This is a genomic window from Prevotella illustrans, assembly GCF_017426725.1.
Classification (GTDB): domain Bacteria; phylum Bacteroidota; class Bacteroidia; order Bacteroidales; family Bacteroidaceae; genus Prevotella; species Prevotella illustrans.
In genome coordinates this window covers 1-41514 of record NZ_JAERMS010000026.1, presented here as the reverse complement: position 1 = coordinate 41514, position 41514 = coordinate 1, and the positions used below count along the sequence as shown (strand labels likewise).

The following is a 41514-nucleotide window of genomic DNA, read 5'->3' as shown; positions in this document are numbered from 1 at the left end:
TAATCATCGCTTGTAATGTTTGTAATTATTTGATTTTCAACTATAAAGTTACGAAGAATAAGCGAGATTACCAACTTTTACACCTCTTTTCTTAACCCGAACTGGCGTATTACAATCTACTTCGGACAACAACCTGCCCCGACCCTCCCAAAGGGGGAGTACTAACTGTCGGTACAAGTCGTAATACTAATTAATTCAAGATAGCGCTCTCTCCCTTTGGGAGGGTTGGGACAGGTTGTTGGAAGGGTCGGAGGTTGGTTTAAAAACTCCTTTTATTTAAAATATGTCATTTACTTTGAAAAGACAGTTATATTATCTATCTTTGTAAAGTGATTGGATAGTGCCGACACGCTTCGACTCACCAATGACAAACAATGATGAGAAAACAGCCTATGAAAGCCATGCAGAACTTTGAAGACATGACGGCCGACCTGTCAGAAAGCGGCGTCAGGAAGCGGGTGGCTATGGTCTGCGCCACCGACGAACACACCCGATGGGCCGTGGAACGCGCCCGGGAAGCAGGATTTGCCGAACCCATTTACATAGACAACGTAGATAAAAACGCGGCGGCGCAAGAGGCCGTGAGACTGGTAAGGGAGGGCGAGGCCGACCTGCTGATGAAAGGACTCATCAACAGCGACACGCTGCTGCACGCCGTTCTCGACCGCGAGAAAGGGATGCTGCCCAAAGGCAACGTGCTAACACACATCGGCGTTGCCGAGATACCTGCCTACCATAAGCTCATCGCCTACTCCGACGCCGCCGTCATCCCTTATCCCACGCAAGAACAGCGCGTGGCGCAGGTGCGCTACATGGTCGATCTATGTCATCGGCTCGGCATTGCCGAACCCAAAATATCACTCATCCACTGCTCGGAGAAAACCAACGAGAAGTATTTTCCGTTCACCATGGGCTATCAGGACATCATCCGTATGGGACGGGAAGGGGCTTTCGGGCCATGCGTCATCGACGGTCCACTCGACCTAAAGACGTCGTGCGACAAGGAGAGCATGGACCTTAAAGGCATCGTGTCGTCTATCGCGGGCGACGCCGACGGCCTTATCTTCCCCGATATTGAGGCCGGTAATATCTTCCACAAGGTCATCACGCTGTTCTGCGGTGCCGAAGTGGGCTGCATGCTGCAAGGAACGACAGCGCCCATCGTCATGACCTCGCGAGGCGACAGCAAGGAATCGAAGTTCGTCAGCCTGGCGTTGGGAGTGAGGAATTGCCTCTCACGGCCCCTCTAAAGAAAAAGAGAGCCTAACGAGAGACAAGACCGAATAATCAAGGGAATAGAGAATAGAGTTTAAACTATAAAACCATAGATATTAACCACAAAGCCATTCATCCCCTGACCGGCAGGCACTCCCTCCTTATGGGAGGACGGGGGTAGATAACCTATGCGAATCCTTGTCATCAATCCGGGCTCTACATCGACCAAGATGGCGGTGTATGAAGACGCCAGTCCGCTGGTGCTGCGATCCATTACGCACTCCACCGAAGAGCTGGCACAGTTTGAAACCATCATCAGCCAGTACGGTTTTCGTAAGCAATTAGTGCTCGACGAACTCGAACGCATGCACGTCGACTTCAACTTCGACGCCGTGATAGGCCGTGGCGGACTGGCCAAGCCCGTGGCCGGCGGCGTGTATGAAATCAACCGGCGCATGCTCGACGACGTTCGCAACGCCATTCACCAGCACGCCTGCGACCTGGGCTGCATCATCGCCTACGAGATAGCGCGAGAGATACCGGGCTGCCGCAGCTTCATCGCCGACCCGGGCGTGGTGGACGAGCTGTCACCGCTGGCCCGCATCAGCGGTTCGCCCATCATGCCCCGCATCTGCATCTGGCACGCCCTGAACCAACGAGCCATCGCCCGACGCTTCGCCCAACAGATAGGCAAGCGCAATGAAGACCTCAACCTCATCATCTGCCACTTAGGCGGCGGCATTTCTATCGCGGCCCACGAGCACGGTCGAGCCATCGACGCCAACAACGCGCTCGACGGCGAAGGCCCCTTCTCGCCCGAACGGGCCGGCTCGCTGCCCGCGGCCGACCTCATCCGCCTCTGTTTCAGCGGCCAATATACCGAGGCGCAACTGCTGAAGAAAGTGGCCGGTGAGGCCGGACTCATCGCCCACTTAGGCACCAACAACGTCAAAGAAATAGAAAAGCGCATCCAGCAAGGCGACCAACAAGCCGAGCTGATTCTCAACGCCATGATCTACCACACGGCTAAAAGCATTGCCGCCGAAGCCGCCGTGCTCTGCGGAAAGATCGACGCCATCCTGCTGACAGGCGGCATGGCCCGCAGCGAATATGTCATCAGCCGGCTGCGCCGACGCATCGACTTCCTGGCTCCCACCTACTGCTATCCCGGCGAAGACGAGATGCAGGCCCTGGCCATGAACGCTCTGGGCGTGCTGCAGGGACAGCAGAAAGCGCAAATGTATCAGTAGCCACACCCAAATTCAGGTCAAATCTCACACAAGAAGCGAAAAAGAAGTCCCCAAACAACAGAAATAACCAAATGCAAACTCCAAATGGCAAAAAGAGGAAACCACCAAAGATTTTAACTTCTTTAACCTAAATAGTTTGTAGAATACGATTATTTTTCAGAATGAAAGTTGCTTGTTGTTTGGTTTTTACGTAACTTTGCGGGCAGTAAAACCAAATTGAGACGATGCCCTCGTTGCATTGCCTTCAGGATAAATTCTACAGAATTCGATTTCCACAACTTAAATACATTTATAAAATGGCAAAGTTTGACAAGTCCGTACTCGAAAAGTACGGCATCACAGGTACAACAGAAGTACTCTACAATCCTTCTTACGAAGTATTGTTCAACGAAGAGACCAAAGAAGGTCTCGAAGGTTTTGAAGTAGGCCAGGAAACAGAACTTGGCGCTATCAACGTAATGACCGGTATCTACACCGGCCGCTCTCCTAAAGACAAGTTCATCGTTGACGATGAAAACTCTCACGATACTGTATGGTGGACTTCCGAAGAATACAAGAACGACAACCACCCTGCAACCAAGGAAGCATGGACAGCCGTAAAGGAAATTGCCAAGAAGGAACTCTCCGGCAAGCGTTTGTTCGTTGTTGACGGTTTCTGCGGCACACACAAGGACACCCGCATGAAGGTTCGCTTCATCATGGAAGTAGCCTGGCAGGCTCACTTTGTGACCAACATGTTCATCCGTCCTCAGAGCGAGGCCGACTTCGAGCAAGAACCCGACTTCATCGTTTACAACGCCTCTAAGGCTAAGGTTGAAAACTGGAAAGAACTGGGTCTGCACTCAGAAACAGCCGTTGTCTTCAACGTAACTTCTAAGGAGCAGGTAATCATCAACACATGGTATGGTGGTGAAATGAAGAAAGGTATGTTCTCTATGATGAACTACTTCCTGCCATTGAAGGGCATTGCCTCTATGCACTGCTCTGCCAACACCGACATGAACGGCGAGAACACCGCTATCTTCTTCGGTTTGTCCGGTACCGGTAAGACCACGCTGTCTACCGATCCCAAGCGCAAGCTCATCGGTGACGACGAGCACGGATGGGACGACGAGGGCGTATTCAACTACGAAGGTGGCTGCTATGCCAAGGTTATCAACCTCGACGCGGAGGCTGAACCCGACATCTACGGCGCCATCACACGTGACGCTCTGCTCGAGAACGTAACGGTAGACAAGAATGGCAAGATCGATTTCGCCGACAAGAGCGTAACCGAGAACACCCGTGTATCTTACCCCATCTACCATATCAAGAACATCCAGCGCCCCGCTTCTGAAGGTCCGGCCGCAAAGCAGGTTATCTTCCTATCGGCCGACGCGTTCGGTGTACTGCCTCCGGTATCTATCCTGAACGCAGAGCAGACCAAATACTACTTCCTCTCCGGCTTCACAGCTAAGTTGGCCGGTACAGAGCGTGGTATCACAGAGCCTACTCCAACCTTCTCGGCTTGCTTCGGTCAGGCTTTCTTAGAGCTTCATCCAACTAAATACGCCGAAGAGCTCGTGAAGAAGATGGAAAAGAGCGGTGCCAAGGCATACTTGGTTAACACCGGTTGGAACGGTACAGGCAAGCGTATTTCTATCCGCGACACCCGTGGTATCATCGACGCTATCCTCAACCATTCTATTGACGCAGCTCCGACAAAACAGATTCCTTTCTTCAACTTCACTGTTCCTACACAGCTCGAAGGTGTCGCTACTGACATCCTCGACCCACGCGACACATACGCTGACGCAGCTCAGTGGGAAGAAAAAGCCAAGGATCTTGCCGGCCGCTTCATCAAGAACTTCAAGAAGTATGAAGGCAACGAAGCCGGTAAGGCTCTCGTAGCTGCCGGTCCTCAGCTCTAATCACTTATCGAACGGATTGCCCGTCGCCCTGTGCGGCAGGCATAACGATACATCAATCCCGCTTTCCATCATGGAGAGCGGGATTTTTATTTTACCTCTTTCCGGCCACGTATTGTCCGATCGTTCCTTAAAGAAGAATATACGCCAAGCGTAAGGGCGTGATTCATCACGTTCCGCATTGTCAAACAAGCATGAATGATGATTACCTATCAAAAACAACCTGATACTCTGACGAAGATCCCACTAAATACAGGAACGGAACGTGATAAATCATGTCCCTACAGCTCACGCCCTACCATTCACAAACACGGAAGTCATACTTTGGAGATGTCAATCAGTCGCCATGTGCCGACATAGAATATACAGAAGCTATTCTTTGTTTTACCATATGAAATAACACAACTTCTTAATCGAAACTAAAAAACAAACGAACCATTTTACAATGAAAAGATTTAAAAGGATTTAAAAACTTATTTAAAAACAAAAAATTAGAAAGAAAAGTTTGGCGTGTTCGCACACAAGTTGTATATTTGCAATGTGTTCGTGAGAATACTTTATTGTTTTTTCATTAGGTTAGTAGTTTTGATAAACATTTAAGGTAAAGATTATGTTATTAGATTTTGACACATTAGACATGCTGGTAACGTTATAGAGCTAACGCGGAAGAGTCGTAAAACATTCTCCACTCCAGCATACATGTAGATTAAGAAGAAGACCGGCACGAGTGATCGCACCGGTCTTATTTTTTTAACTCTCCAAAACGCCTTAAACAAACCTATTTCAGGCCATTTTGCTTAAAACTAAAACAAACTTAAAAATACAGTTATATTCCTTATTTTACATAATAATAAGTAGAAAAATTCAGCTATTTGGGTTTTTCTAATTAAATTTGCAACCAAAAACTGATAAAATAAGAGGAATGAAGAGGAATATTTTATCCTTCACATTATTGCTGACAACCGTCTTTTTGCTCGCCTCATGCTTAGGCAATACAGAGGAAGACAGGGCAACATATTACGATTCGGCCATCACGGCATTCAAGATTGGAACGCTGAACAAATATGTTACGACGACCGACTCCACCGGTAAAGCCAAGGTTACCAAGACAACGGTAGACGGTTCTAAATACGCATTCAACATCGATCAGATCAATCATGTGATCTATAATCCCGATTCACTGCCCGCAGGTCTTGACATCAAGCGGGTTATCGCCACTTGTACCGCAAAGAATGGTGGCGTTATCGGGATAAAAAGCATGAAGAGTGACAGTATTTCTCCCTTTTCTTCCAGAGATTCTCTGGATTTCTCGGAACCAAGAACGTTCACCGTATATAATTATAACGGCTCTGTCAGCACGTCCTACACGGTAAAAGTGAATATGCACAAACAGACGGCCGACCAATTTGACTGGACTACAACGGCCGAGCGGAATGAGCAAATAGCCGCACTGACCGACATGAAGCTGGTCGCTTTCCAAGGCAAGATGATTCTGGCAGGGAAACAAGGCGGAGAAGGAAAGCTCTATATCACAACCGAGCAAAGCATGACCGACTGGAAAGAACTGACGACCAATATTACACTGGCTCCAACGGCATCAGCCAATCTCGTGGCTACAGCCGACAAACTCTATCTGCTCAATAACGACAAACTCTACGCTTCGGCCGATGGAGCGGATTGGCAAGAAGTGGCAACACCGACCATCGCCAAACTGATAGGGGCTTCGACCACGAAATTATACGGACTTACCGCAGCCAACGCTATCCGCTGCTCAGCCGACGGCAACAACTGGAAGGATGAAACCATGGATGGCAATGTCGCTTTCATGCCCACACAGAATATTACAATGGTAAGTCAGCCGACGAAAGTGAACGAAGACATGAATTACCTTGTACTCGTAGGCAACCGCGCCGAAAGCTTCGCGACAGACAGCACGGCCTGCGTTTGGGGCAAAGTGGAAGACAATAGCGCCACCGCCTCGGCAGAACCCTGGAGCTATTATCCCATCTGGAAAGATAATTATTACAAGGCTCCCCGACTCGCCAACCTGCAAATAGCCGGTTATGGCAATAGTATCATCGCTTTCGGCGGTGACGGACTGGGCACCAACAAAGCCAAGGCTTTCAGCGCTTTCTATGTAAGCAATGATAAAGGAATCACCTGGAAGAAAGATAAAGGCATGAATCTGCCCGAAACTTTCGCCTGCGACAAGACACAATTTGCCATGACAGTCGACAGCCGGAACTTCATCTGGATCGTTTGCGGCGGAAATGGAAAAGTGTGGAAAGGACGCCATGCCTACAAAGGATGGGCTTCCGAACCAAAGAAATTTGAAAAATAAGAAATACGAATGACGTCAAGGACCATGCTGACAATACTGTTCATGGTCGCTGCCCTGCAGAGTCACGCGCAGCTTGATGATGAATATCGCTGGGAGGCAGGAGCCGGATTAGGGTTTACTGGATATCTCGGCGATTTCAACGGTAATATCAGTAAAAACCAACAGCCGTCTGCCACGCTCCTCCTGCGCAGGGTTTTCAACCCTTCGATGACTCTGAAACTTGCCGGAACGCTCGGCAAGCTAAAAGGAAACGCTAAAGACGTCAAAACCGTTTACCCCGAACTAAGCGAAAAGCGTTACGCGTTCAGCAAGAGCCTGATTGATTTGGGCGTCGCCTATGAATACAATCTGTGGCCCTATGGCACCGGACACGATTACAGAGGAGCCAAACCATTCACTCCCTATGTGATGGCCGGACTGGGAACTACCTATGTCAGTGGCAACGGACAACATACTTTCACTGCGAATATTCCATTGGGAGCAGGACTTAAATACAAACTGAACGAGCGATTGAACATAGGTTTGGAATGGGCTATGCACTTCAGTTTGAGCGATCAGCTCGACGGCGTGAAAGACCCATACGGCATTGAGAGCAAGGGAGCGTTTAAGAATACCGACAGCTATACAACCCTGCAGCTGACCCTCACCTACAGCTTTGCGCCCAAATGTACCAACTGCAATAAAGATTTCTAAATACAAAGATTCAGCGTTTCATAAGATATGACAGAACCCGACTACAAATTGGATATCGACCACGTGCCACAGCACATCGCCATCATTATGGATGGCAACGGGCGTTGGGCTACAGAGCGTCATCAGCCACGCTCGTATGGACACCAAGCCGGTGTAGATACCGTGCGTCGCATCACTTCGGAATGTGTACGTCTGGGCGTAAAATATCTCACGTTATATACTTTTTCCACAGAAAACTGGAATCGCCCGGCCGACGAAATCAGCGCGTTGATGGGCTTGGTGCTGACCGCGCTCGAAGACGAAATATTTATGAAGAACAATGTTCGCTTCCGTGTGATTGGCGACATTGACCGCCTGCCTGACGACGTGAGACGGAAACTGCGCGAAACGGAAGAGCATACGGCAGCCAATTCGGCCATGACCATGGTGGTGGCGCTCAGCTACAGTGCCCGATGGGAGATAACCCGGGCTGTTAAAGACATCATCGCTGAGCACGAGACGCGATTCGACCGTTCGTCCCACCATCCGCTTACGTCTGCCGATATCACCGAAGAGCTCATCGACCGCCATATGCAGACACACTTCATGCCCGATCCCGACCTGCTGATTCGTACGGGTGGCGAGCTGCGTGTGAGCAACTATCTGCTGTGGCAGATAGCCTATTCAGAGCTCTACTTCTGCGAAACCTATTGGCCCGACTTCAGCGAGGACGATCTGCATAAGGCCATCCTGAGTTACCAACGTCGCCAACGCCGCTTTGGAAAAACCGAGGCACAGGTAGAAGAAGAAAGAAAATAAGCGGTTGAAGCAACTGACCGACCGCCATCAAGCATAGAAAATACTTATAAAGAATATGTATATATATAATAAGGTGTTATTTACCCTTGCCGTCATGCTGACGTTTGCCATGGGAACAAAAGCACAGGATAAGATTGTTCATCCCGACATTTCATACGCCGGGACTCCACGCTCGTGCGTCATTGCAGGCCTGAATGTAGATGGTATTGAAGGTTATGAAGACACACAGCTGGCCGGTATCTCCGGACTGACGATAGGCAGAGAAATCACAGTGCCCGGCACGGAAATCACCGACGCGGTAAGACGTTACTGGAAATACGGTCTTTTCTCTGAAGTTTCAATCGGCGCCGACTCTATCATCGGCCGAAAAATCTATCTACATATTCATCTGAAAGGGCGACCGCGCGTTTCCACCATCAATTACAATGGTCTGAAGAAGACCGAACGCGAAGACATGGAGAAGAAACTGGGGCTTCTCATGGGATCACAGATTACACCTAACATGATAGACCGCGCCAAGATTCTGGCCAAGAAATACTTCGACGACAAGGGATTCAAGAATGCCGAGATTGAGATTGTCCAGCGTGATGACATCGCGAATAAGAATCGTGTCATCTTAGATGTCAATGTCGACAAGAAGGAAAAGATGAAAGTGCGCAACATTTTCATCGAAGGCAATAACTCATTGAAGACCGGCAAGATCAAGGGAGGCCTATTATCGAAAGGCGCTTTCTCAAAGATTCATGAGGCCGGAAAGCTCAGTTCTTTCCTCAAAGCCAAGAAATATACGCCCGAACGCTGGGAAACAGACAAGAAAAACCTGATTGATAAGTACAACGAATTAGGTTATCGCGACGCCACCATTCTGAAAGACAGCGTATGGAATAACGATCCGAAACACGTCAACGTGTACATCAAGGTGGACGAAGGTCGCAAATATTTCATCCGAAACATGATCTGGGTGGGCAACACCGTATATACCACCGACTATCTGGCGGCCATTCTGGGCATGAAGAAAGGCGACGTCTACAACCAGAAACTCATGAAAAAGCGGCTGCAGGAAGATGAAGACGCGGCCGGAAACCTCTACTACAACAACGGTTACGTATTCTCCAACATTACACCAACAGAGGTAAATATCGACGGCGACTCCATCGACTTGGAGATGCGCGTGGTCGAAGGACCGCAGGCCCACTTGTCGCATGTACGCATCAACGGTAACGACCGCCTCTACGAAAACGTGGTTCGCCGCGAGCTACGCACCAAACCGGGCGACCTGTTCTCGAAAGAAGCCCTCACCCGTTCTTTGCGCGAGCTCGCTACGATGGGCCATTTCGATCCCGAGAAGATCAGCCCCGACGTAAAGCCCGACTACGAAAACGGAACCGTCGACGTCAATTACAACCTCACGCAGAAAAGCAACGACCAGATCGAGTTCTCATTAGGATGGGGACAGACGGGTGTGATCGGCCGTATCGGACTGAAGCTCAACAACTTCTCCATGGCCAACCTCTTCAATAAAAACAAGGAACACCGCGGCATTATGCCCATCGGCGACGGCGAAGTACTGAGTATTGGCGCACAAACCAACGGCAGTTACTACCAAAGCTACAACGTAAGCTACTCCACCAATTGGTTCGGTGGCAAGCGTCCTATCCAGTTCAGCGTAGGCGCTTACTTCAGTAAGCAGACCGACATCTCGAGCACTTATTATAACAGCTCGGCCATGCAGAACTATTACAACAACTATTATTATGGCTCAGGCTCGTACGGTTACAACAACTACGAGAACTATTACGACCCCGACACCTACATCAGGCTCTACGGTCTAAATCTCGGATGGGGCAAGCGCCTACGCTGGCCGGACGACTACTTCACGCTTTCGCTGCAGCTGGCTTACCAGCGCTACATGCTGAAAAACTGGAGATACTTCCTCATGAACAACGGAACGGCCAACAACATCAACCTCAGTATCTCGCTGAGCCGTACCTCTACCGACAACCAACTCTTCCCGCGTCGTGGTTCTGAATTCACGGCCAGCCTCACCCTCACGCCACCATGGAGCGCGTGGGACCACAAGGACTATAAGAACCTGGCCAACAATTCCAGCTCACCTACCTACTCCCGTGAGCAACAGGAGAAGTATCGCTGGATTGAATACAACAAATGGAAGTTTAAGTCAAAGACCTATACAGCGCTTACCAATGGGCAGAAATGCTTTGTGCTCATGACGCGCATAGAACTGGGATTACTCGGCAGTTACAACAAATATAAGAAGAGCCCCTTCGAAACCTACTACATGGGTGGCGACGGTATGACAGGCTACTCCTCGGGCTATGCTGAAGAGACCGTTGCGTTGCGTGGTTATGAAAACGGCTCGCTGGCCTATAACGCCTACGCTTACGACCGCTTCTCGCTCGAACTGCGCTATCCGTTCATGCTGGGCAACACCACCATCTACGGACTCACGTTCCTCGAAGCCGGTAACGCCTGGTACAACACCAAGGACTTCAACCCCTTCGACATGAAACGTTCGGCCGGTGTCGGTGTCAGAATCTTCCTGCCGATGGTAGGACTCATGGGTATCGACTGGGCCTACGGCTTCGACAAGGACAATGTCAATGGACGAAAGGGCGGAAGCCAGTTCCACTTTATTCTAGGTCAGGAGTTCTAACTGCTAAAAAAGATAAACACAGTTAACTTCCTGCCTATCAATCCAGTCTTATTAATTGTATCAAAAAAAGAAAGGAATTTAAAGATGAAAAAGATACTCCTCATGAGCTTCATGCTCATTGCCACGCTTACGGCGTCGGCACAGAAGTTCGCGCTGATGGATATGGAATATATCATGAAGAATATTCCGGCATGGCAACGCGCCAACGAACAGATAGAACAGGCCAGCAAGAAATGGCAGGCCGAGGTGGAAGTGCTCAACAACGAGGCCTCCACAATGTATAAGAACTATCAGAACGAAGCCGTCTTCCTCTCCAACGACCAGAAGAAAGCCAAGCAAGAGGCCATCATGAACAAGGAAAAGGAAGCGGCCGAACTACGCAAGAAATACTTCGGCCCGGAGGGAGAATTGTTCAAGAAGCGCGAAAGCCTCATCAGCCCCATTCAGGAAGACATCTATCAGGCGGTAAAAGAGATTTCCGAACTGCGTGGCTACAGTCTCGTGCTCGATCGCTCCAGCGCTACCGCCATCATCTTCGGCAGTCCCAAGATCGACATCAGCAACGAAGTACTCGAGAAGTTGGGGTATTCACGGTAACAATACCTAACAATGGACAACAATTCAAATCATAATAAAAAACTTAGAACAATGAAAAAACTATTTTTAATGTTGATGCTTTGTGCGCCAATGGTTATGTCCGCGCAGAAGTTTGGTAAGGTAAATACACAGGCAGTGATGCAGGCCATGCCCGAAGTAGCGAAAGCCAATGGCGACTTGCAGGCACTCCAGAAGCAATACGAGAATGACCTGAAGTCGATGCAGGACGAGCTCACCCGCAAATCGCAGGAATATGACAAGACAAAGGCTACCATGAATGCTACCAAGCAGCAGGAAACTGAAACGGAACTTCAGACCATGTATCAGAAGATTCAGCAGACCTATCAGGACAACCAGCAGACTTTGTCGAAGAAATCAAACGAATTGATGGAGCCCATCATCACCAAAATCCGCAACGCCATCCAGGCTGTCGGTAAGGCCGGTGCCTACACCTCCATCTTCGAAGACGGCAGCATCCTCTATCTCGGCGACACCGTAAAAGACCTGACAGCCGACGTGAAGACGCAGCTCACCAAGATGAAGTAAATCAACCCTTGATCGTTTCCTGCATGATGGAAGCGAACCACTATATGCAGGAATCGGCACTTGTCCGATTCCTGCGCTTTTGAAATAACCCAACGCCTATCAAAATGAAAAAGCTTTTCTTAATCCTGTCCGTTGCCCTCTTCGCTTTGAACGGAACTGCACAAAATTCAGAGACTGCCACACCTTATCCGCCGGCAGCCAGCGTGAATGCTCCCACCCTGAAGTTTGGATATTTCAGCTACGACGAAGCCATGAAATCTTCTTCCGATTATGCCTTGGCGCAACGCAGTCTCAAGGACCTGCGGGCCAAATACGACGCCGAAATGAAACGGGTAGAGGATGAATTCAACAAGAAATACGAAGACTTTCTCGACGGACAGCGTTCTTTCGCGCCCTCCATTCTGAAGAAACGCCAGTCCGAACTGCAAGAGCTTATCGAAAAGAACATGGCCTTTAAGAAAGAAGCGCAGGACCTCTTGAAGCAAGCTGAGAAAGAAGCGCTCGCTCCCATCAAAAGGAAAGTGAAACTTGCCGCAGCCAAAATTGGCCAGCGCCGGGGCTATGCCTTCATTCTCAATCTCGACGGCGACGCCCTGCCCTACGTCGACAGCACCATGGGCGAAGACATCACCGAAGCTGTCAAGGCCGAACTGCAGTAACTGCCGTTCGCCCATCACGTTCTTTTAATCCCATTCCTATCATGGCGCTTTCCAGCAATCCCGGCCCCATCGGCGTCTTCGACTCGGGCTATGGCGGCCTGACCATCCTCCACGGCATTCGCCAACGACTCCCCCAATACGACTACATGTATCTGGGCGACAACGCCCGTGCCCCCTACGGCGCCCGATCATTCGACGTCGTATATCAATTCACGCGCCAAGCCGTGCTGAAACTCTTCGGCATGGGCTGCCAGCTGGTCATCCTGGGCTGCAACACCGCCTCGGCCAAAGCCCTGCGAACCATCCAGCAGCACGACCTGCCCACGTGGGATTCCACCCGCCGCGTGCTGGGCGTCATCCGACCGACGGCCGAAGTTATCGGGTCGCTCACCCACAGTCGCCACGTAGGCCTGCTGGCTACCGAGGGCACCGTGCGCAGCCACAGCTACGATATCGAAATCAATAAACTCTTTCCCGATATCCGTGTCAGCGGCGTAGCCTGCCCCTTCTGGGTTCCCCTCGTAGAGAACAACGAAGCCGACAGTCCCGGCGCCGACTATTTCGTCAAGAAGCGCGTCGACCAGCTCATGAGCAAGGACCCCGCCATCGACACCATCATCCTGGGCTGCACCCACTATCCCATCCTCCTTCCGAAGATTCTGAAGTATGTCAAACCCGGCGTGCGCGTCATTCCGCAAGCCGAATACGTGGCCAACAGCCTGGCCCAATACCTCGACCACCACACGGACCTGCGCCAAAAGCTCACTCGCGGCGGCACCTGCCAATACTTCACCACCGAGAATCCCGACAAATTCAAGGAGAGCGCCCAGACATTCCTCAAGGAGCAGGTCAGCGTGCGCCATCTGGATTTAGAATAAGCACCTACTCCGACCGACGATCTACCCCGGCCCCATTCCTTTATTTCCCATCCTGGCTCTGTGATTTTGTTAGAAAAAATCGCATTATTTTAATACTTCCGCAACACGTCATCCGGCTGCCGGCATGCCGAAAAATCCCTTCGATTTGCTGATTTTTATACCCTTTTATGCTCAAAGCTATCCTTTTATCGGCTCAAAGCATAGCGATTATCCCGCTAAACCATAGCTTTTAGCCGATGAAAGGGCCGCTATTATGGCCTAAAAGCATAGCGATTAAGGGCGAAAAAGTGAAGAGGGAATCCCTTAAAAAGCACAATCTGTTGATAACCAGCGCTTTATAAACTCGCTCTACAATCGCTTATTTGCGCCCAAGTCTTTTCTTTTTCAAAATAACGCCACTTTTTGGAGGGTGGATGTAAAGATTATTCAGGGTAAAGACAGAAGAAAACCTACCCCGGCCCTCCCAATGACCTACCCCGACCCTCCCAAAGGGAGGGAGAACTAACTGAAGAGTGTGAAATGCGAAAAGGTAAGCCATCTACATTTCACACTTCGCACTCTATTTTTACATTTCACGCTTCACACTTCCTATTTCACGCTTCCCATTTCCCACTTAGTTTTATGTCTTTCTTGGCCGCTTGCGGCCCTTATGTCTTTGTCCCCCACAGCAGAAAAATATGTTCTTATGTCTTTATGTCCTAAAACAGCATAAAAAAAATATGTCTTTATGTCTTTATGTCCTTAAAAACAACATAAGAAAAATATGTCCTTATGTCTTTATGTCAAAAAAACTGCATGAAACCTCTTTTATTAGCTTTGTCACTTGTAAACCTGCTCTACTAATTTTCTACGCCGGTTCGGAATAAGTTTTTCTAAAACAAGCATTAAACACTGCTAATTTTAGAAAAACTTATTCCGAACCGATGTAATTTATGTATCTTTGCGTCTTATAATAGATTATCTATAAATTTAATAACAACATTTAAAATGAAACTCAGAAACTTATTCGTGGTAGCGCTGTTCTTCTGCGCCGGCATGGCACAGGCACAGCAGGAAGCAACGATTCCGGTGGATCCGGACGTGAGAATCGGTAAGCTCAGCAACGGACTGACCTATTACATCCGCCACAACAACTGGCCCGAACACCGCGCCAACTTCTACATCGCGCAGAAGGTTGGTTCCATCCAAGAGGAAGAGAATCAGCGCGGACTGGCCCACTTCTTAGAGCACATGGCCTTCAACGGCTCCGACAACTTCAAGGGCAACAGCCTTATCGAGTGGTGCCGCTCGAAGGGTATCGAGTTCGGCGCCGACCTCAACGCCTATACCAGCATTGACCAGACGGTTTACAATATCGACAACGTGCCCACGCAGACACAATCCACACTCGACTCTTGCCTGCTCATCCTGCGCGACTGGTCGACCGGACTGACCCTCGACCCCGCGGAAATCGACAAGGAGCGCGGCGTGATCCACTCGGAGTGGCGCGACCGCACCAGCGCTTCCAACCGCATGTTCGAGCGCAATCTGCCCGCCCTCTACCCCGGCAGCAAGTACGGACTGCGCTTCCCCATCGGACTGATGAGCGTCGTAGATAACTTCAAGCCGAAGGAACTGCGCGACTATTATGAGAAATGGTATCACCCCGACCATCAGGGTATCATCGTCGTAGGCGACGTGGATGTGGACCACATGGAGGCCCAGATCAAGAAACTCTTCGGCGACATCAAGAATCCGGCCAACGAAGCGCCGCTCGTCGACGAGCAAGTGCCCGATAACGCCGAGCCCATCGTCATCATCGATAAGGACAAGGAGTTTCAGCAGTCAGACATCGACCTGATGATCAAGCACGACGCGTTTCCCGATTCGCTCAAGAACAACATCAACTACTTGGTGTACAACTTCGTGCGCGGGGCTGCCATCAGCATGCTCAACAACCGCTACATAGAAGTCGCGCAGAAGCCGGGCTGTCCCTTCATCAGCGCTTCGGTCGGCGACGGCGACTACATCTTCGCCAAGACCAAGGGAGCCTTCACGGTCAGCACCTCGCCCAAGGACATCAGCCTATGCGCCGACGCCCTCAAGGCAGCCTACATTGAAGTGCTGCGCGCCGTCAAATTCGGCTTCACACCCACCGAATACGACCGCTATAAGGCCAACTTCGAAAGCTCGTTCGAGAAGCTCTACAGCAACAAGGATAAGCGCACCAACACCTCGTTCTTCAATGCCTACAAGAGTCATTTCCTCAACAACGATCCCATTCCGTCGATCGATTATCAGTATCAGATGATGAAGCAGCTGCTGAAGAAGATTCCGCTGGAGGCTGTCAACCAGGTTCTGCCCGAGTTCGTGCACGACAACGACAGCAACATGGTTATCATCAACTTCAACACCGAGAAGGAGGGCAACGTCTATCCCACCAAGGAACAGCTGACGGGAGCCATCACCGCGGCCCGCAAGACCGACATCACCGCCTACACGGACAACGTGAAGAGTGAGCCGCTCATCAAGAAACTGCCCAAGGCCGGCACCATCAAGAAGGAGACGAAGAACACCAAGCTCGGCTACACCAAGCTGACCCTGAGCAACGGTGTGAGCGTTATCTTGAAAAAGACCGACTTCAAGAAAGACCAAGTGACGCTCTCGGGTCAGGGCGGTAAAGGCAGCAGTGCCTACGGACTGGCCGATTACGTGAATACCAAAGTGTTTGGCGACGTGGTTGAATGCAGCGGCTTGGGCGCTTTCTCATCTACCGAACTGCCCAAGGCACTGGCCGGCAAGATCGCTTCGGCTACGCTCTCCATGGGTGAACGCATGATGCAGGTGAACGGCAGCTCCACGCCGAAGGACGTAGAGACCATGCTCCAGCTCATCTATCTCTACTTCACCGATATCCGCAAGGACGAAAGCTCCTACAACACGCTCATGCAACAGATGGAAGTGGCGCTGAAAAACCGTGACCTCTCTTGGGAAACAGCCTTCAGCGACTCCGTCAGCAACGCTCTCTACGACCACAGCCCCTACGCCCGTCCCATCTTGCTGGCCGACCTGAAGCAGGTCAACTACGACCGCGTCCTGCAAATGGCCAAGGAACGCACGGCCAATGCCGCCGGCTGGGAGTTTGAGATACTGGGCAATTTCGACGAAGCCACCATCCGTCCGCTCATCTGCCGTTACTTGGGCGCGCTGCCCGCAAAGGGTAAGGCCGAGAAGGGCGTGCGCCGACTGAACCTGACCGACAAGAACATAGATAACACTTTCTACCGCAAGATGGAGACTCCGAAGGCCAACGCCTACATTTTCTGGCTGAGCCACAAGATTCCTTACACGCTGGAGAAAGGCATTCAGATGGACATGGCCGGACAAGTATTGTCGATGGTCTACCTCAACAAGATTCGCGAAGAGGCCGGCGCGGCTTATTCCTGTGGCGCGCAGGGCGCACTGGCTGTCAGCACCGACGGCGTGAACGTGGCCCAGATGGTAGGCTACTGTCCGATGAAACCCGAGAAGAAAGACCTCGCGCTGAGTATCATGAACTCGGCTGTGAAGGAACTGGCCGAAAGCTGCGACGCCGAAATGCTTAACAAGGTGAAAACGCTCATGCTCAAGCAAGCCGACGACCGTGCGAAGACCAATGGCTACTGGGGCAACATCATCTACAACTACGAGCATACCGGACACGATAACCACACCGACTACAAGCGATTGGTAGAGGCACAGACTCCCGCCAAGGTGTCGGCCATGGTCAAGGAACTCCTCTCCGTGGCCAATAAGGTTTCGGTTGTCATCCTGCCCGAAGGTCTCGGCAAGTAACCGCCTGCCGACAATACCATCATAAACTTCAAAAGCATTGCTTCCTCCATTTGAGCGAAGCAATGCTTTTGAAGTTTATACGACAACGGTAAAAAACAATCAATAGAAGAAAGAGAGCCGACTACTTACCCAGCCTGACTCTCTTCAGGTTTAACATCTTGTAAACGGCCGACGACAAGACCGGCTCCTGATAGAAAGGCAGGCTTGCCAACGACTCATAAGCGGCCTTATAGTCGCCGCAACGGGCTTGTGCCGCAGCCAGATACATCAATGAGCACTGACACGGATATAGCCTGAAGGCTTTCTCGCCCAACGCCGCCATGTCGGCCAGTTCCGTTTTCGACGGCTTATAGGCTGCCGTGAAGAAGTCACCGATGATATAAGTGTAAAACATCTCCATATAAATATAAGGTAAACGACCCTCGTTTGCCCGGCCGATGGCAAGAGATTGCTTCAAGGCAGAGCCGTAGCGGTGGCCAAAGATGTCCTTTTCCATGGCTCTGAGGTCGGCAAAGAGTTGCTTGTCGGGGAAGTTAAACCGGTCGATACATGCCAGAATCTCGGCCTGTCGTCGTTCGTCCCGACGGTCAGCCATAGGCACCCGTACCAGATTCATATAGAGTTTTTTCCAATATTCGTAACCGAAGAGGCGTGTATACTCGTCATGATTACCTACGAAAGCACGCCATACGGCATCGTCGGTCACACTTCGGGGAAACAGAATCACCATTTCACCCACCTCTTTCGATTTCTGTTCGTCGGGCCGCAGCCCTTCCAAAAAGCGATTCATGTAGATTCGGACGGAATCGACGTGCGTCTTCGGCATGACATCCAGCACGAATTCCCTGACGAAACGAGGCGAACGCTCACCGGCAGTCCAACGTTGTCGCAGCACTCGATAGCGTGCGCCGATCGTATTCCGAAGCGCTTTCTCCGATCGTTTCAGGAACTCTTCGGCCGGCAAGAAGCCACTTTCCACATCCAGAAGATTCCCCTCGGCGTCCAACCAATAGAACGTGGGATAAGCGCTCGGCGTGTACTCCGCGAACAGGCCGAAGTCTTTCTGCCGTTCGGCATCGACATGCGCCGAAACGAACTTGCCGTTCATATAGCTCCCTACGTCTGCCTTACTGAATACGTCACGGTCCATCTTTTTACAAGGACCGCACCAAGAGGTATATACATCTACGAAGATGGCTTTCTTCTCTGCCCGTGCCTGTCGTTTCAGTTCGGGCCAACTTACGTCACGAAAAGCCACTCCCTGGGCCTGTAAGCTTAATACTTGCCCAAGGAGAAGCAGCCCAAGAGCGCTGATACGCAGTGTCATCATCATGCTTAATATTTGCGTTCGAAATCCACTATCCGGTCAGCCAAGCCGTCGTGACGCCCGACAAGGCGCAGTCGCAATCCGCCATCGGTACCCACTTCCAACGCGGCAAAGCCGGCCGGAAGCGTCGCCCGGGCTTTATCGCGATAAGCCACGAGGAGCGTGTTGCTCTTGTAGTCGAATTCCATGTGGTTGATGTCTACGCTCTCACCCAGATCATAGACCCGCATGCCGGTCTTGTTTTCCGCATTATAGAGATAGATGGCGCCCCCACCGGCATAGAACATATAGCCCGGGAAGCGGGCGGAGCACGCAAAAGCGGCTGCGTCAGCGATCTTCTCGACCGTCAGAACATCATCGCCAAGATCGGAGAAGTAGGTCTCTGGATTGGCGCCTTCCACCCAAAAGCCGATTCCGCACTTCAGCAGATGACGCCTGCCTCCCGCTTCCTCAAAGACGCCCATGAACTGGTTGGCTCCTGTTTCACTGCGTACGGAGATGTTGGCGTAAAGGCATTTCATGCCAACCTTGTCGGGATTGAAAAATCCTCCGGGCATGTAGGTCAGCCCTGACGTCTTGGTAGCTGTAGTAAGGAAGGCCGTGGTAATAGAGCCGATGGTATAGAAACACATGTTTTCATTATCATAAACCACGGCACGAGACGGCAATTCTTCGTCATCATTGAAGTTCGCGTTATCAGCAACGCGATACGTCTTGCCCGCCACGAGCATATTCGGCTTCACCGTCGGCGAACCCATATTGACAGCCCGATCGTAGAGTTTACCATCATTTACTAAGTAATGGCGCATGCCGGATTTGTAATAAGCTTCGGGCATGACCTTTTCGGGAGGACTCATGAAGAAGTCGCCATAGGTACGGCTCTGCCTCATCGTGGTGGCGTCGAGGAAACAACCTCCACGATCGTCCTGGCAAAGCACCATCACCTCGTTGAGAACTTCCCTTTCGAACTTGTTGAAATACACACGCTTGGGCTTCGTACCGATGGTCTCACCACCGTTCACCTTGCCATAAACATCCGTAATAATCTCATCCTGACCGTCGGGCATGAAGTCGAGAATGGCCTTGCCGTCCTTGTCACAAAGTATCATCAGGCCCTTCGTAAACGCGTTGACTACGTTCACCTTGAACTCCTTCTCGTAATAAACACCCGTCAGGTTGTCCACCACCTTGAACTTCAGCGTGTGCAGTCCCGGCGCGAGAGCCACTTGAATGTCCAGGTTTTTCTCATGTGAGAGCGTGTCGGCCCGAAACAACGTGTTGTTGTCGTAGGCTATCCAGAAATAACTGAATTGCGCGTCGCTGTTTTGCGAGGTTGCCAGCGTAGGGTGAATGCTCAGCGGCTTATCGATATGCACATCGTCGTATTCGTCTTGAATGCCACTGATCGTAACCTCATTCAGCGGCGTAGGATTGTCGTTGGTATCATCATGCACACACGACGTCAACCCCAGGACCGTTATAACCAATAAAAATAACTTTTTCATTCTGTCTGTTCCTTTCTTTTTTCGTTAAAGCGGAGACCAGTCGGCCGTAATCCATTGTTTGGTTTCCTCGTCCCAGACCGGCGTCTTGAGCAAGTAGTTATATACCAACCGCCCATACGACATATACGTCTGAATCATCGAACCCTTCAGCTTCGGCTCGAAATCGAAGCCCTGAATCTGAATGCAGAGGCGATGTTTGGCTTTTGAGTAAGCGCCGTAATAGATGGAAAGAATCCTCCAATAGCTCGGTTTGACGAGTTGGTTGGTAATCACGACACGGGCCGTCAGCCTATCGCTATAGCCGAGGTCAAAGTCGGCGTTGGGTGTCAGTTGCAATACGAGCGACACGTCGCCGTTATCCAACTCCTTGTTATAGACCTTGACCGGTATCTCTGCCGTCACTTTACCCGCCGGCACCTTAACCTCGGTTTCGGGCAAACGATAATGTACGCCGTCCTTGGCAGTCGAAGCGGGGGCGGTCCGAAAAGCCACAACCCGATCCTTGTCGACCGCCTCGCCGATAATCTTCAGAGGAACGTTTATGGTAGCAGTGTCCTTGATGACGGCGGCAAAGGAATAAGGAATACTGTCGCTCTCGGTGACGCTGCTGAAATAAACACAGGGCTTATTCTCATAGCGCATTCGCTCGTTTTCCGTGCAACCCGTCATCAGCGCCGCACAGAGTCCAAGGACCATCATATAGATATGTTTATTTTTCATAGGAATCATTTTTAAAGTAGGTATTCGTAACAGGCAATGGCAATACATAAACCTTTTCGGGCGCGGTCACAGCCATTTGGTTAATCGGCGTTACGCTATTTCTCAGTCGCTTGTAAGCGTAGAACAACTGTCCCTCGCCGATAAACTCCTTGGCATACTCCGCAAGAATCTTATCATGCAGGTTTTCCTCGGTGATTTCTTCATCGGGCAAACCTCGACGATACTGCAACATGTTGAAGAATTTGGCACCCTCGGTAATATTGGCAGCTGTTTCGGCGGCAATGAGATACATTTCCGACACTTTCAACAGAGGAACGCGTTTCGACGAGTTATACTTCGACAGGATATGATAGGAGCCTGTCGCCTCTATCCACCACAAGCGGCGATAGTCCATATCGAGCGTTGCGGGAAACACTTTCTCCATTTGCTTCCGCGTAGTGGCCAGATAGCTGCTGCTGGTATTGGCCGCATAAAAATAACGCTTCACCACGTTGTCATACAGTTCCTTGCTTTCGAGCGCAAAGATATTTTCCTGTACGAAGCCATTCTTGTCTGTGCCGCCCACGTCGGCACTCGTAATCAGCGGAAACAGATGGCTGTCGATCACTTCCTTGGCCAGCCGAAAAGCCTGCTCGCGGTCGTCTCCCAGGTTGCGATAGAGGCAAACGCGTGCCAGAAGCGCCGTCACGGCATAATAGTTCATGCGATATTCGCGACCTTTCCACACTCCTGTGAGACCCTTCAGATTGTACCGGGCATGATCAGGGCCGTAAGGATCCACGTCTTTCAGCAACTCCCGAGCCGCTTTCAAGTCTTCGACAATGCGACTAAGTACAGCTTCTACTGTCAGTTGCGCAAAAGTTGTATTCGTAAACTTATCGACATACGGAATAGCGGCTTTCTGCAAACCGCCATTCATAGATGGTGCAAAGGCAAAAAGACGCAACAAATCGAAATGAAGAAACGCACGCAGGCCCTGTGCCTCGCCTTTAATGAGTTCATACTCATGGACGGGGAAGACACTCTTCTTTCCATCAATCTGTTCCAACAAACTATTCGTATTAGCCACCACATTATAAAGTTTTTTCCAGATGGCATCCTTACGGTCTTCCTCCTTTTGGTTAGTATAATTGTAGTTGTTAGCATATTCAAATACATTGAGCGAAGCACTTGCCGTCGAATAGTATTGTCCCAACACATCCATATAGGTCATGGTAAGCTGTGCGCCATACAGACTTTCGCTTTTCATTGCGCCATAGCATCCCATCAGCGCATCTCGGAATCCTTGCTCGTTGCTCAATAGGTCTTCGGATTTGAGTTCCGACTTGGCCGAAATATCAAACCAGTTTTCACAAGCGGTGAGACTGCATATCAAAATCAGTCCCATACCTATTATAAAAATCTTCTTTTTCATATTCGCAAATAGGTTTAGAAGGTTAATTGAACGCCCAGTGAATAATGATGGGCGTAAGGATAAGCCGTACCTATCTCGCGCCGGATGGTTGACGTGCGGAGTACGTCGTTAGCCGTAAGAATAATTTTCAGATACTCGGCACCAAACGAACGGATAGCCTCGCGACCAAAAGAATATGCTAAACTCAATGAGTTGGCAGAGAGTAAATTATCCTTCTCTACAAATCTCGAAGTAGGTTTAGTCGTAGAGAGGTCGTCAATCCGTTTGTAGAGAGCTGCCTTACCCGGCGTGCTCCAACGGTCGTAGAGAGCCCGACAGTCTACATTCAGATAAGGATTTACATTCTCCACCTTGTCCACTAAAGTCTGGTTGTAGGCATAACCGCCAAAGCGATAGAAAAAGTTAGCATTCAGTTCCCATCCTTTATAGTAAGCATTCAGGCCAAAAGTGCCACTCATAGTCGGATCAGTCGATTTATAAGGAACATAGTCTTTCTCGCTCCAAGTGCTGGTATAGCTGCCATCTCGCTTGATAAAGACTTCGTTACCTGTAGCCGGGTCGATACCTGCTGATCGTACAACCCATATCGAATTAATAGAAGCTCTTTCTTGATAGCGCACGTATGGTCGTGAACCGGCTTCCTTGTCAGCCAAATCGTTATAAGAACTAAGGCCCGAGGATATTTTCTTCAATTTATTGGTATAGTGCTGTCCGTTGACAAACAGATTGACCGAAGTGTACTTATCTCGATACACGACGGCCTTAACATTGAAGTCAAAACCTTTGTTCTGTGTCTCGCCAAGGTTGTCTTTGTAAACATCAAAGCCTATGTATGATGGCATATTGACATCGACCAGCAGATCTTTGGAGTTTTCTATAAAGTAGTTGAAGTAACCGCTCAGTCGGTTGTTAAGGAGTGAAAAGTCAACGCCCAGATTGTTTTTCTGCGTACGCTGCCACTTCAAATTGCGGTTGCCGAAAGCCTTAATGACTGCGCCCACGTAATCTTGATAAGCCAACGAACTGTCATAATTGTACATCATCATAGCCTGATAGGGGTAGAAGTTCTGGCTTCCTGTAAATCCGGTGCTCAAGCGAAAACGTAACTGATTAATCATGCGACTGCCCTTCAGCCATTTTTCATGATGCACGTTCCATCCCATTCCCGAACTCCAGAAGGTTCCCCAGCGGTTGTTGCTGCCGAAAACAGACGAACCGTCACTACGAAGTGAAGCGTCGATGAAATAACGGTCGGCATAACTAAGGTTAGCATTGCCGAAGAATCCCATCAATCGACTCGTAGTCGCATAGCCTCTCACATGGTCACCTTCCTTGAATCTGACACCGAGCGAAGGGTGATTGAGCGACTGATTGGCAAATCCATAGACAGTATAAGCATTGTAGTCGGATTTCGATTCCTGTATGTTCCAACCGGCATTAAGGTTGAGCGTATAGCTTCCGGCCTGCTTAAAATAAGACAAAACTACGTTAGCGTCATAGGAAGTCTGCAACGTATGGCCCTTGGTGTAGCTTCCCTTGTCTTCCGTTTTACCAATAAAGTCGGTATGGTCTGCCGGTTTGAAATTGTCATATCCGCGATTGATGCGTTCCAAAGAGAAGTTTCCTTTCAGACGCAGTCCTTGGATAATATTCCATTCCACACTGAAATTATCTACAAAGTCATCATAAGTAGTCTGATCTATCGTATTGAGCATGGTGTTGTACATAGGATTGGCCACCTGCGAACTGCCCCTTGCGGGAGTGTAATTATCGAAAAGCACCTGCTTTAAGTTGCCACTCGCGTCGTAAGGATAATAATACGGATTCAGATAGGTATAGGTACTGAAGGGACCGTAAGGCGAATTGTTAGACGTAATCTTGCCATACGACAACTCATTGCGGAACCGCAGGTTGCGATAATTGTACAGCAGGTTCAGACTTGTGCCCAGTCGACTACGATCAGATCCCTTCATCACGCCGGCGTTCATCAAATAGTTTAAGTTCAATCCATAACGGAAGCTGTCATTACCGCCCTCCAACTGCATGGTATGTTTCTGACTGATTCCCACCGATTTGAGCGGTTTAGCCAACCAATCGGTATCATAACCTTGAGCCACCAGCTTTAGTCTTTCATTGTAACTCTTCAGATATTCTTCCTGCACATACACGGCATCACTGCCCTTGTAGAGTCCCGCCATATCTTCGTACTGCAATTTTTCACGGGCGTTGAGCAAGTGATAATCCGATAAGTCGGCAACTTCCATATCCACGCTGCCGTAATAATTCAATCTGAGTTTACCGGCCTGAGGCGACTTTGTCTCAATAACGACCACGCCATTGGCTGCTCTCGAGCCGTAGATTGCTGTAGCCGAAGCATCTTTCAATATTGAAATACGTGCTATTTTGTTAGGATCCAGGTCATACACCTTTTCCACACTGACCTCGAAACCATCGAGGATGAAGGTCGGCAAGTTAGCATTCCCCTTATACTCCGCGTTCAGGTTGGTCACCGAACTGTTGGGCAACGAGTTCATGCCACGCACCTGTACGTTGGGCATCGTGTTGGGATCTGAGCCCATGGCGATATTTTCGGTCAGTCGGAACGACGGGTCCAGCGACGCGATGGTCGATAGAACATTCCGGTCGGACACGGCGGCCAGTTCCGCTCCGCTATAGTTTGTGGCCACGCCCGTATAAGTTTGCTTGTTTTGAGTATAGTAACCCGTCACGACCACGTCGCTCAACTGCTTCACGTCAGCCACCATATTGATTTTCATATTCGGCTCTATGGTCAAATTCTGAGTTTGCATGCCAACATACGAAACTTCCAATCGGCGAGGCGTATCACCCGTATAGTCAAAGGCAAACTCGCCATCGGTGTTGGTTGTGGTCAGTATTTTGGTTCCCACAACCCGTATCTGTGCGCCGATAACAGGCTCTCCGGTGTCGTCATATACAACTCCTTTGACCCGTCGGTTGCGTCCCATCTGTGTCTGTTGGCTAAAAGTAATGATATTGCCGCTCACTCTGTAGGAACACTTAATGAGCCGCGCAAGCTGTTCTATCACTTCGCTGACCGCTTTCTGACGAGCGGCAATGGTCACGCTGGGCCATGTCCGGGCCAGTTCATCACTATAAAAGAAGTTCACTCCCGACTGCTGCTTGATTTCCTGCAAGACAGTGGGCACCGCGGCAGACTTGAAATCAATGGTAATCTTTGTGTCAACCGGCTCTCGGGCAGATATGCCGGCACTGACCATCAGGCACAGTAGCAACAGCAAGAGTCTGCTCATTGTTTTCACTTGGCTTTCTCTCATATAAAAATATTATTAGGTTAATAAACGACCAATTGGTCTTTCTCTATCGCTATTTCCAAATCGATGGCCGTGCGAATAGCGTCCATCGTTGCCTCAATACCATCGTAACGATCGAAGGTTCCGCTGAAGGTTTTCTGTTCAGACTGCTCCGAATGGAAGACAATTTGTTTGTTGTACCATTTGCCAACTACCATCATGATGCGCCGCAAGGGCCAACCGCGAAACGCCAACCTGCCGGTATTCCAGGCAACGTATGGTGCCGTGTCTACCTGTCGCAACGCAACGCCCCCCTCAACGATGTCTGCTTTCTGTCCGGGCTGCATAAGTTGCTCTTTGCCACCCGACGGAATGACGCCTACACGCCCACTGACCAGCACCACGCTGGTGCCAGATACGTCACGAGTGTTCACGTCAAACTCGGTGCCATAGTCGCAAACGCGGCCGTGGGGAGTATGAACGATGAAGCGACGGCTCCTGTCATGTGCCACAAGAAAGTAGCCTTCGCCCTCCAGACATACATTTCTGTCGCCACGCCCAAATGCTTCCGGATAAATCAAACTTGAGTTATCGGCCAAATGAACCATGGTTCCATCGGGCAGTGTTACCCAATACTCCTTGTCTATATAAGTCCTCACGCGTTTGGATTCCAGCATTTCTCGTACTATCGCCTCGTTCTCGCTGACTCCGAAAGTCTTCATCTCTTGCGCGTTGAGCGGTGCCGAAGGCAAGAGAGCCTCATTCTCTGTTAACAATCTCTCGTGACGGGTGGCCGAACGAATGCCCTGTACTACCTCGGCCGACAACTGAGGTGGTGTGACACGGGTGTAATCCTTATACCACCACAGCCCCAATCCCACCACAACGGCTGCCGCAACAACGGCTCGACGGAACGACAAACGAAATACATGACGGCGAGACGGGCGCAGCATGGTGTCGTCGGCAAGGGCCTTCACCCGCCGCAAAGCCTGCTCCACATCCATCTGCGCTATATCTTCAACAGAATGACCACGAGCCGTTAAATTAGCAACAATATGATCATAGACGGCCTGATGTCCGGGACTACGAAGCCAGATGTCAAGTTGCCGTTGCTCATCGGGAAGCAACGTTGCGTAAATTGATTTTATAATAAGATATTGAATGTCCATGTGTTACTCTTTTTTATGAATACGTAGAAAAAGTAACAAATGGTTAGAAAAAAGCTTTTTTTTACAATAAAAGCAAATCTTTGCTTATTTTTCCACGCAGACTTACAATGCCATGGCGCAGATGGCTATGCACGGTCTCCTTCGAAATACGCTGCCGTTGAGCAATATCTTCATAAGTCATGCCCATAAGTTTCAGCCGCAATACTTCAGCAGTTTTCTTCGGAAGCTGGTTGATAGCTGCGTAAAGGCACTCATAAAGCTCCATTTCGAAGATGTTTTCCTCTTCTGATTCCGAAGCCATTCTCGCAGCTTCACTCTGATATTTCTGTTCCACACGCCGCCGGCGCAACTCATCCAGCATGCGATTGCGAACCATTACAAAGAGATAATTCTTCAAATCTCTTTCACCACCCATCGTGCCATACTGCTTCCACAGCCTGACAAAAACGTCCTGAACCACATTCTCGCTCACATGGCGGTCGCGCAACGTGCGGTCGGCATACAGCACCATAGGCACATAGTATTTATGGAACAAATCGTCGAAAGTCATCTCTTTATGCAAAACATGGTAAACAAATTTACGATAATTTTATAAATACAGACCAAAATCTGTAAAAAAAACGATGATGCACCCTTCCTCGTATCCAAATCCATCAACTCTTACTCTATTTTTTTGTAAAGAAAACAGTAAGAAAAACGACCATTCTCGACAGCACCATCTAGCGTTGAAAAAGTCCTTATTGAACATTGGAAAAGCCATTTTGAAGCTCTTTTGTTGTAAAAGTAGTCCTTTTACGTGCTAAAAGCATAACTTTTACAACGCCAAAGGGCTGCTATTGCCAAGTAAAAGGGCCACTATTACAAGCCAAAAACACGACAACAACGGCCTTTTCGCCACCTTATTTGACCTTACAAAAACATAACTCATTGATAATCAGTCAAAAACAAAATCGCACAAGAATGCGTTATTTCAGACGAAAGTTTTTTAATTTCAGAATAACGCAACCATTTTGAGCCTTTTGTCCTAAAAATTCAGAAGAGATATAAGCCGTTTTGCAAATTGCGGGCCATGAGTTGAAAGGGACGAACTCATTACGTTCGGAATGTGAAAAAGCGATAAATCGTTGGCAATTCAGGCAAATAGTCGTAACTTTGCGGCGATTTAATGGATTATTAATAACGCTTGTGGAAGAATTTGGCTGCTTGCAACCACATAAAAAAATGCTAAAACTGCAAAATCCCTCTCAGATTTTACGGTTACTTGGTGTTATTCCACGCTTTTAAAAGTAATGGAAAAATGAGCTATTTATTTTCTTCAGAGTCAGTGTCCGAGGGACATCCTGACAAAGTTTCCGACCAGATTTCGGATGCGCTTCTCGACCAGTTTTTAGCTTACGATGAGCAGGCACACTGCGCCATCGAAACGTTTTGTACCACGGGACAGGTGGTTATCATGGGCGAAGTGCGCTCGTCGGAGTACATCGACCTACAAAACATCGCCCGAAAGACCATCCAACGCATCGGCTACACGAAGGCCGAATACCAGTTTGACGGCGATTCGTGCGGCATTCTGACGGCTATTCACGAGCAGAGCGACGACATCAACCGCGGCGTCAACCGCCAGAACGAAGACGAACAGGGTGCCGGCGACCAAGGCATGATGTTCGGTTACGCCTGCAACGAAACAGAAAACTACATGCCCGTGTCGCTCGATTTGTCGCATCTCATCATGAAAGTGCTGGCCGATATCCGCCGTGAAGGCAAGGTAATGACCTATCTGCGCCCCGACTCCAAGAGTCAGGTGACGATTGAATATAATGAAAACAATACGCCGCAGCGCATCGACACCATCGTCGTGAGCACGCAGCACGACCAGTTTATGGACGACGACGAGGCCATGTTGGCCAAAATTCACGAAGACGTTGTCCATATTCTGATTCCGCGCGTCAAGGCCGAGTGTGGCGAAAAGATATTGGCGCTGTTCAACGACGACATCCACTACTTCGTCAATCCTACGGGTAAGTTCGTCATCGGCGGCCCCCACGGCGACACCGGACTGACCGGTCGCAAGATTATCGTCGACACCTACGGCGGCAAGGGTGCCCACGGCGGCGGCGCATTCTCGGGCAAAGACCCATCGAAGGTAGACCGTTCGGCGGCCTACGCGGCTCGCTACATTGCCAAAAACATGGTGGCGGCGGGCGTTGCCGATGAAATGCTCGTGCAGTTGGCCTACGCCATCGGCGTGGCACAGCCCGTAAGCGTTTACGTAAACACCTACGGACGCGGTAAAACCAACCTGACCGACAGCCAGATCGCCGAAAAAATCAAGCAACTCTTCGACCTCCGGCCCAAAGCCATCGAGCGAACGCTGAAGTTGCGTCAGCCGATGTATTTGGAAACGGCAGCCTATGGCCACATGGGACGCAAGAACGAGGTAGTGAAAAAGACCTTCACCAGTCGCTATCATGAGACGAAGGTTATCGACGTGGAGCTCTTCACCTGGGAGAAACTCGACCAAGTGGAGCCTATCCGCAAGGCTTTCGGACTTTAAAAACCACACGTGAACGCTATGTTGCAGACCGACTCCATCGCCATGGAACAAGCCGAGGGCGAGGTACAGAACCTCCAACCCATGGCCCATCGCCAGCCGACACCGGCCCAAGTGCTGAGTTGGCTGCCCAAGAACGCCACGCCCGAGCAGCAGGACTCGGCCATTCAGGCCAACTTCGAGCCGGGAGAAATCCACTGGAGTCAGCGTCCCGACACGCTCCACCTGCCCGGTTGGCCCGTGGGCAAGAGCTACCGCGACGTCAGTCTGCCCCGATATTACAAGGAGTCGTTCTTCTCGAACGACTCCCTGTTTCATCCTGAACTCACGGGAGGTCGTCTTGGCGTGGCCGGCGACCCCGTTCCCTACACGCCGGCCAACGACAACTTCGTTACCGGCGTACTCTTTGGCGTCTTCATTCTGGCCCTCATCGCCCTGAGTCGGCTGGGCGGTTTCATCAAGCGCCAGGCCAAAGACTTCTTCTACATTCCCCGTAATGAGACATCGTCGCAGACCGAGACGTCGGGCGAAATCCGTTTCCAGCTTTTCCTGTTGCTACAAACCAGTCTGCTGCTGGCCCTCATCTATTTCTTCAGCACATTCGACATGGCCGCCGACACCTTTGCCGTGGAACCCTATCAAGCTATCGGCATTTACGGGGGGATGTTCACGGTCTACTTCTTCATGAAGTTCATGGTCTACGCCTTTACTAATTGGGTGTTCTTTGAGAGGCGCGCCAACAGGCAATGGCTGCAGGCGCTGCTCTTCATTATCTCGGTACAAGGGATGCTGCTTTTCCCCATCGTTATGCTACAGGTGTATTTCAGCCTAAGTATCAAAACGGTAGGTATTTATACGCTGACCGTAATAATATTGTTTAAATTACTGTCGTTCTACAAGACACATATCATCTTTTTCAGGCGAAAAGGCGCTTTTCTGCAAAATATTTTGTACTTTTGTGCCCTTGAAATAGTACCACTGCTCTCGCTTTATGGAGCATTGATACTCACGAATAGCTATTTGAAGATAAATTATTAGGACACAGATGATAAAGAAAATCTTGGTTTCGCAGCCCAAACCTTCGAGTGAAAAGTCTCCTTATTTCGATATAGCGAAGAAGAATAATGTTGAAATGGTATTCAGGCCTTTCTTCAAGGTAGAAGGAATCACCGCCAAGGAGTTTCGTCAACAGAAAATCAGTCTCCTCAACTATACAGCTGTCGTCTTCACGTCACGTCACGCGATAGACAACTATTTCAAGTTAGCGAAAGAATTGCGTGTCACCATTCCCGAAGAAATGAAATATTTCTGTGTGACAGAGACTATTGCGCTCTACATTCAGAAGTACACACAATACCGCAAACGTAAAGTCTTTTTTGGAACAACGGGTAAGATAGACGACTTGATCCCGTCGATGCTCAAGCACAAAACCGAGAAATATCTTGTACCGTTGAGCAGTGTTCACAACGACAACGTGAAGAACCTGATGGACTCGAAGAAACTGACGCACACGGAATGCGTGATGTTCCGCACGGTGAGTGACGACCTGACCGAAGAAGAAGTTAAGAATTTCGACTACGACATGCTCGTTTTCTTCAGTCCTACAGGCGTGAAAGCGCTCAAAAAAAACTTCCCCGATTTCAAGCAAGGCAATATTAAGATAGCCGCTTTTGGCCCTGCAACGGCCAAAACGATTACCGAAGAAGGACTGACGCTCGACCTTCAGGCTCCTTCAAAAGAATATCCTTCCATGTCGAGCGCTCTACAAGCCTTCTTATCAAAGCGTAAATAGACGGCGCCAGAGCCGTGGCAGCGCCACACTTTTTCGGATATGAATATGGTAGAAACGGAAAGATTCACTTTGTCGAAAGAGGAACGCGTCTACAGTCTCAGCCTGATAGACGACCTTTTCAGGGGCGGGAAAAGCCGCTCCATGACGATATTTCCGCTTCGGGCCGTCTATAAATCGCTGGAAAACGACTGCGATGAAGCCGGATTTCAAGCCCGAAAGCCATGTCCGAAAATGCTTGTCAGCGTGCCGAAGAAGCACTTCCACCATGCTGTAGACCGCAATCGGGTGAAGCGACAGGTGCGCGAAGCCTTTCGCAAGAACAAGCGGATACTACAGGGACGCAATGTGGCCGTCGCCTTCATCTGGCTCTCCGACAAGCATGCCGAATCGACTTTGATAGAACGCAACGTGATAGCTATCCTGCAACGAATCAGCGAGAAGATATGAATGTCCTGAAAAACATCATTCATGGCATCGCCAAAGCGATGGTATGGTTGCTGATATTGCCCATCGCGTTTTATCAACACGTCATCAGTCCTATGACACCGCCCTCCTGCCGATTCACGCCGACTTGCTCAGAATATGCCCGCCAGGCCCTGATCAAACACGGACCGATCAAAGGTTTGCTGCTGGCCGTCTGGCGAATCCTGAGATGCAATCCCTGGGGAGGCAGCGGATACGACCCCGTGCCGTAACGTTTTTACCGAATCTAACGTGAATATCGGACATAACCGACCTATGAGGGTCATCCAAACTCAGATCAATCAAAAAGAAATATACAATGAAGAATTTTGTTGAAGAATTGAAATGGCGCGGCATGCTGGCTCAGATCATGCCCGGAACAGAAGAATTTCTACAGAAGAACATGGTTTCTGCCTATCTCGGCACCGACCCCACAGCCGACTCACTGCACATCGGCCATCTCTGCGGTATCATGATGTTGCGCCATCTGCAACGCTGCGGCCACAAGCCTTTCCTGCTCGTCGGCGGCGCCACCGGCATGATCGGCGATCCGTCGGGCAAGAGCCAGGAGCGTAATCTGCTCGATTCAGCGACACTCTATCATAACCAGGAGGCCATCAAAAAACAGGTGGCGAAGTTCCTCGACTTCGACGGTACGGAGCCCAACAAGGCCGAACTCGTCAACAACTACGACTGGATGAAGGACTTCACCTTCCTCGACTTCGCCCGCGAGGTGGGCAAACACATCACCGTCAACTATATGATGGCCAAGGACAGCGTGAAGATGAGGCTCAACGGTGAAGCCAGCGACGGCCTATCGTTCACCGAGTTCACCTACCAGCTGCTCCAAGGCTACGATTTCCTGTATCAGTATCAGAAGTACGGCGTGCGTCTGCAGCTCGGCGGCAACGACCAGTGGGGCAACATGACCACCGGAACGGAACTCATCCGCCGCACGCTGGGCGCCGAAGCCGAAGCCTACTGTCTCACCTGTCCGCTCATCACCAAGGCCGACGGCAAGAAATTCGGCAAGACCGAGAGCGGAAACATCTGGCTCGCCCGCAACCGCACCACGCCCTACGCCTTCTATCAGTTCTGGCTCAACGTGAGTGACGACGACGCCGAGCGCTATATCAAGATATTCACCGACCTCGACAAGACCACCATCGACGCCCTTGTGGAAGAGCATCGTCAGGATCCGGGACGACGCACGCTTCAGAAACGGCTGGCCGAAGAAATCACGACAATGGTGCATTCCAAGGAAGATCTCGACATGGCCATCGCCGCCAGCAACATTCTCTTTGGCAAAGCGACCAAGGACAGTCTGGCCCGGCTCGACGAAGCCACGCTCAACGACGTGTTCAAGGACGTGCCCCACTACGAGCTTGCCAAGGAAGACCTGGGCGGTCAGGCCGTAGACCTGTTCTGCCGTGACGGTTGGGACATCTTCCCGAGCAAGAGCGAGATGCGCAAATTGGTGAAAGGTGGCGGCGTGAGCCTCAACAAGGAGAAGCTGGCGGCTTTCGATCGCCCCGTGACGGTCGACGACCTCATCGACGGTAAGTATCTGCTCGTGCAGCGCGGCAAGAAAAACTATTACCTGATTACCGTGAAATAGGCCGCCGGCCTGTTTCCTTTTAAACGGAGACCATACGTCCCCGGACCTGCCGACGCTATGAGGCAGGCCGCGTGACGTATGGTCTTTTCGGGTAGACAAACATACATTTTTTCCATTTCCTATGATCAAACGTTTGAACAAGGCCGGCATCCGGCAAGGTTTCCTTTATTATCTACTGGCCACACTGGCCCTGGCTCTCATCTTCTTTTGTTACATTTTTCAGGGCGCAAGTACCGAAATGATGACGCCCATAGGCTGGATTTATTTTGTGGCCTCGTGTATCACGCACGCCGCCATTCTGCTTCTCATTCCTTTCCTGCTCATCCAATTACCGCTTGCCGTGCTGGGATGCCGGCAGCGTTGGGCCAACGGCGCGCTGGGCTTCGTCTACGGACTCCTTTTTGTTTTGGCCGTGGCCAACAGCTATGTCTACGCCATCTATCATTTCCACATCAACGGTCTCGTTCTGGAAATGCTGACCGGGCCGGGCGCTTCCGAAATCTTCGTCTTCTCGTTCTGGATATATGCCAAGGCCATCGTCCTGTCGCTGCTGCTCATGGCCCTGAGTGGCGTGCTGGCATGGTTGAGCCGCAAGCTCGCGAAACGCTGTCGGCAACGCCACTTCTGGCGCAACAGCCTGCTGCCGCTCCTTGCCGTCGGCCTGTTCTCGCAGGCGGGCCACATCTATGGATCGGCCACGGTGAACGCCTCCATCGTAGAAAGTACCGACGTCATACCTTATTATTTCCCGCTGCGGGCCAACAAGCTGCTGGTGAAGATGGGCATGATAGACCGCCGCAAGATGAACCGGCTGCATTTCAAGAGTGCCGGTTCGTCGGTAGTCTATCCGCTGCGCCCGCTCAAGATACGGAAACCCGAGAAGCCGCTCAACGTCGTCATCCTCTGCATCGACTCGTGGAATCCGCGCACCCTCACCGCCGACTGCACGCCCAACATCTGCAACTTCGCCCGAGAAGCTGAGCAATATCCTCATCATCTGAGTTCGAGTAACGGCACCCGCGGCGGAATCTTCGGCATGTTCACCGGCCTGTCGGCCTATTACTGGAAAAGTTTCGAGTACGCCAATATCCAACCTCTCCTGATAGAACAGCTGCTGAAGGCCGGCTATAAGGTACAGGCTTACCCGAGCGCCACCTTCGACTATCCGCCGTTTGCCAAAATGATATTCGGCCATGTGAAAGGTCTCAACACCAATACGCCCGGCGCCACGCCCTATGAACGCGACATCCGCATCACCCATAACTTCATGACCGATCTCGACCGCTACGACGGCAGCCGACCTTTCTTCTCGTTCGTGTTCTACGATTCGGCCCACGCCATCGAGGTTCCCAAGAGCAAGCAGCACCGGTTCAGGCCCTGTTGGGAATACTGCGACTACATGAAGCTCAGCAACGACATCGATCCCACGCCCTTCTTCAATCTCTACCGCAACTGCGTGGCCGAGGTCGACTCGCTCATCGGACTCACGCTCGACAAGCTGAAGCAGAAGGATCTGCTGCGCAACACGGTCGTCATCATCACCGGCGACCACGGACAGGAGTTCAATGAGAACCATAACAACTACTGGGGTCACTCCTCCAACTACTCCGAATGGCAGATCCACACGCCGCTCATCTACTACTACCCCGGCTGCAAGCCCGGCAAGCGTGGCTATCGCACCACCCATTACGACCTCTCGCCCACATTGCTGCGTCAGGTTTTGGGCGTCACCAACCCGCCTTCCGACCTCTCCATGGGCCACGATCTTTCCGATCCGTCGCCACGCGACTGGCATCTCGCCGGCAACGACCTTTACTATGCCTTCACCCTGACCGACGGTACCATCGTAGAGAAACGCGGTTCCGGCTCGCTGAAAGTGCTCGACAAGCGCATGAGACCTCTGCCCGACTATCGGCTCAACGCACGTGAACTACAAGAAGCCATCCGCAATATGAATCGTTTTTTCAAGTAAAGCGCACGAAAAACAAGGCTAATCCACGCCATCGGGCGATAAAAAAGGCAAAAAATTTGGTAGTGGATGGAAAATCCACTACCTTTGCACCCGCAATCGTCATCCGAACGATTATACATGTTTGTCCTATGGTGTAATGGTAGCACTAGAGTTTTTGGTTCTCTCAGTCGTGGTTCGAATCCGCGTAGGACAACATCACAAGGCGTCAGACAGCTGTTTATCAACTGCCTGACGCTTTTTTTCATGCCTATTTGGGCCAAAGAAAGAGGATCACCTGATCATTTGTGGGGAAAAGTCCGCAAATGATGTAGTCGCCGACTTCATTACTTTCCGTGATTTTGTCAGAAAAAACTACCTGATTTTAACACTTCCGCAACACGCCATCTAACTGCCGGCACGCTGAAGAATCCCTTCGCTTTTTCGATTTCTGCACCCTTTTATGCCCAAAGCTATGCTTTTATCGGCTCAAAGCATAGCGATGACGCCGCTAAAGCATAACTTTCAGCCGATGAAAAGGCCGCGATGACAGCCTAAAAGCATAGCTATTAAGGGTAAAAAAGCTATAGAAAAGCACCCTAAAAAGCACAATCTACTGATAACCAGCGCTTTATAAACTTGCTCTACAATCGTTTATTTCCGCCCGTCTCTTTTCTTTTTCAGAATAATGCCACTTTTTTGATGGTATATGTAAAGATTATTCAGGGTAAAGACATAAGGACATATTTTCCTTATGCTGTTTTAAAGACATAAAGACATAAAAACATATTTTTCTGTCGGCGAGGAACAAAGACATAAGGGCCGCAAGCGGCCAAGAAAGACATAAAGCTAAGTGGGAAATGGGAAGTCTGGAATGTAAAATAGAGTGTGAAATGCAAAAAAGTAAGCTGTCTACATTTCACACTCCACGCTCTTCTGTTAGTTCTCCCTCCCTTTGGGAGGGCCGGGGTAGGCTTTTCTTCTAACACGAATACGACTTCCAATAATATTTCGTATATTTGCCATTTGATATAAGACATGACAGGGAAGAAGCGCATCGCCGCCACCCTTTCACATTATTTATATTATATACTCAGCTTTTATAACATACACTCAGATGGGAAGAAACAAATTCGCGCAAAAAGAGATTGACGAGATAAGCCGGTTGCTGTGGCTGAAGAACGCCGGCAACCGCATGCGACAGAAGCAGATACGCCACGAGTTGCGCGTGGACTACGAGTTCAACATTTCCGATTTCAACCAACCGGGCAAGGCTTTCGGCCCCGACGAGCTGCGTGAGGCCCTCGAGCGAGGCGTCATCCGTATTCTCGACGACGCCACCATTGCCGACATGAAGGCCAAACGGCTGCTCGACAAGGCCCGCGACGAGGCCAAGCGACAACAGGAAGCCATTGATAATGGGGCGGCTACCGACTGGCAACAGGCCATGAAAGAGTGGGAAAGCCGGCAGGCACAACAGCCCGCGAAACCATCCATTCAACCTGACAGCTCGACAACCTGACAACAAAAAAAAGCAAAAAGCAGTAGGGATATTTGCTTACAATGGAGTTATGTGTATAGAAAGCCTCGAAAAAAGGCATTCCAAAACGAAACAATAACTTAAAAAATAGTAAGATTATGAAGATTAAAGTAGTAATGCTGTCATTGCTTTTGGCAGCCGGCCTCACACAGGCAAATGCTCAAACCTGCTGCAAATTTAAGTCTGACAACCGTAACGAGTTCCGTATCGGCTACAGCGACGGCCTCACACTCAGCGTAGCTTCTATCTGGGGAATCGGACTGGGCGACGCGCTCACCGGCACAACCCGCACCGATGAAACGTCGAGCGGCGTTCTCGGACTGGGCTACCGCTACCACATGAACCGCTTCCGCTTGGGTCTCGACCTGGGTTTCGCTTCGGTATCAAGCAAGTACGACTATGCTTCGAGCAAGCAGAAAGACATCAAGGAGACACAACAGAACCTCCTGATCATGCCCGTAGCCGAACTGGTATATTTTAAGAAAGGGGCTTTCGAGCTCTACGGATCGGCCGCAGGCGGCGTAGACCTGACCCGCACCAAGGAAAAAGGACTCACCGAAGCGGGCAAGAAGAACGCCCAGACCAAAGCCAAGACCTCTACAGACTTCGCCTTCCAGGTAAACCCCATCGCCATGCGTGTAGGCAACGACCGCATCGGAGGCTTCGTTGAAGCCGGATTGGGCTACAAGGGCTTCGTAACGGCAGGTCTCAGCCTGAAGTTCTAACGACGTGTAATCAAGAAAATGAAGACCGACAGAAAGAAAATCTTCCAACAGCGGTTCAATCGCTATTATCCTATGCTTTGTCGCATCGCCGCAGGCTATCTGCCCAGCGGCGACGACTGCGAGGACGTGGTGCAGGAGCTGTTCATCAGCGTATGGAATCACGGCAAGGACAACTTGGAGGAAGACGCTTTCGTCGCCTACCTGAAAACAGCAACACGCAACAACTGTATATCGTTCTTACGACGCCGGCAGCACATTGATACCATATCTACCGATGAGGAATCGACGTTGCAGCTGAGCGACACAACCGACACCGACAGTCCACGCGACTACGGTTCGCTGCTCGATACGCTGTTGCGACAAATGCCGCCCAAATGCCGGGAAGTCTTCATGATGAGCAAAATCCAAAAAATGAAATACAGAGAAATAGCCGCGGCGTTGGACATATCAGAAAAAACAGTAGAAAATCATATAGGCAAGGCTATACGAATCATTCGAACCTATGCCACCCAACATCCTACGCTACTATTACTGGCTATCTGCTCAGAATTAATTCGACTCGGCTTATGGAACATACATTAAACATAGACGCTATATTGGCCCGTCATTTGGCTGACGAGCTCCTCACCAACGAAGAGCGGCAGGCGCTCCAAGCCTATATCGCCGACAACGGCGACGAATACAGGCAGCTCGTCAACGCGATGAGCCGCCTCGACAAGGAGCGACGCACGATCGACGTTGACACGGCTGCGGCCTGGAAAAAGGTTGAGCAACAGCTCATCGAGGATGTTCGTCCTGCCCTTACCTTCAGGCTTCGTCCATTGTTGATGATCGCGGCCTCTTTGTTGCTGCTGGTAGGCGTCGGTCTTTATTCCTATCTCATGCGGCCGGACGAACTCATGCTGGCCAATACCACACAGCAGCCCGAAACCTATCGGCTGCCCGACGGCTCCAAACTTCTGCTCTATCCTCACGCCACTTTAACCTATCGCGCTTCCGAAAGCAAGGCAGAGCGCAGGGCCGAACTGCAAGGCAAGGCCTTCTTCGACGTGGCCCACAACGGACAAACTTTCACCGTAGAGGCCGGTAAGCTGCGTGTAGACGTACTCGGCACATCGTTCGACGTAGACGCTACGCTCGCCGGCAGAGAACAGGTGAAGGTTGTCACGGGGCGCGTACTCGTAGCTACTGATAACCAACAGACCGTGCTCATCCGCGGACAACGCGTAAAACTCAACAATGGGCACCTCGAGAAAACCTCGGGCATGGGCGACTCGCGCAAGGCTGTCTTCACATTTAAAGATACGCCCATACACAAAGCGATCCGCAAGATAGAACACGCGATGGATATCAAGATAGAACTGGCGCCCGGACTCGACGACAACAACCGGATAACGACACAGATCAACGGGGCCGAGCCTTCGGAAATGGTCCGCGAACTGTCCATGCTCTGCAACTGCCGCTACGATTCCGTGTCGCCCATACATTACAGACTCCACCCATAAGACAACTTTGCGGAAATTACTGATTATCATCATGCTCTCGTTGGCGTCGATAAACGTCGGCGCACAAACACAAGTAGCAGAGGAGGTACTTCATCTGAAGCCTTCTTCTGCTACTGTGCGTGTATGGATCAACCGCGTCGAGCAGCAGGCCCGTGTGATTCTTTCCTACAATCCGGCCCTCATCCACATGGACCATAAGGTGACGGTCAGCCACCAAGGCCCCATCACCATCAGCCGTTTGCTGGCCCTTGTCCTCGACGGTTATTCTTATCGCCTCGTGCCTATGCCGGGTCGCAAACTCCTAATCCAAATCAAAGGCACCCCCACTACAGCCCTCTCCCGCGACGACAATAGCCTTTCGGCAGTCGAAACTGTGCCCCAGGCCGGCCTGAGAGGCATCGTGAGCGAGGCCGGAAGCGGCGAAAAACTATTGGGAGCCACCGTCACGCTGACCGACTACACGGGTCGACGACATTATGCCGTGACCGGTCCCGACGGCTCGTTCTATATCAGTGCGCCGCAGGGACCGTGCCAACTCAATATCCACTATATGGGTTATGCCAACTGGCAACAGACCATCCGGTTGCGTGGCGACATGCACCGGGCCGTGGCGCTCAGCCCCATCGCCTTTGCCATCAAGACGGTCAACGTAGAACGGCGCAAGAGTATGGAAGAACTCGACGAGGTAGCGCCGTCCAATATGGTGGCTTTCAGCCATGCCGACCTCTATTCGCAAATCAGAATCCTGCCCGGCGTGTCAACGTCAGCGGCCAATCTCGACTTTCATGCCGCCGGCGGATCGTCCGACGAGAATCTCTTCCTGCTCGACGGATTTCCCGTCTACAACCCCGGTCATATCAATTCCATGCTCAGCCCGTTCAACGGCGACGTGCTCAAAAGCGTGTCGTTCTACAACGGATTTATCCCCACACAATACGAAGGAAGGCTCTCTTCCGTCACCGACTCCCGCCTGCGCGACGGCAATAAGGAGACTTTCTCCAACACGCTCTCGCTCGACATGCCGGCAGCGTCGGTCGTTTCCGAGGGTCCCATCATCAAAAACAAGCTGTCCTACCTGATCGGTGGGCGCCACAGTTGGCTCGACTTCTTCGACCGCTTCGTGTCGGAAGACAACCGTATGAACCACTCGTTCTACGACACGAACGTGAAACTGTCGCTGCAACTCGACTCGGTAACGGCGCTGTCGTTCTCCGCCTACAACTCCACCGACGACTACCGGCTCGGCGAACAACAGCAGTCGACCTCGACACTGCACTGGAACAACCAACTCTACGCGCTCCATTTCGGCACCTACGTGACGCCGTCGATCAGCAACCAGACATCAGTGGCCTACGCACGCCACAGCACACGGGCCAATCCCCAGGATTTCGGCTTCGACAACCTGAAGGAACTCCACAACCGCATCAAGACAATCTATGTCAACACGCAGTTCACCTATACCCCGGGCAACCTCTATACGCTGCGTTGGGGCATAAAAGGCACCATGGAAAAGTATGAACTCACGGCCTTCGGCATAGATATGAAAAGCCAGTGGGAGCCCATCAACCAACTGTCGCTCTTCTATGATAACCGCCTGCGCATCACCTCCTCGTTCTTCGCACAGGTGGGTGTCAACTACCTGCGCTACATCCCGCGCCACTATAAGGGCTACAGCAGCATTCAACCCCGGCTGTCGCTGAAATACGCTTTGGACGACAACAACATGCTCTACGCCAACATAGCCCGCACAGAACAGTTTTTCCACCACGTACGTATGATCGCCCTGGCCACGCCGTTCGACTTTGTCATGCCCAGCATAAAAGGCTTCAAGCCCAGCACGGCCACCCATCTCGAAATAGGATGGAAGCATTTCACGCGCCAGGGCCTGCTCGAACTGTCGGCCTACTACAAACAACGACGCAACCTGCTGGCTCTCCGCCCCGACTTCTACTTAGAAAACAGCGATTGGAGCCGATGGATCATGGAGGGCAATGGCGACAGCCGTGGCGTAGGCATTTATTATTACGACCAGTGGAAACACTGGAAATGGCAGCTGTCGTACACCTTTTCCAAAAGTCGTGAGTGGTTCAGCCTGTTGGCCGACCGTGGCAAACTGCCCTCGCTCTACGACGTTCCCCACGTTCTCAACGGCGCCCTCTCCTACCAACTCGGTCAGTCGTCACTCTTTACCGTCGGTGGTAACCTCCATTCGGGATTAATCGTCATGGACGATGTCGATGATTACAGCGACAGCCATGACAGCTATGCCACCTTCCGCAAACAACGCGACCCGATGCGCTTCCGCGTCGACGCCAGTTATTCTTTCCAGAAAGACTTCAAGAAGTCGAGATTGCTGCTGCGTTTCGGTCTCTACAACATCATCGGCAACCCGTCGGAAGACGAAATGCTTCATTATTTCTCCATCCAGATCAAGGACCGGCTCATGCCCTTCGGAACCATTTCGTTTAAGTTTTAACCTACCCCGACCCTATCAACGACCCACCCCGGCCCTCCCAAAGGGACTACTCTTTATACACATCTCGATTAACTTAAAATTTGTGATAAGAACTCTGT

The 41514-nt window shown here is 50.7% G+C and carries 31 protein-coding genes; 24 read left to right on the top strand and 7 right to left on the bottom strand.

All coding sequences use genetic code 11. The features are described 5' to 3' along the window. The first annotated feature begins 374 nt into the window (after nt 1-374). The 12 genes from JHU38_RS08465 (at nt 375) to JHU38_RS08410 (ending at nt 17371) form a co-directional block, all read left to right on the top strand. Nucleotides 375-1250, top strand: a complete 876-nt coding sequence (locus tag JHU38_RS08465; protein ID WP_232369897.1) for a phosphate acyltransferase — start codon at nt 375-377, stop codon at nt 1248-1250. A 153-nt stretch (nt 1251-1403) separates the two neighbouring features. Then, complete coding sequence (gene buk, locus JHU38_RS08460; RefSeq protein WP_107581892.1) at nt 1404-2465, top strand: butyrate kinase; 1062 nt, start codon at nt 1404-1406, stop codon at nt 2463-2465. A gap of 296 nt (nt 2466-2761) precedes the next feature. Beyond that, the gene (gene pckA / locus JHU38_RS08455) at nt 2762-4375 is read left to right on the top strand and encodes a phosphoenolpyruvate carboxykinase (ATP) (RefSeq protein WP_107581891.1); all 1614 of its coding nucleotides are present in this window, start codon (nt 2762-2764) and stop codon (nt 4373-4375) included. Nucleotides 4376-5294: 919 nt separating this feature from the next. Further along, nucleotides 5295-6713 carry a DUF6242 domain-containing protein gene (locus tag JHU38_RS08450; protein ID WP_107581889.1) on the top strand — a complete coding sequence of 473 codons (1419 nt, stop codon included), beginning with the start codon at nt 5295-5297 and terminating at the stop codon, nt 6711-6713. Nucleotides 6714-6737: 24 nt separating this feature from the next. After that, nucleotides 6738-7406 carry a type IX secretion system protein PorG gene (gene porG, locus JHU38_RS08445; protein ID WP_369917167.1) on the top strand — a complete coding sequence of 223 codons (669 nt, stop codon included), beginning with the start codon at nt 6738-6740 and terminating at the stop codon, nt 7404-7406. A 27-nt stretch (nt 7407-7433) separates the two neighbouring features. Next, on the top strand, nt 7434-8204 hold the full coding sequence (locus JHU38_RS08440) for an isoprenyl transferase (protein ID WP_107581887.1): 771 nt from the start codon (nt 7434-7436) through the stop codon (nt 8202-8204). Between the two features lie 55 nt (nt 8205-8259). Further along, nucleotides 8260-10878 carry a BamA/OMP85 family outer membrane protein gene (locus JHU38_RS08435; RefSeq protein ID WP_107581886.1) on the top strand — a complete coding sequence of 873 codons (2619 nt, stop codon included), beginning with the start codon at nt 8260-8262 and terminating at the stop codon, nt 10876-10878. A gap of 84 nt (nt 10879-10962) precedes the next feature. After that, nucleotides 10963-11475, top strand: a complete 513-nt coding sequence (locus JHU38_RS08430; RefSeq protein WP_107581885.1) for an OmpH family outer membrane protein — start codon at nt 10963-10965, stop codon at nt 11473-11475. Between the two features lie 51 nt (nt 11476-11526). Next, a complete protein-coding gene (locus JHU38_RS08425; RefSeq protein WP_107582379.1) occupies nt 11527-12021 on the top strand; it encodes an OmpH family outer membrane protein in 495 nt (164 codons plus the stop codon). A 104-nt stretch (nt 12022-12125) separates the two neighbouring features. Next, nucleotides 12126-12680 carry an OmpH family outer membrane protein gene (locus JHU38_RS08420; protein WP_107581884.1) on the top strand — a complete coding sequence of 185 codons (555 nt, stop codon included), beginning with the start codon at nt 12126-12128 and terminating at the stop codon, nt 12678-12680. Between the two features lie 41 nt (nt 12681-12721). Further along, nucleotides 12722-13558 (top strand): glutamate racemase, encoded by an 837-nt coding sequence (gene murI, locus JHU38_RS08415; RefSeq protein WP_107581883.1) that lies wholly within the window; start codon nt 12722-12724, stop codon nt 13556-13558. 987 nt (nt 13559-14545) lie between these two features. After that, the gene (locus JHU38_RS08410) at nt 14546-17371 is read left to right on the top strand and encodes a M16 family metallopeptidase (RefSeq protein ID WP_107581882.1); all 2826 of its coding nucleotides are present in this window, start codon (nt 14546-14548) and stop codon (nt 17369-17371) included. A 121-nt stretch (nt 17372-17492) separates the two neighbouring features. Here the strand turns inward: JHU38_RS08410 and JHU38_RS08405 are convergent, their stop codons facing one another. The 7 genes from JHU38_RS08405 to JHU38_RS08375 all read right to left on the bottom strand — a co-directional run bounded on the left by JHU38_RS08405 (nt 17493) and on the right by JHU38_RS08375 (nt 27349). Then, a complete protein-coding gene (locus tag JHU38_RS08405) occupies nt 17493-18704 on the bottom strand; it encodes a thioredoxin family protein (RefSeq protein ID WP_107581881.1) in 1212 nt (403 codons plus the stop codon). Between the two features lie 2 nt (nt 18705-18706). Then, complete coding sequence (locus JHU38_RS08400; protein ID WP_107581880.1) at nt 18707-20203, bottom strand: PKD-like family lipoprotein; 1497 nt, start codon at nt 20201-20203, stop codon at nt 18707-18709. Between the two features lie 24 nt (nt 20204-20227). Further along, nucleotides 20228-20923, bottom strand: a complete 696-nt coding sequence (locus JHU38_RS08395) for a DUF4843 domain-containing protein (protein WP_158267300.1) — start codon at nt 20921-20923, stop codon at nt 20228-20230. Then, the gene (locus JHU38_RS08390; RefSeq protein ID WP_107581878.1) at nt 20913-22337 is read right to left on the bottom strand and encodes a RagB/SusD family nutrient uptake outer membrane protein; all 1425 of its coding nucleotides are present in this window, start codon (nt 22335-22337) and stop codon (nt 20913-20915) included. Before JHU38_RS08390 ends, JHU38_RS08395 begins: the two co-directional genes overlap by 11 nt. A 14-nt stretch (nt 22338-22351) precedes the next feature. Continuing rightward, nucleotides 22352-25630 carry a SusC/RagA family TonB-linked outer membrane protein gene (locus tag JHU38_RS08385; RefSeq protein ID WP_158267299.1) on the bottom strand — a complete coding sequence of 1093 codons (3279 nt, stop codon included), beginning with the start codon at nt 25628-25630 and terminating at the stop codon, nt 22352-22354. Nucleotides 25631-25671: 41 nt separating this feature from the next. Then, nucleotides 25672-26799: a FecR family protein gene (locus JHU38_RS08380; protein WP_107581876.1), complete on the bottom strand. Its 1128-nt coding sequence runs from the start codon at nt 26797-26799 to the stop codon at nt 25672-25674. A gap of 61 nt (nt 26800-26860) precedes the next feature. Beyond that, nucleotides 26861-27349, bottom strand: a complete 489-nt coding sequence (locus JHU38_RS08375; RefSeq protein WP_107581875.1) for an RNA polymerase sigma-70 factor — start codon at nt 27347-27349, stop codon at nt 26861-26863. Nucleotides 27350-28096: 747 nt separating this feature from the next. On the opposite strand from JHU38_RS08375, the gene metK reads away from it, so the two are divergent. From metK to JHU38_RS08315, 12 genes are all read left to right on the top strand, one after another. Further along, complete coding sequence (metK, locus tag JHU38_RS08370; RefSeq protein WP_107581874.1) at nt 28097-29353, top strand: methionine adenosyltransferase; 1257 nt, start codon at nt 28097-28099, stop codon at nt 29351-29353. An 18-nt stretch (nt 29354-29371) separates the two neighbouring features. Next, nucleotides 29372-30388, top strand: a complete 1017-nt coding sequence (locus JHU38_RS08365; RefSeq protein WP_107581873.1) for a DUF4271 domain-containing protein — start codon at nt 29372-29374, stop codon at nt 30386-30388. A 7-nt stretch (nt 30389-30395) separates the two neighbouring features. Further along, entirely contained in the window at nt 30396-31142 is a 747-nt protein-coding gene (locus JHU38_RS08360; protein ID WP_107581872.1) for a uroporphyrinogen-III synthase, read from the top strand. A 45-nt stretch (nt 31143-31187) separates the two neighbouring features. Further along, nucleotides 31188-31589, top strand: coding sequence for a ribonuclease P protein component (rnpA, locus tag JHU38_RS08355; protein ID WP_107582378.1), 402 nt, complete (start codon nt 31188-31190; stop codon nt 31587-31589). Next, the gene (gene yidD, locus JHU38_RS08350) at nt 31586-31837 is read left to right on the top strand and encodes a membrane protein insertion efficiency factor YidD (protein WP_107581871.1); all 252 of its coding nucleotides are present in this window, start codon (nt 31586-31588) and stop codon (nt 31835-31837) included. The genes rnpA and yidD overlap by 4 nt, the downstream gene beginning before the upstream one ends. An 86-nt stretch (nt 31838-31923) precedes the next feature. After that, nucleotides 31924-33222 carry a tyrosine--tRNA ligase gene (gene tyrS / locus JHU38_RS08345; protein WP_107581870.1) on the top strand — a complete coding sequence of 433 codons (1299 nt, stop codon included), beginning with the start codon at nt 31924-31926 and terminating at the stop codon, nt 33220-33222. A gap of 121 nt (nt 33223-33343) precedes the next feature. Beyond that, nucleotides 33344-35194: a DUF3413 domain-containing protein gene (locus JHU38_RS08340; RefSeq protein WP_107581869.1), complete on the top strand. Its 1851-nt coding sequence runs from the start codon at nt 33344-33346 to the stop codon at nt 35192-35194. A 1093-nt stretch (nt 35195-36287) separates the two neighbouring features. After that, on the top strand, nt 36288-36692 hold the full coding sequence (locus JHU38_RS08335) for a hypothetical protein (RefSeq protein WP_107581868.1): 405 nt from the start codon (nt 36288-36290) through the stop codon (nt 36690-36692). Between the two features lie 116 nt (nt 36693-36808). Beyond that, nucleotides 36809-37435: a hypothetical protein gene (locus JHU38_RS08330; protein ID WP_107581867.1), complete on the top strand. Its 627-nt coding sequence runs from the start codon at nt 36809-36811 to the stop codon at nt 37433-37435. Between the two features lie 18 nt (nt 37436-37453). Next, nucleotides 37454-38017 carry an RNA polymerase sigma-70 factor gene (locus JHU38_RS08325; protein WP_107581866.1) on the top strand — a complete coding sequence of 188 codons (564 nt, stop codon included), beginning with the start codon at nt 37454-37456 and terminating at the stop codon, nt 38015-38017. Beyond that, entirely contained in the window at nt 38002-38940 is a 939-nt protein-coding gene (locus tag JHU38_RS08320; RefSeq protein ID WP_107581865.1) for a FecR family protein, read from the top strand. The genes JHU38_RS08325 and JHU38_RS08320 overlap by 16 nt, the downstream gene beginning before the upstream one ends. Nucleotides 38941-38947: 7 nt before the next feature. After that, a complete protein-coding gene (locus tag JHU38_RS08315) occupies nt 38948-41416 on the top strand; it encodes a TonB-dependent receptor (RefSeq protein WP_232369896.1) in 2469 nt (822 codons plus the stop codon). Nucleotides 41417-41514 lie beyond the last annotated feature (98 nt).

Bases quoted from the DNA above. Each gene is read 5' to 3' on its own strand.
- JHU38_RS08465 (WP_232369897.1), top strand. From the start codon at position 375: ATGATGAGAAAACAGCCTATGAAAGCCATGCAGAACTTTGAAGACATG.
- buk (WP_107581892.1), top strand. From the start codon at position 1,404: ATGCGAATCCTTGTCATCAATCCGGGCTCTACATCGACCAAGATGGCG.
- pckA (WP_107581891.1), top strand. From the start codon at position 2,762: ATGGCAAAGTTTGACAAGTCCGTACTCGAAAAGTACGGCATCACAGGT.
- JHU38_RS08450 (WP_107581889.1), top strand. From the start codon at position 5,295: ATGAAGAGGAATATTTTATCCTTCACATTATTGCTGACAACCGTCTTT.
- porG (WP_369917167.1), top strand. From the start codon at position 6,738: ATGCTGACAATACTGTTCATGGTCGCTGCCCTGCAGAGTCACGCGCAG.
- JHU38_RS08440 (WP_107581887.1), top strand. From the start codon at position 7,434: ATGACAGAACCCGACTACAAATTGGATATCGACCACGTGCCACAGCAC.
- JHU38_RS08435 (WP_107581886.1), top strand. From the start codon at position 8,260: ATGTATATATATAATAAGGTGTTATTTACCCTTGCCGTCATGCTGACG.
- JHU38_RS08430 (WP_107581885.1), top strand. From the start codon at position 10,963: ATGAAAAAGATACTCCTCATGAGCTTCATGCTCATTGCCACGCTTACG.
- JHU38_RS08425 (WP_107582379.1), top strand. From the start codon at position 11,527: ATGAAAAAACTATTTTTAATGTTGATGCTTTGTGCGCCAATGGTTATG.
- JHU38_RS08420 (WP_107581884.1), top strand. From the start codon at position 12,126: ATGAAAAAGCTTTTCTTAATCCTGTCCGTTGCCCTCTTCGCTTTGAAC.
- murI (WP_107581883.1), top strand. From the start codon at position 12,722: ATGGCGCTTTCCAGCAATCCCGGCCCCATCGGCGTCTTCGACTCGGGC.
- JHU38_RS08410 (WP_107581882.1), top strand. From the start codon at position 14,546: ATGAAACTCAGAAACTTATTCGTGGTAGCGCTGTTCTTCTGCGCCGGC.
- JHU38_RS08405 (WP_107581881.1), bottom strand. From the start codon at position 18,704: ATGATGATGACACTGCGTATCAGCGCTCTTGGGCTGCTTCTCCTTGGG.
- JHU38_RS08400 (WP_107581880.1), bottom strand. From the start codon at position 20,203: ATGAAAAAGTTATTTTTATTGGTTATAACGGTCCTGGGGTTGACGTCG.
- JHU38_RS08395 (WP_158267300.1), bottom strand. From the start codon at position 20,923: ATGAAAAATAAACATATCTATATGATGGTCCTTGGACTCTGTGCGGCG.
- JHU38_RS08390 (WP_107581878.1), bottom strand. From the start codon at position 22,337: ATGAAAAAGAAGATTTTTATAATAGGTATGGGACTGATTTTGATATGC.
- JHU38_RS08385 (WP_158267299.1), bottom strand. From the start codon at position 25,630: ATGAGCAGACTCTTGCTGTTGCTACTGTGCCTGATGGTCAGTGCCGGC.
- JHU38_RS08380 (WP_107581876.1), bottom strand. From the start codon at position 26,799: ATGGACATTCAATATCTTATTATAAAATCAATTTACGCAACGTTGCTT.
- JHU38_RS08375 (WP_107581875.1), bottom strand. From the start codon at position 27,349: ATGACTTTCGACGATTTGTTCCATAAATACTATGTGCCTATGGTGCTG.
- metK (WP_107581874.1), top strand. From the start codon at position 28,097: ATGAGCTATTTATTTTCTTCAGAGTCAGTGTCCGAGGGACATCCTGAC.
- JHU38_RS08365 (WP_107581873.1), top strand. From the start codon at position 29,372: ATGTTGCAGACCGACTCCATCGCCATGGAACAAGCCGAGGGCGAGGTA.
- JHU38_RS08360 (WP_107581872.1), top strand. From the start codon at position 30,396: ATGATAAAGAAAATCTTGGTTTCGCAGCCCAAACCTTCGAGTGAAAAG.
- rnpA (WP_107582378.1), top strand. From the start codon at position 31,188: ATGGTAGAAACGGAAAGATTCACTTTGTCGAAAGAGGAACGCGTCTAC.
- yidD (WP_107581871.1), top strand. From the start codon at position 31,586: ATGAATGTCCTGAAAAACATCATTCATGGCATCGCCAAAGCGATGGTA.
- tyrS (WP_107581870.1), top strand. From the start codon at position 31,924: ATGAAGAATTTTGTTGAAGAATTGAAATGGCGCGGCATGCTGGCTCAG.
- JHU38_RS08340 (WP_107581869.1), top strand. From the start codon at position 33,344: ATGATCAAACGTTTGAACAAGGCCGGCATCCGGCAAGGTTTCCTTTAT.
- JHU38_RS08335 (WP_107581868.1), top strand. From the start codon at position 36,288: ATGGGAAGAAACAAATTCGCGCAAAAAGAGATTGACGAGATAAGCCGG.
- JHU38_RS08330 (WP_107581867.1), top strand. From the start codon at position 36,809: ATGAAGATTAAAGTAGTAATGCTGTCATTGCTTTTGGCAGCCGGCCTC.
- JHU38_RS08325 (WP_107581866.1), top strand. From the start codon at position 37,454: ATGAAGACCGACAGAAAGAAAATCTTCCAACAGCGGTTCAATCGCTAT.
- JHU38_RS08320 (WP_107581865.1), top strand. From the start codon at position 38,002: ATGGAACATACATTAAACATAGACGCTATATTGGCCCGTCATTTGGCT.